At 38.3% G+C, this 57,671-nt stretch carries 43 protein-coding genes and 2 pseudogenes (1 of these 45 cut by a window edge); 33 read left to right on the top strand and 12 right to left on the bottom strand.

The window, feature by feature from the left end; translation table 11 throughout:
• The 13 genes from dnaB to BN1067_RS04800 all read left to right on the top strand — a co-directional run.
• On the top strand, positions 1-1,347 hold a 1,347-nt coding region (dnaB, locus tag BN1067_RS04740; RefSeq protein ID WP_110943315.1), incomplete at its 5' end, for a replicative DNA helicase.
• A gap of 332 nt (positions 1,348-1,679) precedes the next feature.
• The gene (locus tag BN1067_RS04745; protein ID WP_053217746.1) at positions 1,680-2,966 is read left to right on the top strand and encodes an adenylosuccinate synthase; all 1,287 of its coding nucleotides are present in this window, start codon (positions 1,680-1,682) and stop codon (positions 2,964-2,966) included.
• A gap of 483 nt (positions 2,967-3,449) precedes the next feature.
• Positions 3,450-4,880, top strand: a complete 1,431-nt coding sequence (locus BN1067_RS04750; RefSeq protein WP_110943316.1) for a M23 family metallopeptidase — start codon at positions 3,450-3,452, stop codon at positions 4,878-4,880.
• 174 nt (positions 4,881-5,054) lie between these two features.
• Entirely contained in the window at positions 5,055-5,759 is a 705-nt protein-coding gene (yycF, locus tag BN1067_RS04755; protein WP_053217747.1) for a response regulator YycF, read from the top strand.
• Positions 5,760-5,765: 6 nt separating this feature from the next.
• A complete protein-coding gene (gene walK / locus BN1067_RS04760) occupies positions 5,766-7,595 on the top strand; it encodes a cell wall metabolism sensor histidine kinase WalK (RefSeq protein WP_053217748.1) in 1,830 nt (609 codons plus the stop codon).
• Complete coding sequence (locus tag BN1067_RS04765) at positions 7,592-8,914, top strand: YycH family regulatory protein (RefSeq protein WP_053217749.1); 1,323 nt, start codon at positions 7,592-7,594, stop codon at positions 8,912-8,914. Before walK ends, BN1067_RS04765 begins: the two co-directional genes overlap by 4 nt.
• A 3-nt stretch (positions 8,915-8,917) precedes the next feature.
• On the top strand, positions 8,918-9,841 hold the full coding sequence (locus tag BN1067_RS04770; RefSeq protein WP_053217750.1) for a two-component system regulatory protein YycI: 924 nt from the start codon (positions 8,918-8,920) through the stop codon (positions 9,839-9,841).
• On the top strand, positions 9,838-10,635 hold the full coding sequence (locus BN1067_RS04775; protein WP_053217751.1) for an MBL fold metallo-hydrolase: 798 nt from the start codon (positions 9,838-9,840) through the stop codon (positions 10,633-10,635). The genes BN1067_RS04770 and BN1067_RS04775 overlap by 4 nt, the downstream gene beginning before the upstream one ends.
• Positions 10,636-10,707: 72 nt before the next feature.
• On the top strand, positions 10,708-11,931 hold the full coding sequence (locus BN1067_RS04780; RefSeq protein WP_053217752.1) for a S1C family serine protease: 1,224 nt from the start codon (positions 10,708-10,710) through the stop codon (positions 11,929-11,931).
• A gap of 425 nt (positions 11,932-12,356) precedes the next feature.
• Complete coding sequence (locus BN1067_RS04785) at positions 12,357-13,565, top strand: ROK family protein (protein WP_053217753.1); 1,209 nt, start codon at positions 12,357-12,359, stop codon at positions 13,563-13,565.
• A 22-nt stretch (positions 13,566-13,587) separates the two neighbouring features.
• Entirely contained in the window at positions 13,588-14,499 is a 912-nt protein-coding gene (locus tag BN1067_RS04790) for an ROK family protein (RefSeq protein ID WP_053217754.1), read from the top strand.
• 34 nt (positions 14,500-14,533) lie between these two features.
• Entirely contained in the window at positions 14,534-15,490 is a 957-nt protein-coding gene (gene manA, locus BN1067_RS04795; RefSeq protein ID WP_053217755.1) for a mannose-6-phosphate isomerase, class I, read from the top strand.
• Between the two features lie 167 nt (positions 15,491-15,657).
• Positions 15,658-16,257 (top strand): kinase, encoded by a 600-nt coding sequence (locus BN1067_RS04800; protein WP_053217756.1) that lies wholly within the window; start codon positions 15,658-15,660, stop codon positions 16,255-16,257.
• Between the two features lie 277 nt (positions 16,258-16,534).
• Here the strand turns inward: BN1067_RS04800 and BN1067_RS04805 are convergent, their stop codons facing one another.
• From BN1067_RS04805 to BN1067_RS04815, 3 genes are all read right to left on the bottom strand, one after another.
• The gene (locus BN1067_RS04805; RefSeq protein WP_053217757.1) at positions 16,535-17,200 is read right to left on the bottom strand and encodes a hypothetical protein; all 666 of its coding nucleotides are present in this window, start codon (positions 17,198-17,200) and stop codon (positions 16,535-16,537) included.
• Positions 17,201-17,503: 303 nt separating this feature from the next.
• Positions 17,504-18,496: an L-glyceraldehyde 3-phosphate reductase gene (gene mgrA, locus BN1067_RS04810; protein ID WP_053217758.1), complete on the bottom strand. Its 993-nt coding sequence runs from the start codon at positions 18,494-18,496 to the stop codon at positions 17,504-17,506.
• Positions 18,497-18,590: 94 nt separating this feature from the next.
• Complete coding sequence (locus BN1067_RS04815; RefSeq protein ID WP_053217759.1) at positions 18,591-18,950, bottom strand: Lin0512 family protein; 360 nt, start codon at positions 18,948-18,950, stop codon at positions 18,591-18,593.
• A 179-nt stretch (positions 18,951-19,129) separates the two neighbouring features.
• Here BN1067_RS04815 and rlmH point away from each other — a divergent pair, with 179 nt between their 5' ends.
• The 12 genes and pseudogenes from rlmH (at position 19,130) to BN1067_RS04875 (ending at position 38,045) form a co-directional block, all read left to right on the top strand.
• The gene (gene rlmH, locus BN1067_RS04820) at positions 19,130-19,609 is read left to right on the top strand and encodes a 23S rRNA (pseudouridine(1915)-N(3))-methyltransferase RlmH (protein WP_053217760.1); all 480 of its coding nucleotides are present in this window, start codon (positions 19,130-19,132) and stop codon (positions 19,607-19,609) included.
• A gap of 700 nt (positions 19,610-20,309) precedes the next feature.
• A pseudogene (gene tnpA, locus BN1067_RS04825) lies at positions 20,310-20,480 on the top strand (IS200/IS605 family transposase); the annotation flags it as partial.
• Positions 20,481-20,756: 276 nt separating this feature from the next.
• On the top strand, positions 20,757-22,424 hold the full coding sequence (locus tag BN1067_RS04830) for an N-6 DNA methylase (RefSeq protein WP_053217761.1): 1,668 nt from the start codon (positions 20,757-20,759) through the stop codon (positions 22,422-22,424).
• Position 22,425: 1 nt separating this feature from the next.
• Positions 22,426-22,953: a hypothetical protein gene (locus BN1067_RS04835; protein ID WP_053217762.1), complete on the top strand. Its 528-nt coding sequence runs from the start codon at positions 22,426-22,428 to the stop codon at positions 22,951-22,953.
• A 524-nt stretch (positions 22,954-23,477) separates the two neighbouring features.
• Positions 23,478-26,039, top strand: coding sequence for a type I restriction-modification system subunit M (locus tag BN1067_RS04840; RefSeq protein WP_053217763.1), 2,562 nt, complete (start codon positions 23,478-23,480; stop codon positions 26,037-26,039).
• Entirely contained in the window at positions 26,036-27,229 is a 1,194-nt protein-coding gene (locus BN1067_RS04845; protein WP_053217764.1) for a restriction endonuclease subunit S, read from the top strand. Before BN1067_RS04840 ends, BN1067_RS04845 begins: the two co-directional genes overlap by 4 nt.
• A 17-nt stretch (positions 27,230-27,246) precedes the next feature.
• Positions 27,247-30,336: a type I restriction endonuclease subunit R gene (locus BN1067_RS04850; protein WP_053217765.1), complete on the top strand. Its 3,090-nt coding sequence runs from the start codon at positions 27,247-27,249 to the stop codon at positions 30,334-30,336.
• Between the two features lie 12 nt (positions 30,337-30,348).
• Positions 30,349-30,612, top strand: a complete 264-nt coding sequence (locus tag BN1067_RS04855; RefSeq protein WP_053217766.1) for a hypothetical protein — start codon at positions 30,349-30,351, stop codon at positions 30,610-30,612.
• 144 nt (positions 30,613-30,756) lie between these two features.
• Positions 30,757-31,782 carry a restriction endonuclease gene (locus BN1067_RS04860; protein WP_053217767.1) on the top strand — a complete coding sequence of 342 codons (1,026 nt, stop codon included), beginning with the start codon at positions 30,757-30,759 and terminating at the stop codon, positions 31,780-31,782.
• 129 nt (positions 31,783-31,911) lie between these two features.
• Positions 31,912-34,107, top strand: coding sequence for a hypothetical protein (locus tag BN1067_RS04865; RefSeq protein WP_053217768.1), 2,196 nt, complete (start codon positions 31,912-31,914; stop codon positions 34,105-34,107).
• 40 nt (positions 34,108-34,147) lie between these two features.
• Complete coding sequence (locus BN1067_RS04870) at positions 34,148-36,181, top strand: ATP-dependent nuclease (RefSeq protein ID WP_053217769.1); 2,034 nt, start codon at positions 34,148-34,150, stop codon at positions 36,179-36,181.
• Positions 36,162-38,045 carry a UvrD-helicase domain-containing protein gene (locus BN1067_RS04875; RefSeq protein WP_053217770.1) on the top strand — a complete coding sequence of 628 codons (1,884 nt, stop codon included), beginning with the start codon at positions 36,162-36,164 and terminating at the stop codon, positions 38,043-38,045. The genes BN1067_RS04870 and BN1067_RS04875 overlap by 20 nt, the downstream gene beginning before the upstream one ends.
• A 90-nt stretch (positions 38,046-38,135) precedes the next feature.
• Here the strand turns inward: BN1067_RS04875 and BN1067_RS04880 are convergent, their stop codons facing one another.
• Positions 38,136-38,528 carry a hypothetical protein gene (locus BN1067_RS04880; protein ID WP_053217771.1) on the bottom strand — a complete coding sequence of 131 codons (393 nt, stop codon included), beginning with the start codon at positions 38,526-38,528 and terminating at the stop codon, positions 38,136-38,138.
• A gap of 479 nt (positions 38,529-39,007) precedes the next feature.
• Positions 39,008-39,709 (bottom strand): hypothetical protein, encoded by a 702-nt coding sequence (locus BN1067_RS04885; protein WP_053217772.1) that lies wholly within the window; start codon positions 39,707-39,709, stop codon positions 39,008-39,010.
• Between the two features lie 279 nt (positions 39,710-39,988).
• Here BN1067_RS04885 and BN1067_RS04890 point away from each other — a divergent pair, with 279 nt between their 5' ends.
• Genes BN1067_RS04890 through BN1067_RS04900 form a run of 3 tightly spaced genes read left to right on the top strand, consistent with a single transcriptional unit; the run spans position 39,989 to position 43,663 of the window.
• Positions 39,989-41,227: a hypothetical protein gene (locus BN1067_RS04890; RefSeq protein ID WP_053217773.1), complete on the top strand. Its 1,239-nt coding sequence runs from the start codon at positions 39,989-39,991 to the stop codon at positions 41,225-41,227.
• The gene (locus BN1067_RS04895) at positions 41,211-41,744 is read left to right on the top strand and encodes a hypothetical protein (RefSeq protein ID WP_053217774.1); all 534 of its coding nucleotides are present in this window, start codon (positions 41,211-41,213) and stop codon (positions 41,742-41,744) included. Before BN1067_RS04890 ends, BN1067_RS04895 begins: the two co-directional genes overlap by 17 nt.
• The gene (locus BN1067_RS04900) at positions 41,732-43,663 is read left to right on the top strand and encodes a hypothetical protein (protein WP_053217775.1); all 1,932 of its coding nucleotides are present in this window, start codon (positions 41,732-41,734) and stop codon (positions 43,661-43,663) included. The genes BN1067_RS04895 and BN1067_RS04900 overlap by 13 nt, the downstream gene beginning before the upstream one ends.
• Positions 43,664-43,716: 53 nt before the next feature.
• Here BN1067_RS04900 and BN1067_RS04905 read toward each other — a convergent pair whose 3' ends face one another.
• Complete coding sequence (locus BN1067_RS04905; protein WP_053217776.1) at positions 43,717-44,295, bottom strand: hypothetical protein; 579 nt, start codon at positions 44,293-44,295, stop codon at positions 43,717-43,719.
• Positions 44,296-44,365: 70 nt separating this feature from the next.
• Between BN1067_RS04905 and istA the strand changes: the two genes are divergently transcribed.
• Both istA and istB read left to right on the top strand, forming a co-directional pair.
• Entirely contained in the window at positions 44,366-45,598 is a 1,233-nt protein-coding gene (istA, locus tag BN1067_RS04910; protein ID WP_053217944.1) for an IS21 family transposase, read from the top strand.
• Entirely contained in the window at positions 45,595-46,356 is a 762-nt protein-coding gene (gene istB / locus BN1067_RS04915) for an IS21-like element helper ATPase IstB (RefSeq protein ID WP_053217777.1), read from the top strand. The genes istA and istB overlap by 4 nt, the downstream gene beginning before the upstream one ends.
• A 73-nt stretch (positions 46,357-46,429) precedes the next feature.
• On the opposite strand, the gene BN1067_RS04920 is transcribed toward istB, so the two are convergent.
• A complete protein-coding gene (locus tag BN1067_RS04920; RefSeq protein WP_053217945.1) occupies positions 46,430-47,893 on the bottom strand; it encodes a protein adenylyltransferase SelO in 1,464 nt (487 codons plus the stop codon).
• Positions 47,894-49,164: 1,271 nt separating this feature from the next.
• Here BN1067_RS04920 and BN1067_RS04925 point away from each other — a divergent pair.
• Entirely contained in the window at positions 49,165-50,052 is an 888-nt protein-coding gene (locus BN1067_RS04925) for an AbaSI family restriction endonuclease (protein ID WP_053217778.1), read from the top strand.
• A 1,565-nt stretch (positions 50,053-51,617) separates the two neighbouring features.
• On the opposite strand, the gene BN1067_RS04940 is transcribed toward BN1067_RS04925, so the two are convergent.
• From BN1067_RS04940 to BN1067_RS04955, 3 genes are all read right to left on the bottom strand, one after another.
• The gene (locus BN1067_RS04940) at positions 51,618-51,845 is read right to left on the bottom strand and encodes a hypothetical protein (protein ID WP_053217780.1); all 228 of its coding nucleotides are present in this window, start codon (positions 51,843-51,845) and stop codon (positions 51,618-51,620) included.
• 570 nt (positions 51,846-52,415) lie between these two features.
• Positions 52,416-52,808, bottom strand: a complete 393-nt coding sequence (locus tag BN1067_RS04950) for a CDI toxin immunity protein (protein WP_053217782.1) — start codon at positions 52,806-52,808, stop codon at positions 52,416-52,418.
• Positions 52,809-52,819: 11 nt separating this feature from the next.
• Positions 52,820-54,499, bottom strand: a complete 1,680-nt coding sequence (locus BN1067_RS04955; protein WP_053217783.1) for a T7SS effector LXG polymorphic toxin — start codon at positions 54,497-54,499, stop codon at positions 52,820-52,822.
• Positions 54,500-54,884: 385 nt separating this feature from the next.
• On the opposite strand from BN1067_RS04955, the pseudogene rhuM reads away from it, so the two are divergent.
• Together rhuM and BN1067_RS04970 are read left to right on the top strand one after the other, a co-directional pair.
• A pseudogene (gene rhuM / locus BN1067_RS20680) lies at positions 54,885-55,001 on the top strand (RhuM family protein); the annotation flags it as partial.
• Positions 55,002-55,659: 658 nt separating this feature from the next.
• Positions 55,660-56,061: a MerR family transcriptional regulator gene (locus BN1067_RS04970; protein WP_053217785.1), complete on the top strand. Its 402-nt coding sequence runs from the start codon at positions 55,660-55,662 to the stop codon at positions 56,059-56,061.
• A gap of 164 nt (positions 56,062-56,225) precedes the next feature.
• Here the strand turns inward: BN1067_RS04970 and BN1067_RS04975 are convergent, their stop codons facing one another.
• Both BN1067_RS04975 and BN1067_RS04980 read right to left on the bottom strand, forming a co-directional pair.
• Positions 56,226-57,089 carry an RNA polymerase sigma-70 factor gene (locus BN1067_RS04975; protein WP_324777820.1) on the bottom strand — a complete coding sequence of 288 codons (864 nt, stop codon included), beginning with the start codon at positions 57,087-57,089 and terminating at the stop codon, positions 56,226-56,228.
• 2 nt (positions 57,090-57,091) lie between these two features.
• A protein-coding gene (locus BN1067_RS04980) for a phytoene desaturase family protein (RefSeq protein WP_053217786.1) crosses the window boundary here: on the bottom strand, positions 57,092-57,671 show its final stretch. It continues 695 nt past the right edge of the window; the window shows 580 of its 1,275 coding nt (coding positions 696-1,275); the start codon falls outside the window, past its right edge; the stop codon is at positions 57,092-57,094.

Genomic DNA, 57,671 nt, shown 5'->3' on the forward strand with positions numbered 1-57,671 from the left:
CCGCACAATATTGAAGCTGAACAAGCCGTTCTTGGGGCGGTTTTTTTAGAACCGGAGGCATTATCACGGGCCGCGGAAATATTGCTGCCGGATGACTTTTACCGGGCAGGCCATCAGCGGATATTCGGAGTCATGACGAGCCTGGCGGATAAAGGGGAGCCAATCGATCTGGTTACAGTGACGACAGCTTTATCCAATGCCAAAATATTGGACGAGGTAGGCGGGGTCTCGTATTTAAGTGATCTGGCAAACTCTGTTCCTACTGCCGCCAATATCGAGTATTATAGTAAAATCGTAGAAGAAAAAGCACTTTTGCGCAGGTTGATCCGGACAGCGACTGATATTGTCACCAATAGTTTTTCCAAGGAAGACGAGGTAGGCGATGTACTCAATGATGCGGAAAAAAGTATTTTGGAAGTTTCCCAGCGTAATAATTCCGGAGCTTTTCAAAACATCAAGGATGTGCTGATCGAAGTCTATGACAATATTGAACAGCTGCACCACCATGACGCAGCCGTTACCGGAATACCGACCGGCTACCGGGATTTGGACCAGATGACTTCTGGATTTCAGCGGAATGATTTAATCATCATCGCTGCACGTCCATCGGTGGGGAAGACGGCGTTCGCCTTGAACATTGCCCAAAACGTCGCCATCCATGCGACAGAGAACGTCGCGATTTTCAGCTTGGAGATGGGAGCAGAGCAATTGGTTTCCCGTATGCTTTGTGCAGAGGGGAATATTGATGCCCAGCGGCTCCGGACGGGTAATCTGGAGGCCGAGGATTGGGGTAAACTGACCATGGCAATGGGAAGCCTGTCCAATGCCGGCATTTATATCGATGATACACCCGGTATCCGGGTTAGTGAAATCCGCAGTAAATGCAGAAGGCTGAAGCAGGAACACGGTCTCGGCATGATTCTGATCGATTACTTGCAGCTCATCCAGGGAAGCGCCAATTCCAAGGAAAACAGACAGCAGGAAGTATCAGAAATTTCCCGTTCCCTGAAAGCTTTGGCTCGGGAATTGAACGTACCGCTAATTGCCTTGTCCCAGCTTTCCCGTGGAGTGGAATCCCGTCAGGACAAGCGTCCAATGATGTCCGACTTACGTGAATCAGGAAGTATTGAGCAGGATGCCGATATCGTCGGTTTCCTTTATCGTGATGATTACTATGACCGGGAATCGGAAAAACAGAACATTATCGAAATCATCCTGGCGAAGCAGCGTAACGGCCCGGTTGGTACCGTCGAGCTTGCTTTTGTGAAAGAATACAACAAATTCGTCGACCTGGATCACCGTTACCAGGAAAGCGACATACCGCCAGTCGGAGCAGCCGGCGGCTAATAAGGAAAAAAGCAGACAAATTGTCTGCTTTTTTTATTTGCCATTGTACATAAAGCTAGGCAATAGAAGGCTGCCTTAATCATAGCAAGCGTAATTACGGGAATAGTATCAAAAAAGGGGGCAAAAAGGGTCAAAAAGGGGTCAGTCCCCCACCGCTTTAGAGCGACAGCGCGATCGAGTGACAGCAGGATGGGGGTCAGTCCCCAATTTGACGAACGAAAATGAATAATGTGTCAAGAATGTTCGTGTATTCATTGACATTGGGAATGTGGATTGATAAACTTACTTTGTTATGCACATAGTAACTATAATTTAGCGGCGGAGGTGCCTATATGTCCTCAGTAGTTGTAGTCGGAACCCAATGGGGCGATGAGGGTAAAGGTAAAATAACAGATTTTCTATCACAAAATGCAGAGGTTGTGGCCAGATATCAAGGCGGCAACAATGCTGGACATACGATTAAATTTGATGAAATCACTTATAAACTACATTTGATTCCTTCCGGGATTTTCTTTGATGATAAAATTTGCGTACTCGGCAATGGCATGGTCATCGATCCGAAGGCGCTTGTGGAAGAACTGCAATACCTGCACGATAAAGGCGTATCGACCGACAATCTGCGCATCAGCAACCGCGCGCATGTCATCCTGCCGTATCACTTGAAGCTGGATGCCCTGCAGGAAGAAGAAAAAGGTGCCAACAAGATCGGCACGACCAAAAAAGGCATCGGTCCGGCTTACATGGATAAGGCTGCCCGTGTCGGTATCCGGATTGCCGATTTACTGGACAAAGAAGCATTTAAAGAGAAGCTGGAACAAAACCTGAGAGATAAAAACCGTTTGTTCGAGAAAGTCTACGAAACAGACGCTATTGCCGTGGAGGATATCCTTGACGAATATTATGAATACGGCCAACAGGTGAAAAAATATGTTTGCGATACATCGGTCGTCCTGAACGAGGCGCTGGACGATGGACGCCGCGTCCTGTTTGAAGGAGCACAAGGTGTCATGCTCGATATCGACCAGGGAACCTATCCGTTCGTTACCTCTTCCAATCCTATTGCTGGCGGTGTGACGATTGGTTCCGGTGTCGGACCAACGAAAATCAACCATGTAGTCGGTGTTTCAAAAGCATACACGACTCGTGTCGGGGACGGTCCTTTTCCAACCGAACTGCACGACGAAATCGGCGATCAGATTAGAGAAACGGGAAGAGAGTACGGTACAACGACAGGGCGCCCGCGCCGTGTCGGCTGGTTCGACAGTGTGGTCGTGCGGCATGCCCGCCGGGTCAGCGGTATAACCGATTTGTCCCTGAACTCACTGGATGTGCTGACAGGGATTGAAACGTTGAAAATTTGTACAGCATACACGTACAAGGGAGAAACGATTCATGAATTCCCGGCAAGCTTGAAGGATCTGGCGGAATGTGAACCAGTTTACGAAGAACTTCCTGGCTGGACAGAAGATATTACCGGGGTACGCAGCTTACATGAGCTGCCGGAAAATGCACGCCATTATTTAGAGCGGATTTCCCAGCTCACCGGAATTCCGTTGTCGGTCTTCTCGGTAGGACCTGACCGGACGCAAACCAACGTCGTCCGCAGTGTGTACAGCTAATAACAACATAAATACAAGAATGAGCAGGGCCTGTTTGGAAACCTGCTGCTTCAAAAGAAAAAATCATCAGCGTTTTACAGCTGATGATTTTTTTTTGCTACTTTCCAGCGTGGAGAGAACAGCCAGAGGTTAAGTCACAAGGAAAACTATCCTAATAAAACGAAGCTAATTCCGATAAAATAAACAAGTTTATTCCCGAATTACGATAAAATCAAACCAATAATGCCATAAATCGCCAAGGATTGTTCCCTTTTTGTAACAAATTTGAAAAAAATAAACCAAAAATTACCTGCTAAAAGCATGCAAAAGATGTAATTTTACACAAAATAACCGTTTCTATGCCGATTTTAGTATAAATTTACCATTTTTTATACAGTTTATTTACATCTATTGGATATGGTATCTTCCCTTTTGCACGTATGGTAGATTAAGAGAAGTAAAAATAGATTCGGAACAGGATACGTTTTTAGGAGGACCCTGCAAATGAGGAAGATGCAAGCTTTTAAGAAGGAAAGTAAATCACGGAGCAAGCGCCTATTCACCATTACAATTGCTGCCCTGGCTGGATTTGCCCTGCCATTTCAAGCGGTTGAAGCGGCCGATGATGAATTAGAGACGATTTACCATGTTTATGTGGACGGCGAAAGTGTCGGTACCGTAGCGGACGAGCAACCGGTGGAAGAAGTAATCGACGAAGTGTTGGCTGAGCAGCAGGACGATTACAAAGGCTATTCGTTGACGACCGAAGAAGACATTTCGCTCGTGCCGGAGATGGTATTTGAGCCTGTTACCGAAGAAGAACAGGTAACCAATGCGTTGGAGGATGAATTGACAGTGAACATTCAAGCCTACCAATTGGTCATCGGCGATGAAAAGCTTGGATTCTTTGAAAGTGAACAAGAGGCAAAGCAGGTCCTTTCCTCCTACAAAGAGAAGTTTGTTGACGCAGAGGTACTGGAAAAATTAGCAGACGGCGAATCAGCTGTTTGGATAGATGATGGAGAAACAGTTATTACAGGAGTCGAACTGTCCGAAGATGTGACGGTTTCAGAGGCTAAGGCAGACCCGGAAGATATGATGACGGAAGAACAGGGTTTGAAACAGCTGGAAAAAGGAACCCGAACAGATGCGGTTCATCCTGTTAAAGAGGGCGAAGTGCTTGGAGAAATTGCCGGAAAGTATGACATGGATACGGAGAAACTGCTTAAGTTGAATCCGGAGCTAACCGAGGATTCTGTCCTGCAAATTGATCAGGAAATCCATGTCACCAAACGTAAGCCTTACTTGCAGGTAATCGTTTCAGAAGAGACAACCAAAGAGGAAACCATTCCGTACAAAAAAGAAGTGAAGGAATCGAAGTCCCTTTATAAAGGTGAAACGGAGACCAAGCAGGAAGGCCGGGAAGGAAGCAAGCAAGTACACTATGCGGTTGAAAAAGTGAACGGACAGGTGAAGGAAAAAGAAGTGCTGGAGGAAAAAACAATCGAGGAACCAGTCAAAGAAGTCGTCGTGAAAGGTACCAAGGTTGAATCTTCCCGTGGCACTGGATCCTTGCAATGGCCGGCAGTCGGTGGATCGATTACGAGCCATAAAGGACAACGCTGGGGTAAAGAGCACAAAGGAATCGATATTGCCGGTGTCAGCAATCGTTCGATTTTGGCTGCCGACAATGGTGTGGTAGTGTCAGCAGGATACAACAGCGGCGGCTATGGAAACAAAGTTGTCATCAACCATAATAACGGTTATCGGACCGTGTATGCCCACCTGGCGTCTATCAAGGTGAAAACTGGACAAACCGTATCCAAAGGTAGTAAAATAGGGGTAATGGGTTCCACAGGTGATTCTACCGGAGTCCATTTACATTTCGAAGTCTATAAGAACGGGGCATTACAAAACCCGACCAAGTATTTTTAATAGAATAGCGTTTTTCCACTAAACAAACGATGCAGCCCTTGTCAACATGATGACAAGGGCTTTTGTACAGTGTGGAAATGTTTGACAGCACCCAATATGCATCGGGAAAAAGGACAGACAACGGAAAGTACGTTAAAATAAATCTATTAATAGACGAGAAAAGGATGTGGCGTCATGAGTCAAAAGATTTTAGTCGTAGATGATGAAAAACCGATTGCAGATATATTGAAGTTCAACCTGGAAAAAGAAGGCTATCAGGTCGTTTGTGCCTATGATGGGGACGAGGCAATCGAATTGACCAATAAAGAAAATCCTGATTTATTATTGCTTGATATCATGCTTCCGAACAAGGATGGCAATGAAGTGTGCAGGGAAGTCCGCAAAACCCATACGATGCCGATTATCATGATCACAGCTAAAGATGCCGAGATCGATAAGGTGCTAGGTCTTGAACTTGGTGCGGATGATTATGTAACCAAGCCTTTCAGCAACCGTGAAGTAATTGCCCGAGTCAAAGCGAACCTGCGCAGACAACAGGTGGTGCCGGAGGACAACAGCCGGGCGAACAAAGATATCGCCATCGGCAGCCTGGTGATCCATCCAGATGCGTATACAGTCACACGTGACGGCGATCAAGTGGAGTTGACCCACCGGGAATTTGAACTGTTGCATTACTTGGCTAAACATATCGGACAGGTCATGACACGTGAGCATTTGCTGGAAACGGTGTGGGGATATGATTACTACGGAGACGTCCGTACCGTCGATGTCACCGTGCGCCGTTTGCGTGAGAAGATCGAAGACAACCCAAGCACTCCGGTTTGGATTGTGACTAGAAGAGGTGTCGGCTATTACTTGCGTAACCCTGAACAGGAGTAATGTTTTATGAGGAAAGTGGGTTTTTTTCAATCGATTCGATTGAAAATCGTCATTATTTATATTTTATTGCTGTTATTGGCTATTCAAGTGATTGGTTCCTATTTCGCTATCCGATTGGAAGAAAATTTAAAAGCAAACTTCAACGATACGATAGAAGAACGGATTGAAGGCTTAAGCTACTATTTGGAACAGGCCTTTCAGAAGGAACGGAGCGGGGATGAAGAAGGTCCGACCTTGCAGGAAGATGTCCAGAACATACTCGACAGAGTCGATAGCAGTGTGTTTTCTACCCTTCAAGTTTTGGACAGGCAGTACCGTGTCGTAGGCGCAAAAAATGAGCTCGACAACAACATTCTCGGCAGCCGGAAAACCGGAGATCCCCGTATAACCCAGGCGTTCATCTTCGGGGTGGAGGAAGACAGTACCATGCGCGATCCGGTGACGAACAAACGGATGAAGGTGCGGGTTTTGCCGATTGGAAGCGAGGAGGACCCGGATGGCATTCTATATTTGGAAGCGTCGATGGAAGGCGTTTACGACCAGATGGGCAATATCAACGACATTTTTGCCAAAGGGACCGGTATTGCGATCGGTATCTCGATCATCCTCGGGATTTTGGTAGCCCGAACGATTACCAAGCCGATTACCGAAATGCGGAAGCAGGCCAAAATCATGTCGACAGGTGACTTTTCGCAAAAGGTAAACGTGTATGGCATGGATGAAATCGGCCAGTTGGCGATGACATTCAATGATATGAACGACAAATTGAAGCAGGCCCACAATACGACGGAGGGAGAGCGTCGTAAACTGAGCTCCGTGTTGTCCAACATGTCAGACGGGGTTATCGCTACGGATAAAGAAGGAAAAGTTACATTAATGAACGAGCCGGCTCTCCAGCTGATTCGAAAGGACTTTGAAGAAGTGAATGGCCAACCGCTGATCGAGGTGTTGCATTTAGAAGATGAAATCGACGATGACATGCAGGCGGATACTGGATCGGTCACCATTGACTTCAGTAACGATGAAGAATTTTACCTGATTAAAGCGAATTTCTCGGTCCTTCAGGACGAAAACGGCGAATTTGGCGGATTTATTACCGTTATCAGCGATGTAACCGAACAGGAAAAGGTCGAACAGGAAAGAAGAGAATTTGTCTCCAACGTTTCCCACGAACTGCGCACGCCGTTGACGACGATGCGAAGTTACCTGGAAGCATTGACAGACGGTGCCTGGCAGGACAAAGAAATCGCTCCAAAATTTTTGGATGTAACCCAAAACGAAACAGATCGGATGATCCGGCTGGTCAATGATCTTCTGCAACTTTCCAAAATGGATAACAAGGCTACCGATCTTTACATGGAACGCGTGGATTTCCTTACGTTTTTCCACCATATCATCGACCGCTTTGAAATGAACAAAGCCGAAGACATCATTCTCGACCGGCGGCTGCCGAATAAAGAGTTATTTGTATGGATGGATAAAGATAAAATGACGCAGGTAGTAGACAATATTATTTCCAATGCGATCAAATATTCGCCGGACGGAGGCAGGATCACTTTCCGGGTGGACAGTAACCGTAACAGGTTGAGGGTGTCCATTATTGACCAGGGAATGGGAATTGCCCAAGAGAAGGTGGACAAGATTTTTGACCGATTTTACCGGGCGGACAAGGCACGCTCCCGCAATTTAGGAGGGACAGGCCTTGGCTTGGCGATCGCCAAAGAAATCATCGAAGCCCATCACGGTCATATCTGGGCGGAAAGTAAAGAAGGAAAAGGGACAACCGTCCATTTCACCTTGCCGCTTATCAAAAGAAGCGGAGGCGATAAACAATGAAGCTTGAGATGATCAAAACATTGGCATTGACCTTACTGATTGCTGCCAGCTTGCTGCTCACATTGGGGATTTGGAATTACAAACCTAATTATGATGATCTCGAAAATACGGAAAGCAGCTATACCAATGAACCACTACAAGGCGGCCAGGAGGAAAGCAGAAGGAATATCGTAGAACCATCAAAAATTATATTTTCTGCGAATGGCTCGTTTACTTCCTTCGAAGATCGAAACCAGCAGGAGGCATTTTACCGGGAGATGCAGGAATGGTCGTTGACGGGACTTGAGGAAGGGATACAAACTGAGCAAGACTTACCTGACAGAAACACATATACTGCCCAGCTGATTTTTCCTTTAGAGGTTCCGGCTGGAGCGATAAGGGATCTGTTTTCTGTGGAAGAAAACGCGGTCGGGCAAATTCAACGGGGCTCGTTTGACCGGATCTTTGTGGAGGAAAACCGCAGCGGTACCGTGGAATTGTTATTTTATAATACGGAAGCACAAATGAGCATCCGTGCGGATGTGCAGAATGCCAGGGCGGCCGACGTATTAGAAAAATATGCCGATATCGATGACAAAATTGCTTATATTGAGTACACGGGAAATAAAGGCGCCCCGATTTATATCCCGCAGGGGGAGCCGGAAATAAACGATCTCACTTTTTCTGTCGATACGTTTACGACGACAACCGACCTCAATCCGTTGTTGAACAGCTTGTTTACCGACCGGGAAGTGTTGAAATCCAACCGAATCGAGGGTGGAGGGAGGTCGTATTCGGATAGTATCCGGGAGCTCCGTGCCTATGACAATGAAAAATATATGGAGTATATCAACCCAATCCCGGAAAACCGGACGATCGAAGGCTCTGAACTGGTCAGTCAAACGATCAATTTTCTGAATGCACATAAAGGCTGGACGAACTCCACCAATGACGAGTACCAGCTGTATCAGCTAAACGTCCAACGCAACGAAGTGACCTACCGGCTTGTGTATAACGAGTACCCGATTTTCGGGGAAAATGATAAGCAGGCTACTATTCATATCACGTGGCGCAATCAACCTTACAAATATGATCGACCGCTCTTTAAATTTGGAGATGCGTTTGATTATGGAGAGCCGCCGGATCTACCAAGCGGCGGGGAAATCGCAAGCTATCTGGAGAACGCCAAAGGAAGCGGTAGTATTAAAGATATCGCGCTCGGTTACAAATTGATAGACGAAGGCATCTCGGTCCGGCTGATGCCAGCCTGGTTTAAACAGGACAACACTGGCTGGAGCGAGCTGGATTTAAGTGAAATGTCCGGTTTGGGGGAGGGATAAGCCATGCAATGGGGGCAAATCAAATCACTATTCATCGTGTGCTTCCTTATCCTGGATATCTTTCTGTTACAGCAGTTCTTGAAAACGATGGATTCCAGGTCTCCCTCCGGGGACATAAGTGAGCCGAAACAGGAGGAAGTACTCCAGGAGAACATTAAAGGACTTGACATGCTTCCGGAAGAACAGGTCAAGGATTCGTTTATTACCGTAAAAGCGAGAAGTTTTACTGCGGATGATGTGGAAAAAGTAAAGGCAATGAATGACCAGGAAGTCTTTTTACTTAGCGGTGGGAACCTGTTGTATTCTGAGTTGAAGGAACCGGTTGCGATTGACTCGGATAGTACCAATGCCGAAAAAGAATTGACGCTTTCCGAGATTGTCTTATCCGGAAGCGAATATACCTATTGGGGACAGGATGAAGTTTCCGGCGCCCTGATTTTCTTCCAGACGAACAACAGCAAACCGATTTATTACAGCCAGAGCAGCTTTGTTGTGGCGTTCACCAACAGCGAGAACGAAATCACTAGTTACTTGCAGGCGGCACTTGACGAGGTGGACAGACAGGATCCGAAAACGATGATTTCTGCTTATCAAGCTGTTTCCAACCTGTATAAAGCAGGAGAACTGATTGATTCGGAGATAACGGAGACGCCTGCAGTCGGTTATTATTCGTTCGTTGACCTGGATGAAGGACAGCAGGTGTTTGCACCTTCCTGGCATATTCCTATTAACGATAATCAGCATTATGTTGTAATGGGCTATGAAGGCCAGTTTTCGAAGCACGAAAACCCCATGTTTGTACGGAATACGATTCGTAAAGCGCAGGATGGTATAAGAGAATCGCAGCTGGAAGAGGAAGAAATAGAACAATTGCGCAAAGTGTACCAAGGTTTATTGGAATCAACAAGGGTGAGTGATGAGGAATGACATTAAGCTTTAGTGTACTTGCATCAGGAAGTACCGGAAATGCTTTTTATATAGCAACAGAAAAAGAAAAAATCTTAGTTGATGCCGGCGTCAGCGGCAAAGAAATGGAACGGCTTTTAAATGAAGTGGAAATTGACCCCAACAGCCTGACCAAGCTGCTGGTCACACACGAACATAGTGATCATATCAAAGGGCTGGGCATCATGGCCCGCCGCTACCAATTGCCAGTCTACGCCAATGAAAAGACGTGGAAAGCGATGGAGGGTTCCATCGGCAAACTCGAGCTGGATCAGAAGTTTGTGTTCAACATGGAGGAAACCAAGTCGTTTGGCGATTTGGATGTCGAATCGTTCGGTGTCTCGCACGATGCGGCGGAACCCATGTTTTACACCTTCCATCATGAAGGAAAAAAAGTGGCGTTGGTGACGGATCTCGGCTATGTTTCCGAACGAATTAAAAAAACGGTAGAAAATGCGGATGCTTATATTTTCGAAGCCAATCATGACGTTTCCATGCTGCGGATGGGCCGATACCCATGGAATGTAAAACGGCGTATTCTAGGTGACAGCGGCCACGTTTCCAATGACGATTGCGCGCTGGCCTTGAGCGATATCATCGGAGACCAAACAAAGCGTATTTATTTAGCCCATTTAAGCAAAGATAACAACATGAAAGAATTGGCCCGGATGTCCGTGCAAAACTATTTGAATGAACACGGTTTTACGCTCGGCGACAAATTGAACTTGCACGATACAGACCCGAAGACGCCGACCCCTTTATATGAAGTAGTTTAACCGGACTTGAGAAAGGAAACACTAAAACGAGTAAAGATACGCGTTTCCAGCATGTCAGAAAGGATGGGTGCGATGGGCTATTATGATGATCATTATCAAACAAGCAGAACAAACAAGAAAAAAAGAAACTGGTTCCTGCCTTCACTGATCGGAGCCGTTATCGGGGCGCTGATTGTGATTGTGGCACTTCCCGCATTACAGGAAGCAGATCTGTTGCCGTTTCAATCTGCCGAACAAGATTCCAATGAAATCACCCAGGGCAATGGGGAGCCCTCTCAAGGAGGTACTACAGCCAATATGAATGTCGATGTCTCGACCCAGATTACCGAGATCGTCGGCGAAGTGACACCAGCGGTTGTAGGCGTGGTCAATATTCAATCGTCCTCGAATTTCTGGCAACAGGAAGAATCGGGACAGGCTGGCACCGGATCAGGCGTCATTTATAAATCAGAAGATGGCAGGGCTTATGTGGTGACCAATCATCATGTCATTGAAGGAGCAGACGAAGTCGAGGTAGTGCTCTCAGATGAAACGCATGTATCTGCCCAGTTGTTGGGCAGTGACGTGTTCACCGATTTGGCAGTCTTGGAAATGGATGCCGAACAGGTCGATAAAGTGATTGAGATCGGCAATTCAGAGAATGTCAAAGTTGGTGAGCCCGCAATCGCGATCGGGAATCCGCTCGGATTGATGTTTTCAGGTTCGGTAACCCAGGGAATCATCAGTGGCAAGCAGCGTGCCATTCCGCAAGACTTCAACGGAGATGGCCGGCCTGACTGGCAGGCCGAGGTTATCCAGACAGATGCCGCAATCAATCCGGGTAATAGTGGCGGTGCCTTGATTAACATGGGCGGACAGTTAATCGGTATCAATTCCATGAAAATCGCCCAGTCGTCTGTCGAAGGAATCGGCTTTGCCATCCCTATTGACAGTGCGTTACCGATTATCGAACAGCTGGAGACAGAAGGAACGGTTACGAGACCATACTTAGGTGTAGAAGCATATTCCTTGGAGGAAGTAGCCCAGGTGGAATGGCAGCGTCGATTGAACCTTCCAGAGGAAGTAGAAGGCGGCATTTACCTGCGCAGCATTGAGCCGATGTCACCTGCAGACCAAGCCGGCCTGCGAGAGCTTGACGTCATCACGGAGTTAGACGGGAATCCGATCGAGGACGTGATTGGATTGCGTAAGCACCTTTATCAGGAAAAACAGGTTGGTGACGAAATGAATGTTACCTTTTACCGGGACGGAGAACGGCAAGAAACGACTGTCACACTTGCCTCACAGGAATATTAATGAAAAAGCCGGATCTAGTCAGATCCGGCTTTTTGTGTGCTCTTAACAGAAGAGGGGCAGCCTCAGTCAAACAGTGCATCGATAATCTAAGTTCGATTCGAGAGTTGCTCTCCAAGTTATACACAGCCTGTGGATGGAGTTGAGGATAACTATCCACATATGGTGGCGAACATTTATTCTTCCACCAAATAAAGCAGGAGCGTCTAAATGATGTGGATAAACTCGGTGGATAACTTGTTTATATGCAAGGAAAACATGTGTATAAGGCAGAGGAAGGATGATTGTGGACAAACCTGTGTATAACTGATTGGTTCGGTGAATAACTGATAAATCTGGCTTCAAAATTAAATTGATTTTTTAGAAAATATGGTATAACCTAAACTTATTAAAACAATTTTAAAAACTGGGCGGAAGGGAGACCGATGATGGCTTCACTATCCACAGCAGCCAATGCGGAGGAAATCAAACGGCAAAACCGGTCGTTCGTCCTCCATGCTTTACGGAACTCCGGATCTGTCTCCAATGCGGATTTGGCAGGGCAGACAGGTTTATCGGTTATGTCCATTTCCACAATCATAAAGGAATTCCTGGCCCATGATGTAGTGGAAAGCAGCGGCAGCGGGACATCACAAGGTGGCAGGAAACCGATACTTTATCAGCTGCAGCCCGATAACTATGTCGTCAGTGTAGCTATCCATGTGGATAACATTCAGACGGCGAAAATCAATATGCAGGGCGAAATACTTCAATCCGAAAAGAAAAGAATCTGTGGACAACTTAAACAGAACGAATTGGCAGCCCTCGTTTGTGATTTGATTGATCAACTAATGGAGGATTCCCGTGAGAAAGACAAGTTACGGGGAATCGGTGTTTCGGCTCCAGGTCCTGTTGATACGGAAACAGGAACGATTATCAAACCGCCAAACATCCAGGCGATCGAACAGTGGGAAATTACCGCCTTGATAAAGGAACATTACCAGCTGCCCGTTTTCCTGGAGCGGGATGCCAATGCAGCAGCGCTTGGGGAGCATTGGTTTGGCTCATCCGAGAAGAAAGAGAGCATGTTATACGTATTAGCGGATCAAGGAATAGGCGGAGGAATCATTTTTAAAGGCAAAGTGTACCGCGGATTCTTAAACGGTGCAGGGGAAATTGGCCATCATACCATCGAAATGGGCGGGCCGAAGTGCAGCTGTGGCAGCTACGGTTGTTTGGAGGCGCTGGCATCCGGAATTGCGATAACGATGAAAGCAGAGGCACTTCTTGATCAGAACAAGTGGCTGCCATCCGGAGAACAGAAAACAGATCTGCTGACTATTTTTCAAGCGGCAGAAGCAGAAGAACCGCTGGCCAAGCAGCTCTTGGAAGAAACGGCCAATTACTTGGGGGTCGGGATAGCCAATGCGGCCAATATATTGAACCCGGAAGAAATCATCATTGGCGGATCCATCGTTCACGGCTATCCGGCTGCAATGGAAACCATTACGTACATAGTGAACGATCGTATTTTGTATAACGGGAAAGAGCCTTTGTCGATCAAGCGGTCGCAGTTCAAGGAAGAGGCACAGCTGGTCGGAGCAGCAGCAGCGATTTGGGATCATTTGTTTTCCGATCCGCAGCTATTCATGACTTAACAAACAGGGAAAAGGTGATAATATGGGAGTTGCAGTAGGAGTAGACATCGGGGGAACCAAAGTAGCTCTGGCGCTTGTGAATGGACAAGGCGAAATCAGCAAGCAGAGCAAGCTGAAAACAGACAAAACCGTTGAGCCTGCGGTGATGATACAGCGAATCATCGAAGCAATCGAACAGCTGTTGAAGGAGGAAGGGCTTCAATCCGATCAGATCTCAGGTATTGGGATCGGTTCTCCGGGACCGTTGAACAGCAAGGCGGGAATCATCTCCTGTCCACCGAATTTGCAAAACTGGAAGGACGTTCCGATAGTGGAACAGGTTCGCGGACATTTTCCGGTTCCGGTCGTGCTGGAAAACGATGCTAACGCGGCGGCCATGGCAGAAAAATGGTTAGGCGCCGCTCAGGAAAATCAGGATTTTGCCTACATGACGATCAGCACCGGCGTTGGAGCCGGGTTGTTTGCAGACGGAAAACTACTGGGTGGAGCGCGCGGCAATGCCGGAGATATCGGGCATACGGTCGTCGACCCGTCTTACGGGCAATGCCCGTGCGGCCAGAAAGGCTGCCTGGAGTACATCGTGTCTGGAACAGCCATCGCCAATCGTGGTTCCGAGCTAGCAGGAGAAACGCTCACGACCGAGGAAGTGTTCCAACGATACGAGCAAGGTGATGCCAACATCGTTCCGTACATCGATGACGTATTCCGGTTGATCGGCGTGGCGTGTGTGACATTGATCAACACCTTCGATCCGGAAAAAATCGTGATCGGCGGCGGAGTCTCCAAAGTGGGAGAACCATTGTTTGCGAAAGTGCGGGATTATGTCAGCCATTATGCATTGAACCCTGCCGGCCGGGAAACAGAAGTCGTACCGGCTCAATTGGATCAAAATGCCGGTGTCGTCGGAGCAGCCGGGCTGATTTTAGCTAATTAACAACAAGGATAATACGTACATAAGGAGGAAAACGATGTACAAAGAACCGATTTTTTTAGAGCCCGTTTTTCAGGAGCGGATTTGGGGCGGCCAAAAATTGAAAACGGAATTTGGCTACGATATTCCCTATGACCATACCGGAGAGGCCTGGGTGATTTCCGCCCATCCGAACGGACCAAGCCGGATCGTCAACGGCCCTTTGCAAGGCAGTACGTTGAAGGATGCCTGGGAACAGCACGGCGAATTGTTCGGCGAGGCAGCCAAAGGCGGGGAAGACTATCCTTTGCTGGTGAAAATCCTCGATGCGGCCAACGATTTATCTGTCCAGGTACACCCGGATGACACGTATGCACGAGAAGTCGAGGGTGAACCGTACGGCAAAACCGAATGTTGGTATGTCATCGATGCAGAAGAGAATGCAGAAATTATTTTCGGCCACCATGCCGGCAGCCGCGAAGAATTCAAAGAAATGGTCGACAGCGGCCAGTGGGATGACTTGCTGCGAAAGGTAAAAGTGAAGGCAGGCGATTTCGTCTATGTACCGAGCGGCACCATCCATGCCATCGGAAAAGGCATCGTGATTTTGGAAACACAGCAAAGCTCCGATATCACCTACCGGGTATATGATTACGACCGGACCGACGATCAAGGCAACACAAGAGAGCTGCACCTAGATTCTGCGATCGCCGTTTCGACCGTTCCACATGAAACAGTCGATATCGAGCAAAAACAAACAAGCAAAGACGGTCTGACCTCCCATCGTCTCGTCCAGCAAGAGTATTTCACCGTGTACCATTGGGAGTTGGACGGAGAAGTCGACCAAGCTGTAGAAGAGGACTTCCTGCAGGTGAGCGTACTGGACGGCGAAGGGGAAATAACCGTGGAAGGAACAACTTTCTCCCTGAAAAAAGGCGACCACTTTATTCTGCCATCTACGGTCGATCGTTATCATTTATCCGGAAAAGCGTCGTTTATTGTTTCCCATCCATAAGGAACAGGCACCAGGAGAAAAAACAGGCTGAATCGCAATGGTTTGGCCTGTTTTTACTTTTATGTATCCTTTTGATATCCCATAAGAATGGGGCAAGTTCATGGTAAAATGAAGGAAGAATGGTCCGGAAACAAACGGGAAGGATCGTCAATAAGCATTAGGGCGGGATGGGCTTGGAAGAGAACATATCAAATGTAGTAGAAATGTTCCCGGAAGTGGAACAAAATCAAAAGGTCGTCATCGGAATAGATGGTTTAAGCCGTGCCGGGAAAACCACCTTTGTGCAATCCATTGAACGGCACATGCAAGAGAAAAAAATTCCGGTTTGTGTTTTCCACATAGACGATTATATTGTCGAGCGGAAAAGTCGTTACCATACTGGACATGAAGCGTGGTATGAGTATTATTATTTGCAATGGGACATAAAGTACCTTAGAAAGCATCTATTCGAAAGACTCAAAGACACAACCGAGCTACCGTTACGGACGTATGACGATCGTTCCGATACGCAATCAATACAGACAGTCAACATTCCTGATACCTGCCTAATTATCATCGAAGGGGTATTTTTACAAAGAAAAGAGTGGAGGAATTACTACGATTTCATGATTTATCTGGATAGCCCCAGAGAAAAGAGATTCCATCGTGAAAGCAATGCAGCAAGAAGTGACAGAGAAAAGTTTGAAAAGCGGTATTGGAAAGCGGAAGACTATTATTTGGAAACCGTTTCGCCACTCGAGCAAGCAGATATCGTCATCCGGAATTGAAAGAGATCGTTGTCCGTCAGTTAGTCCGAGCAGATTCGTGAGGGATCATCCAGTTCTCCGGGTCATCACCATACGTCGGGAGTGGTACAACATAATTGGTTTTCAAAGAGGTGCATGAATGTGCCAGCGTAGAGCGGATAGAACGTGTTGGATGATGCAAACTGCCTATATGTTTCTATTACGAGTTGCACACGCCCCTGATCGTTTGGTTCCAGAGAAAAGACAGTTGTGTCTGCCAATAAAAAAACTCCTGCATATGGGGTTATAGATGCTTATTCTATTCATTACTAATCTCAAGAGCCGACTGAATTTCTTCCCCTTCTATCGTGCGGACGGTTAAAGGTTCTTTGATTTCATCAAGCCCTATATAAATATACGGGGACTTGTTCGGATTGCTTTCGTCTTCAACTACACTCAAGACAACGTCTGTACTTTCGTTATGATCAATTTCCTCCACTTCCATTTTTGTACCGATATACTCTTCGCCCAGAATTACATAAATCTGTTTGTTTCCTTCAGAAATCGTGGAGACGCGATAATGACTGTACGTTTCATCATTTGCAACGGCATGGCCTTCATCGATAATCCAATAATCATCATCCTGTATATTCACAACGAATATGGTTGTCAAAAGGATCACCGGTAACACGAATAGACCGATTTTATCCCAAATAGAAACCTTTGTAAGTTTCGACGATTTAGTCAACGAGGGCAATGCCATCGTTCCCACTACACCAATTAGAAGGATGCCCCCTGCGAGAAATACATAACCCATCCCGTCAAATCCTCTAACAAAGAAAAAACTATAACAAACTATCGACAAAGCTGTGATAAATGTCAGCAGCGGGGCCAAGTAATACTTCCCTATAAATTTTGAAAGAATAAAAAAGAAGCCAAAAACCAACAAGCCTAAAAACAATCCGACCGCAAGGATTGCAAACATCCCATCCCCTCCTTAAATGCATTACAAAAATAGACATTCACGGGTGCCCTAAAGAGAAATGCCCCCTTTGAAACGACCTTCTGTTCTGTATTGTATGCAGCAGCTTTCCATTTATCTTTTACGGATCCCAGCTTTTTGCGGCGTCATGGTCATAAAGAATCTGAAGATTGTCGCAACCTATTTTGTCGGCTTTAACTATTAAAGGAACAATCAAACGCAACGCCCAGAGAAGTAATTAGCTCTGAGCGTTTTCTAGGTGGCAACGGTAATTAATCCTGCCTTGGGAAAATCCGGGTATATATTTTATCTCAAAATTTCTTCTATCCGATCAATCTCCGCCTCGGTGAAATCAGGCTTCTCCAAGGCTTTCACATTCTCTTCGATTTGCGATACCTTGCTGGCACCGATCAAAGCAGAAAAGACAGCCTTTTCCCGTAACACCCAGACAAGCGCCATCTGGGCGAGGGACTGACCCCTGTCACGTGCTACTTCATTGAGCTGCTGCACTTTTTCGATGACATCTGGAGAAACATCCTTTTCATTGAGTGAGCGGATGTACTGTTTGGCCGCCCGTGAGTCGGCTGGAATGCCGTTCAAGTACTTATCCGTCAGCAAGCCTTGGGCAAGCGGTACAAAGGCAATGCATCCGGCACCACGCTTAGACAGCAGATCGGTCAATCCATCTTCGACCCAACGGTTCAGCATCGAATAGGAAGCCTGGTGAATGATAAACGGCGTTCCTTGTCGTTCCAAAATGTCGATCGCCTTTTCGGTATCTTCGGCATTGTAGTTGGAGATTCCAACATACAACGCCTTTCCCTGCCGGACGATCAAGTCGAGTGCAGCCATCGTTTCTTCTAAAGGTGTTTCCGAATCTGGGCGGTGATGGTAAAAAATATCAACATAATCGAGTCCCATGCGCTTTAAGCTTTGGTCGAGGCTTGCGACCAAATACTTTTTCGAGCCCCAATCGCCATAAGGTCCGGGCCACATGGTGAACCCTGCTTTCGTGGAAATGACCATTTCGTCCCGGTAACCGGCAAAGTCTTTTTCCAATATGCGCCGGAAGTTCTCTTCTGCAGAGCCTGGAGGCGGTCCGTAATTGTTGGCCAAATCAAAATGCGTAATACCAAGGTCAAAAGCCTTACGGATCATCTTTCGTTGGTTTTCAAAAACATCCTCTCCACCAAAGTTGTTCCAGAGGCCGAGCGAGATGGCCGGAAGCTTCAAACCAGAGTTGCCGCAGCGGTTATAAGCAATCGATTCATAACGGTTTTCATTTGGTGTGTATGCCATATAAACATTCCTCCTATCTAAATCGATTCGCTGTTTGTCTGGAAAATCCTTTTTGAAACGAAAAAAAGCTCCCTTATCAAGGGAGCTTCTAGTATCAATAACCGACTTCGACAGCGGCATTGACGATATACATCAAATCGTTGTCATCGTTCTCTTCTTCGAGGATGATGCCGCTTGAGGTTGCCATTCCGCCATCCGTCGATTCAACCGTTGCGGATCCAAACGGAATCACCTTTTTCACTTCTTCCTTATCGAGCTGCTGCCTGTCTAACGGTACGGCGAGACGCACATTGACTTTCATGTTTTCCAGCGATTGCTCCGGCAGGCTCTGTTCAATGCCGGGCATCGAATTCGAAAGTATCGCATCTTCCACTGCCCGGACAGCCGCCTTGGTGATATTCTGGCCATGCACATCGATACCTGTTCCGGTCTGTACGAAAAGAATTTTATCCATGGGAAAATCTCTCCTTCCAAGTGAATAGAGATCTTGCCAAAAGCGAGATACAGTTCACATATCATTCTATTTCCCGTCAAAATTCGGAGAAAAACATGTCAGGGTGATTAGGGAAGAAAAAGGATTTTTGGTAAAATAGCCATAAGCGAACCCGAACGGAAACAGAGAGGACGGAAATCATGAAAATTACGATTGTAGCAGTAGGGAAATTAAAAGAAAAATACTTGAAGCAGGGGATCCAGGAGTATACCAAGCGGCTGGGAGCCTATGCGACAGTGGAAGTGGTCGAGGTCCCGGACGAGAAAGCCCCGGAAAACCTGAGTGAAGCAGACATGGAAATCGTCAAACAAAAAGAAGGCGAACGCATCCTCTCCAAAATTTCGACAGATTCCTATATTATTTCCCTGGAAATAATGGGCGACATGTTAACCTCTGAACAATTTGCCAAAAAATTGGACAATTTAGCTACCCACGGCAAAAGCAAAATAGCCCTCGTCATCGGCGGATCGCTGGGGCTAAGCGGTAAAGTCAGGAAGCGAAGCGATTATGCTCTATCTTTTTCGAAAATGACGTTTCCTCATCAGTTAATGCGATTGGTGTTGTTAGAGCAGGTTTATCGGGCGTTTCGGATTAATCGGGGGGAACCGTACCATAAATAGAGGCAAAAAAAGTTCAAGGCATAGTGGTATTTTATCATTTGATTCACGGTAAAGAGTGTGGATTAGTTTAAATGTAAAAGTCTTGGATACATTTACTTCAGAAAAATCAAATTCCAGTTCGAGTTTATCAACAAAGCGAGTACGAGAATAAGGTTATCATAACACTCTCCGATGAAGAAAAGAAAAAGTTTTTCATTCTGTAATTAAAGAGGTTCATGTAACTAAAGGAGAAAGTACAAGAAATCGACGTATTAAAGATGTTGTGCATCACATTGATTTAGAAGACCTTCATCGTTTAGGTGAAAAGGAATAATTGAGAATGCCATTTTATTAGCCAGCTGTTGAATAGTGCCTTTCTGGAACATAACAGTCAGTTAAATAACTTTAGGCAACATTATTTACCGGAGAATTTGGTATATATCTTAACTTATTGTATATTAATGATAACTACAGCGACTCAAATACGATTAGTACTAAGATGCTTAACATGATGTGTAGTAATTCGTAATCTGACATAAGAGGCTATTCCTATCTAACGGGAATAGCCTCTTTTCTTAATGAATTAGAAAACCCCTGGCTATGCCGGGGGTTCCGGAGAGCTTACAGCGTGGTAATAAAAAAACCTCACTTCATGGTAGGATAAAGTTGGTTTCCCGACCACTTCATCTCACCAAAGAAGGAGGTATGCCCTGTGAAGGACATGAACAGTTTAGCACATACCACATGGAATTGTAAGTATCACGTAGTCTTTGCTCCCAAATACAGAAGACAAGTCATTTATGGAAAGTATAAAAAGAGTATTGGTCAAATTATAAGAGATTTATGTGAACGGAAAGGCGTAATTATCCATGAAGCAAATGCCTGCCCGGATTCAGAGGCTTTCAGCCGCAGAGCAAACCACCAGTTCACACGGGTGGTTTTGATTTAGAACATGTAAATGCCTCATGTTAAACTTATATAATTTTCTGTTATTTCAAAAATTGGTGATCACTCTTTTCATTTATGTAACAAGTTTTAGAACAATAAATATCTTAAAAATATCGGCATCACAATCTTGGTATATATAAACCATTGACAAAAACAAACGTCGATGGTATATTTAAACCAAGATTAAATTTGGTTTATAAAAACCACGGAGGTGTTTTTATTGGAGAACAAAATTAATGATTTATTGAGAGTAGTTAGTGAAACAAGAGGAGATGGTAAACAGGAACCTTACTCACAGTTTATTGCTTTATATTTAAGTCAAAAGTTGCGAAAATTAGGGTTCGAGGAGATACTCACGAATATTGAAGATGAAAAAGTAAAATGGGCTTTAAAAGATGTTTATGAGGAGAATAGTGATTTAATAGAAGAATTTAAACAGATATCAATATTATCAGATAAGGAATGGTTAGAGATTATAGAACAAACATCAATATTTGATAATAGAGAGAACACTATACAAAAAACGCCTATCAGTATTATAAAATTAACAGATCGACTACTTGATATTCGTAATAAAGATTCAATACTTGATATTTGCTCAGGATTAGGTATTACATTGGCGCAATTGTCGATAGAAAAAGATATAGCACTAATGGGTGTAGAAATTAATTCTCAGGCATATATTCAGTCGAAACTATTACTAGACATTATGAATAAAGATACATCAAATATTATTTTAGGTAATGCTCTTAAAACAGATATCAGTGTATTCGAAGCAAACAAGGTATTTATAAATGGACCACTGGGACTTAGGGTGTCAAAAGATATATACGATGAGGTACTTAATAAAAAATTTAGTGCGACAGCATACGAAGAATTAATTCCTAATTATGATAGTACTTGGTTATTCGTATTAGATACGGTTTTACATTCAAACTTTGAAAAAGTAGTAGTTGTAATGAATGAGGCTCCATTGGTTAATAATCGTGATGCGCTAATTCGAAAACAATTAATGAAAGATGGTTTAATTGAAGCAATCATAGATCTCCCAGGAGGTTTATTGGATTATTCAGGTATACCAGTAAGTTTGCTTGTTTTAAGTAAAAATAATTCGAATGTTTCATTTGTTGATGCGACAAAACTGGGCACTAAAAAACAACATAAAACTTTTTTAAAAGATGACGATATTGAAAAAATCATCAAAGCAATAGAGGTTGATGGACAGTTAAGTAAAACTTGTAATTTTGAAGTTATAGAAAATGAAGATTTCATATTTTCTTCCAAACGCTATTTAATTCCAGATTTACCTTATGAAAATACAGTACAATTAAAAGATGTTGTCAAAACAATTAATCGTGGTGCAATGATTTCTAATAAAAATTTAAAGGAAATAGAGTCGGAAACATCTACACCGTACCAATATTTAGCTTTGAACAATTTTACAAATGGTATAGTGGATAAGAAGTTGCCATTCATAAAGAAAATTGATCCATCATTAGAAAAACATGTAATAAAAAATGATTCATTAATTATATCTAAGATGTCTCCATTTAAAGTGGCATCTATTGAACAAAAAGAAAAACAAATATTAGTTAACGGTAACTTATACTTTTTAGAGATTGACGAAAATAAAATCAATCCAAAGTACCTTGAAGCTTATTTACAAAGTGAATTTGGTATGAGAGAACTACAGAAATACGAAAAAGGAACCATGATGAAAACTATAAGTATACGAGATTTAGAAAAAATTATGATTCCAGTGCTGACAGAAGAGGAACAAAATAAAATTGGAAAAGCATATGATTTATTGAAGAGAGAACAAGAAGTTACTTTAGAGAGAATTAAGCGAATTGAAGAAGAAAAGAATAATATTATGGAGGTGAGGTAGAATGCAAGTAGACCAAGAGTTGTTATTTGACATCGCTACTGAAGCCTCGTCTATTTTAACTCGAAAAATTATACAAGCTACTGACGAAAGAACGTTAAGAATAACGTTAAATGAGTATAATTTAATTGATTTGCTACCAGAACAAGAAAACAGCTTTACTTATCCAAACGGAAATATACTTATTTTTGGAGAGAGTAATGTTAAGGAACATGTTATCTATCAGATATTTAAAAAACAAGGAATTGACAAAGATAGAGTGAAACTGCATTTAGGATTTAATGAATATAAAAAATTTAATTTTAAACGTTTAAGTCATAGACCAGAAAATAGACTTATTCTATTTGGTCCAATTCCACACTCAACTCGTGATAAAGGGAATTACTCGAGTGTTATTAATATGATGGAAAATGAAGACGGCTTTCCTAAAGTAGTTAGGTTAACAGCAAATCAAAGCTTGAAAATAACACGAAACAGTTTAACAGAAGTGATTGAGGAAGAAGTTAAAACAGGATTTTTAAAAGTAGATTAAACTCCTATCTTATAGGGACGCAGGGACACGAATAATGGGCCGACAAGTATGTATTTGGCTATGTGGGACAAGGTTCCTGTTCCTAAGTCTCTCAAGAGTTAAAGGATCTAGTAAATCTTCTAAATAAGAAAAAAATTTAACAGGTGATTGATGTTGAACTGCTAACAAGAATGTCGTAGCCTAGATTATAAAAGAAATGATTGTTACAAACGAATGAAGCTATTTCAATAATAGCTAAGAAATGAACAACATTTAAATGAAATCATCACGTTAACATGATATCCTAAGATATTATTGTCAATTATAAATCGGGTTAAAAGTCTTAGTTTATAAATCAAGAAAAACCATAACCACCGATTATTTACAAAAGCGAGTAACTTTTTGGAAGCATGACGATACGGATGTGTTGAGATGGTATATCACTTTAAAAAGTATTGCATAAAAATTGTCGAAGCCTTCCTTATCGAGTGGACAATATTTTTATATTCTGATTGAAAAATAAATATAATTGAGGGAGAAAGAACATGATTACATCAGATGATATTAAAAGAAGATTATGGGATGGTGCTAATGATCTTAGGGGATCAATGGATGCCAGCCGTTATAAAGATTATATGTTAGGTTTAATGTTCTATAAATTCCTTAGTGATAAAACACTTGAAACATTTGTCAAAACAAGTGGTGCTAAAGGGAATGAGGAAGAAATTGTTCAAGCTTATGAAGAGGCTTATGAAAATTATGGGGACAATCTCATCAATATGATTCAAAATGTCCTTGGATATTATGTTTTACCTAAACACTTATACCAGACATGGTTAAAAGATATTCGTGAAGGCACGTTTGAATTAGACAAGGTAACAGAGAGCTTACAAAGTTTCGAACGTACTGTTGCTACAACTGGAGATATCGATGATTTTAAAGGACTTTTCTCTAGCTCTACGATTGATCTAACAGACACTGCTTTAGGAAGTAATTTGAACGCGCGAAGTAAAAATATTCGTAAATTAATTGAATTATTTGCTGATTTAAATATGGTTGCACTTCAAAAAGGTGATGTGTTAGGAGATGCTTACGAATATTTAATCGGTCAATTTGCGATGGAATCAGGAAAGAAAGCCGGAGAGTTCTATACACCACGTCAAGTCAGTGAAGTCATGGCACAAATTGTTGCTAAAACAACGGAGGTAAAATCGATTTATGACCCAACTGTTGGTTCAGGTTCATTACTCTTAACGGTTAGTCGACATTTAACAGAAGATAACCAAAAAGATCTCCATTATTATGGGCAAGAAAAAAATACGGCTACATATAACTTAACACGAATGAATTTATTATTACACGGTGTTCGACCGGAAAAAATGACTGTGAAAAATGGCGATACATTAGGGCAAGATTGGCCTGAAGATCCAGAACTTCCAAATGAAGGTGTTCAGTTTGATGCGGTGGTTATGAATCCACCATACTCAGTTAAAAATTGGAATCAAGAAGACCTAAAAGTAACAGACCCACGATTTGAAGTTGCAGGAGTTTTACCACCAGATTCTAAAGGTGATTATGCATTTTTATTACACGGTTTATTCCATTTAGGTCAAGAAGGTACGATGGCAATTGTACTTCCACATGGCGTGTTATTCCGCGGTGGTGCGGAAGGGGAGATCCGTAAACGACTATTAGATAATAACTATATTGATACAGTCATTGGGTTGCCAGATAAATTATTTACAAATACAGGCATCCCTGTAACGGTAATAATACTGAAAAAGAACCGAGAGCTAGATGATCCTGTTCTTATAATTGATGCTTCTAAATCGTTTGTAAAAGAAGGAAAGCAAAATGCATTACAAGAGAAAGATATCGCTAAAATTGTAGATACATATATCGAACGTACGAGTGAACCGGGATATAGTTATAAAGCAACTAGAAAAGACATCAAAGAAAATGAATATAATTTAAATATCCCACGTTATATTGAATCGGTAGAAGAAGATATTACCCATGATGTAGATGCACATTTGTATGGAGGCATCCCATTAAGTCAAATTAATACACTAACAGTGCTACACGAGATGACGAAAGATGTTTTATATAATGCGCTTACTGAAGTACGTCCAGGTTATGTGGAATTAACACAATCAGTAATAGATTTAAGAGAAGAAGTGCTAACACATGTAAACGTACAAAATAAAATCAAAGCATTAAAAGAAGTAACAGAGTCCTATATGAATACATATTGGGAAAAGTTAAAAACAGTAGCTGATGTGAATGATATTGAACCGTTAAAAGAAGAAATGTTATCGGAAATTAAAAAGCTATTAAAACAATTTAATCACGTTAATACGTATGATGGTTATCAAATTATTGCGGAGTTATGGGAAAATATACTATCCCAAGATACAGAGAAAATTGCGATTAGTGACTTTTACACAGTCGGAAAGACACGCGAAGCGAATATGGTTACAAAAGGTTCTGGTAAAACGAAGCGAACAGAACAAAATGGTTGGGTTGGAGCAATTGTACCGAATGAACTTATATTAAAGGAGCTCTATACAGAAGAACTACGTGATGTGGAAACACAAAAAGAAGCTTTAGCAGCTATTAATGATGAAATAAATGAACTCGTTGAAGCGGCAAAAGTAGAAGAAAGTGAAGAAGCGCAAATCTTAGGAGATGCTTTAAATGCTAGAGAAGACGACTTTACTTTATCAGCAGTAAAAGCAGAATTAAAGAAGGTTGCAAAAGATACAGAAGAATATGTTTTATTAGATAAGGTTAGAAAACTATTGGATGAAAGATCATCTTTAAACAAAGCGATTAGAGAAAAAGAAAAATCATTAACTGAACAAGTTGAAGAAAGAATTGAAAATTTAACGAATGAAGAAATCGATCAACTTATGTATAAAAAATGGTTTGGTCAATTAACAGGACCCATCACAAAACTTGTAGAAGTACCTCTTAAAAATGAACTGGATACATTGAAAGAGTTAAAGGAAAGATATGCTGATACGTTAGAAACTATTGAAGCAGAAAGTAAATCACTAGAAGCCCAATTTGAAGCAATGCTACAAGAACTGGTGGTGACGAAATGATAAAAGAAAAGAAATTAGTGCCTAAAAGAAGATTTAAGGGGCTTAAAGGAGGATGGAGAAAGGAAAAGCTTGATGATATTGCAAATTATCGTAGAGGATCTTTTCCTCAGCCTTATGGGGAAGATAAATGGTACGATGAAATAAATGGGATGCCATTTGTTCAAGTGGTAGATGTAGCCAAAAATTTAAAACTAGTTAATAATACAAAGCAGAGGATTAGTAAATTAGCACAACCGAGTAGTGTTTATGTTGAAAAAGGAAAAGTATTAGTTACCTTGCAGGGAAGTATTGGTAGGGTTGCTATTACACAATATCCGTCTTATGTAGACAGGACTTTGCTTATTTTTGAAAGCTATAAATTTCAGGTTGATACTTATTATTTTGCGTATATCATTCAATTATTATTTGATATTGAGAAACAAAAAGCACCTGGAGGGACGATTAAAACAATAACTAAAGAGGCATTAAGTGAATTCATAGTTAAGATTCCATGTTATGCCGAACAACAAAAAATCGGTGAGTTTTTTAAGGTTTTAGATGAAAGAATTGCAATTCAAGAACGGAAGATTGCTAAAGTAAAAGCATTAAAGTCTGCTTATTTAACAGAAATGTTCCCACAAGAAGGCGAAACGGTACCGAGAAGAAGATTTGAGGGATTTGAAGAGAAATGGGTAAGACGAAGAGTAGGGGATATTTTTCAAGTGACAAGAGGTAATGTACTTTCAACAACAAAAATCGAAAAAAAACAGAGTAAGATTTCACATTATCCGGTATATTCCTCACAAACCCAAAATAATGGTCTATTAGGTTATTATTCTGATTATTTATTTGACACAGCTATTACCTGGACTACTGATGGAGCTAATGCAGGTACAGTTAATTACAGAGAAGGTAAATTCTATAGTACAAATGTTAATGGTGTCCTTATTTCTAAAGAAGGATACGCTTGTAAAGCTGTCGCTGAAATACTTGATTTAGAGGCATGGAAACATGTTTCTAAGGTTGGAAATCCAAAGCTTATGAATAATGTAATGTCAAACATAGAAATACCTATTTCAAATAATATAAAAGAGCTAGAAATGTTATCGTTGTTCTTTACAAACTTAGATGATCAAATTACAACCGAAGAAAAAAAGCTAGAAAAGCTAAAGAAAATGAAAGAGGCTTATTTAGAAGAGATGTTTGTGTAAGAAAGGAGGGGTAGCGAATGAGTAATGGACGTAAGAATGCGGCTGAGAAAACTTTTCAAGACAAGTTCGTTGCTAAATTACAACAATACAAATGGAAAGCACCAGATTTTCTTGATGGAAATAAACAAAAAGTAACTGTACAAGATTTAGTCAATCATTGGCGCAAGGAACTAAACCGAATAAATGCAGATGTCTTGGAGAGTGTTCCTTTAACAGACAATGAATTTGCACAAGTGATGGCAAAAGTATCACAAATTGATAATAGTTATGAAGCGGCAAAGTTATTAGCAATGGAACAATCGAATGGAAAAATTGATGGCATTTATAGAGATTCCCATCCAGACGTTACACGTGAACAAATTACATTGACAATATTTAAAAAAGCACAAGTACGTGGTGGAGATTCGAGCTATAATATCGCAAGAGAAGTAGAAACACCGAACGGAAATCGTTTTGATATTGTTTTACTCATTAATGGACTGCCACTCATAAATATTGAGCAAAAGCGTACAGATAAGTCCTTAGAAGAAGCATTTAACCAATTAAAACGTTATTATACTGATGGTGAATATGTGAACAATTTCATGGCATTTTCTCAAATGATGGTGATGACATCTGAAGTAGCCACACGTTATTTTGCGACACCAAAGTCAATTCAAGCGTTTAATCCAAGTTTTGTTTTTCATTGGGCAGACAAATATAATCGACCGATTAATCATTGGGAAGATGTCATTGATCACTTTTTAATGATTCCGATGGCACATCAAATAGTTGGCGATTATTTAGTCATTGATGAAGCAAAAGAAGTGGAAAATCGTAAACATATGTTATTACGCTCTTATCAAGTACATGCCCTGCAAGCTATCGAAGGTGCTGCACTAGGGTGGGATAATGATGATAAAATACCTCATGGTGGATTTGTTTGGCATACAACAGGTTCAGGTAAAACAATCACGAGTTTTAAAACGGCTTTATTTTTATCGACTAGAGCAGGATTTGATAACGTTGTTTTCTTAGTAGATCGGAAGGAACTCGACAGTCGTACGAGTGATAATTTCAAAGCATATGCACAATACGAATCAGTAACCGTTGATGATACAGCACACACATTTCAATTACGTAAACTTTTATCATCTGCTAGTACAGGTATCGTTGTAACGACAACGTTTAAATTAAATAATCTTGTGAAAGATTTATTTGAAGCGAAGGATGAAAGTTTAGCAAATAAGAAAATCGTCTTTATTATTGATGAAGCTCACCGAACGACAATGGGTGACATGATGGTAACCATTAAAAACTACTTCCGGAAAAATGGTCTGTTTTATGGTTTTACTGGGACACCCTTATTTGACGAGAATAAGATTAAAGGAATGATCAATGAGAAGAGTGAACTCATCGATACAACAGAAAAGCTTTTCGGACCACTATTGCATCAATATACGATAGATGAAGCAATTGTAGATAAAAACGTATTAGGATTTCATGTTGACTACATAAATACCGGAGAGTTTGAAAGTTACGATACATTACGTGAACAAATTGTTGAATATAAACTAGCTGAACAACCAGACGTGCCAAAAAGAAAACTGGAACGACAAGTATATGAACTTTCTGAGTTAGAAGTTGAAAAAGAAGCAAAAAAACGTAAAATATTGTTTTATCATGATGAGACACATATTCCGAGAGTAGTTGAGGAAATATTAAACAACTGGGAAGACCAATCACAACATAAGGTTTTCAATGCCATTTTAACGGTCGCATTTAAACATCGAGTAATAGCTTACTATGAAGAGTTTAAAAAGCAATTAGCTGAACGAGATGATATTGCCATTAACGTAGCAATGACATTTAGTTTTGGAACAGATGCAGATAAAGAACCTACCGACCCAGAATTAATTAAAACGATGTTCAAAGATTATGCAGCCTTCACTGGAATTGAATATGCATACGGTGATAAACGACGAGGAGAAGATGCATATTATGAAGATGTCGTTGAACGGGCAACACGCGGTGGAAGTGGTCGGAATCCGAAAAACATTGACCTTGTTATTGTTGCAGATCAGTTACTAACAGGTTATGATTCTAAATTTATTAACACGTTATATGTGGATCGTTCACTTGCACTACAAGGATTAATTCAAGCGTATTCACGCACAAATCGAATTTACGGGAAAGAAAAGGAATTTGGTACGATTGTCAACTTCCAGTACCCAAGAATAACGGAAGAAACAGTTAATGATGCATTAATTTTATATGGAAGTGGCGGAAAGAGTAGTGAAGCAATTGTAGAACCCTATCCTGTAGCAGTAGATGAATTTGTAAAATACTCACAAGAAGTGATACAGATATTACAAGATCCAACAGCATGGCAATTGTTAGAAAAAGATGAAGAGGCAAAGGAAATCTTTGTAAAAGCTTTTAAAAAAGCAAACGGTCAATTAAATACAATTCAACAATATTATGAATTTGCCTGGGTAGACGAAGTGTTCGATATAACAGAGCATGAATGGCTGCGTTATGTTGGTGCATATCGAAACCTAACAAGAGATGATAATCAGGGCGATGATCCAGTAGCGTTACCAGTATTACCATTAGGTGAAGCAAAACTAGCTGGTACACAAAAAATTGATGCGAATTATATTATTCAATTAATCGGGGAAAAAGCGAAATCAACAGATGGGAAACAAACAGTTGATGCAGAAACATTACGAATTATTTATCAACATATTGAAGAATTAAGTAATATGGGTGATTTTGAACAAGCTGAGCTATTGAAGCAATTTGTTCAAGAGGAATTAGAACCTGGAAATGTTTCGAGTGATGTGAACTTTGATGAAGCATATGAAGCATGGAAGCGAAGCAGATTAAAAGATGAAATTTATAAAGTATCCCGAGAGTGGGGACTTAATGAAATAATTCTTGAGAAGTCGGTAGAAACCTATTCACCAGTGAATCCAAAGGATATTCCTTATATCGATGAATTAACAAGTAATGTTGATTATGATTTGATTGATAATCCAAAAACAAGTAATCTATTGGAACATAATATGGAACTCTTGAAAGTACTACCGGAGATTGTACCAAAAATTAAAAAGAAGTATAAATAGAAAGAGCTATTCTTGTTCACAATTCATAAAGGGGACGCAGCGACAGGTGAATTTTTCGATAAGTTTGTATTTAACAATGTGGGACAAGTTTCCTGTCCCCATGTTCCTCATGTTGTAAAAAACGGAACGCTTGATAAGAAGGTACTACAACAAGAACCATTTCGAACGGTTGGAAGTATTGTGAGTTTATTTAAAGAAGATATGGATGATGCTAGAAAGATCCTGGGAATTGCTGATGAGATTTATCGAAATGCAGAAGAAATTAGTGGAGCTTAGTTTAATTTAAACAACCATGAAACGATATAGACAAGGTTTATAACAACGAATGTCAGTCACTTTTAGAAAGTTTAGGTTAAAACTTTATGAGGTGACTGGCATTTTTAAATTTATCTAAATGATATAGAAAGAGTGGACATTTTTATGACAGTTTGGTTATTTCGTGCCGGAAAACAAGGGGAGTTTGAAAACAAATTTCTAGATGATGAAAGAGTCTATCTTACGTGGGATGACCTTAATATAGATTTAAAGGAAATTGAATCAAAGGAAATTCTATATAAACGATTAATTGATCATTATGATTTAGATAAAGAAAAAACAGCGATAAATTGGGCCTCCCAAATTTGGCCGATTGCACATGCGATGGAACAAGGTGATTTAGTAGTCTTGCCTTCCAAATTTAATCGCACAATTCATATTGGTGAGGTTAATGGTGATTATGTATATGATGAATCACTTGGAAGTCCTTACTATCATTATCGCAATGTAAAGTGGATTGCCAAAGATATACCAAGGGATCGTTTTGATCAGGATATATTATATTCATTAGGTGCTTTTATGACGGTTTGTAAAATACATAGAAATAATGCAGAAGAACGAATTAAAGAAATGCGTAACAATAATTGGCATGTTCCAAAAAATAAGAATGTGAAAGAACTTGTTGAGGAAAATGAAGAAACAGTCTCTATTGATTTGGAAGAATATATCTATGATCAAATATCTGAAAGAATTATCCAAAGGTTCAAAGGTCACAATATGGAAAACTTGGTTGAAGAAATCTTAAAGGCAAAGGGATTTACAACGTACAGAAGTCCGGAAGGTGCTGATCATGGTGTAGATATACTAGCAGCATCAGATACATTAGGTTTTGGAGATCCTAAGATTTGTGTGCAAGTAAAAACTTCTGATACTCCTCTTGATAGACCAATATTGGACCAATTAATCGGAACAATGAGCAATTACAGTGCAGACTTTGGTTTGCTCGTTTCATGGAGTGGTTTTAAATCATCCGTTACGAAGGAAATTCCTAAGCAGTTTTTTAAGGTTCGTTTGTGGGATTCCAAAACGGTTATTCAACAGATTTTCGAGAACTATGGAAAGCTTAGTGATGAAATTAAGAAGGAGATTCCTATTAAGAGGGTTTGGATGTTGGATAGTGAAATGAAATAATGTTGATAGCCCTATTATATAGTAACTTGGAATATTTTTACTACTTCTTATAAGGATAATAAAGTTTTTTAAATATATGACTGTAGTATTAAAGGAAATGAATTAAGTAAAGAATCGGGAGATGGATAGATGTCTGATAATGTATTCTCTTTTACTAGTACAACTGAATTGGAGAAAAATATTGAGAATAGCCTTACAAAAATTAGAAACAAAATATCTACCGCAAATCCTCTAATAACTATGGTTCAATTGCATGTTCTAAAGTTTTTAAACCATTTTGGGGATATTGAGGCTTCGGTTCACGGTGATATAAGGCCTTTTGAGAACAAAATGATTGATATTACACAAAGTCTTATAGTAAGTAGTGACATAAATGCAGGAACTGGATACTTAGATAAAAATGAAATAAATGAATATATGGAAGAACTGAATAGTTTATATACTACTGCCACTATTTATGTAAACATTGCACCGAAGGATGATTTAATTAAGTATTCACAAGGGATGCAAATGAATGTTTCTGGAACAATGTATTCCTATTTTGAAAAAGCTCATTTTACAGATATGCTGTCTCCATATACAGATCTTTTTAATGAGATTTTTGGAATTACAAGCGTTGATCTAGTAGACGGTCTTTTAACAATTAGCAGACGATTACGTACTATGGGATTTATGGAAGCTTTGTTAGATAGTGGTGCTTCACCTGAAGATGAGATGTCAGAAGAAGTATTTTTAAATTTAGCTGAATATTTTAATGTTGAATGCATTACAGGTTGGCCTGTAGAGTTTATTAAGGAACTCTCGCTTCAACAAGGCGAATGCAATGACTTTTATGAAGATGATATACAAGTAATGATTAAGGAGGCCCCTATAAAATATAAACCCTTCATTGGTATAGGAGACAAGTACTATTGTTTTTCTGTTGATAATTTAATAGATAACTTTTACAGAACAGTTTTAAGAGCTATGCGGAGGAAAAAAGAGAGTGTTTCTAATAAGATAAATGACATTCAAAAAGACTTATCAGAGGAACTACCCTTTAAACTATTTAAAACTATTTTGCCTACAGCAAATATGTATCAAAACATTTTTTATAAAGCACCAGTCGGTGCCAATGGAAAGTATGAATGGTGTGAATGTGATGGTATTATTCTTTTTGATGATGTAATGATAATTATAGAAGTGAAGGGTGGAGCATTATCACCGGTTTCACCTTTTTCAGATGAAGAAGCCTACAAAAAGTCACTGAATGACTTAGCAAAAAACCCCTATGAACAATCTGTACGGCTTTATGAAGAATATATGAGGGCAGGAAAGATAGAAATTTATCAGAAAGAGAGTAAAAAACGCTACAAACTTATTACTGCTATTGAAAAAAGTGAATTTATCCAAGCATGTTGTGTCACTTTGGATGATTTCAACGAAATAGCATCCCAAATAGAAGAAACAGAATTTATTCAAAATAGTGATCTGCCTGTATGGTGCATTTCCATTAACGATTTAAGAGTGTACCCTGAACTATTTAATTCTTCAAGTTTGTTCTTAAATTATTTATATCAAAGAAGTCATGCTATTAGGAATCCTTATATAAAGCTTAATGATGAATTGGACCATCTGGGGATGTATTTTGCTTATAATGATTATTCTACGCGTATTAGAGAGATAGTTAATGAAGAGGACTACATAGGCGAAATATATATTGCTAGTCATAGAGACGAAATTGATGACTACATGGCAAGAAAAATCAATTCTGATCTTGAGGACGAAGAAGGGGAAAGTTTCCTTGATCTATTAATAGGTCCTGCACCAAAACCTAAACAAGAGATGGAGTTCATGTTGGAACAACTCATCAATTTATTAGATGGCACAAGAGATTATTTGTGCACCAGAGCTGCTAGATACCTTCTTCTATTAGACTCAAATACTAGAGGTAATCTTAGCGATTTTCTTTCTTCTAGGAGTAGGAAACTTTTAGAGTTTAGAAGACGTAAAGCAATATTAACTCCATATATGGCGCTTAACTATAAAAGAGAAGATAGGATCCGTGAGTTACCTATTATATCAATATTCCTACTTCATGCATCCAATAAAGTATTTAAAGATGTGGTTAAACGCAAGAGGTTTCTAATGGAGAGAGTTGTATATGAAGATGAACCAACCTACTGCGTATTAGTTGGAATCAATAATAATAAAGAGTTTAAAAAAGTGATCACGAATATTATAGGTCCGGAGCAGTTTCAAGCTTTACCGGAGTCAGCATATAAACAACTTAGAACTACTAGAGAGAAGGTAAGTAAATCACGAAATATCAAAGAATTTGAATAGAATTATTGCACTTAATAACACTGAAGAGGAGTTGAACTAATTGAGAATAAAGAAATTAGTTATTAATAACTTTAGATCCTTTGGACCAACTGATACTAATCTAGATTTAGAAGACTTGTCAGTTTTAGTTGGAGCGAATAGTAGTGGTAAAACTTCTGCAATACAAGCTTTATTAAAACTTTTTAGTCCTTATCAGAAAGAGCGCTTGTTGGAAAGATCTGATTTCCATATACCTGCTAATGAAAATCCAATAGATCATGGTGAATCTTCACTTTATATAGAAGCTATAATTGATTTTAATGAACTTGAAAATGATACTGAAGAGGCAAGAACTACTATCCCGCCACATTTTAATCATATGGTTGCGGGTAAAGTTGGTGGAAGTCCTTATGTGCGTATAAGGCTAAAAGCCGAGTTATCAGAAGGAAATACATTTGAAGGAAATATTGAGCAAGGGTTATATTATGTCTTATCTCCAATTGGAACCAAAACAGAAGATGAAGATCTACAGCCGGTTAAAGCCAGTGAGCGCTCTCAAATTCAAATGATTTATATACCTGCAACAAGAGACCCGGCCGTACAATTAAAAAATGCATCAGGAACTATCTTAGGGAGGATTTTAAAAGGAATTAACTGGCCAAAAGAAATTAATAGTGACATACAAGAAAAAATGAAGCAAGTTGATGGGATTTTTGACGAAGTAAATGGTGTTAAACGGTTAAGAGAAATACTTAATAGTCAATGGAGAAAATACCATAATGATTTTCGCTATGGCTCAACTATGGTTGCTTTCAGCCATGCAGACTTAGACTCAATTCTAAAAAAAGTAGAGGTTTATTTTGAACCAACTGAAACAGGAAGCAAATATAAAGTGGATCAATTAGGCGATGGATTACGCTCAATTTTTTACTTGACTCTAGTAAATTCGTTTTTAGAAATTGGGAATGAGGCCTTACAAGATGAAGCTGAGGAAGATAAAAAAATATATAATCTTCAACCACCAGTGTTGACCTTGTTAGCAGTTGAGGAACCAGAAAATCATATTTCCCCTCATTTACTTGGTCGAATAATGAAAGCTTTAACTGACGTCTCTGAAAATGATAATGCACAAGTTTTAGTTGCTACCCACTCCCCTTCGATGATTAAAAGAGTCGATCCACAATCAATTCTTCATTTTAGAATTGATCAAAAAGAAATAAGAACTATCGTAAATTCAATAATTCTTCCTGACAAAGATAAAGAAGAAGAATATAAATATATAAAAGCTGCTATTATGGCATATCCAGAACTGTATTTTTCACAATTGGTTGTTTTAGGAGAAGGTGATAGTGAAGAGATTATACTTCCAAAGATAATTAGTCTTCTAGATACCGATTTAGATCAAAGCAATATTTCTATCGTTCCGTTAGGTGGGAGACACGTAAATCACTTTTGGAAATTACTACATCAGTTGAATATCCCTTATCTAACTCTATTGGATTTAGATTTAGATCGAAATGGTGGTGGATGGGGTCGAATTAAATATGCATTACAGCAGTTGATCCAATTAGGCTATGATAAGCGTGAGTTACTTTCTGTCCAAAATGGAGTGCTAAGTGATGACGAGTTCTCTCGTATGCATACATGGTCTATAGAAAAGGAAGATGAAAGAGAAAATCTCTATTCATGGGTTGAGTTTTTAGAAGCCTATGGAGTTTACTATTCGGCTCCACTAGATATTGATTTCATGATGATTGAAAGTTTCCTAGATGCATATAAAAAGACAGTTCCCAAACATGGAGGTCCTAAAGGTGTAGATAAAGAGAAGGATTCTATTGAATATCTGGACCGTTTAGAAAAAGGGGTTAGGGCAACTTTAAAAACTGAGGGCGGCTCAGGAATTACCTATTCGGATGAACAGAAAGAATTAATGATTTGGTATGATTACTTTTTCTTAGGCAGAGGTAAACCCGGCACTCATATTATGGCATTAGAAAATATAGATACGAAGTTATTAATTGAAAAATTACCAATTCCTCTTAAAAAATTAATGAAGGGAATAAAATCATTTATTGATGGTGATTTATCTGAGTAACTATGTGAAAAAAGAATCTTGGATTCCAAAAGACGGTGTTATTTTAGAAAAAGCTGCACAGGAAGTAGTGAGGTATGAAGGAAGCGCCTATGTGTTAGCTGGTCCCGGAGCAGGAAAAACGGAATTATTAGCTCAAAAAGCTTGTTATTTGTTGGAAACAAATACGAGCGTATATCCTGCTAGAATACTAGCTATAAGTTTCAAGAGAGATGCAGCTAAGAATTTAAAAGAACGCGTTGAAAAACGATCCGGAAAAGAGTTTGCGAATAGGTTTGTATCTTTAACATATGATTCATTTGCTAAGCAAATTATGGATAGATTTCGTTTAACTATACCTGAATTTTATAGACCATCATTGGAGTATGAAATAGTAAATTTTTATAAAAGAGATGTACCTATTCTCAGAGAAGAAGCAGAAGAACCTAGTGAAGAGAATGGGTGGAATTACTACTTTGATTATGATCTTTTTGCTAAGACATATGCAAATGAAAGACTACCATTACGAGTGGACAAAATAAACTCAATAGAATCATGGTATAAGTATCAACTTTGGAAAAACTATATTAATGGGAAAGAAAATTCGAGGCTAACCTTCCCCATGATTTCAAGAATTGCTGAATATTTACTTAGGTCAAATCCCAAGATTTTAAGAGCAATCAGAGCTACATATAGTCATGTTTTTTTAGATGAGTTTCAAGATACAACATTAATCCAGTATGACTTAGTTAGAACAACTTTCATGGGTTCAAATGCTTCGGTGACCGCTGTAGGTGACGTTAAACAAAAGATAATGGGTTGGGCTGGTGCGTTAGATGGAGTATTTAATCAATTTAAATTAGACTTCAAAGCTAAAGAGTTCGAAATGGTATTAAATCATAGGTCTGCTCCTAATTTAGTCCGAATTCAAACATCTATAATAAATGATATGATGGGTGGTTCAACAGTAATAACTCCATCTAATAAGTGGAAGGATGAGGATGAGGGCATATGCGAAATATGGAACTTCACCAATGCCTCTGAAGAAGCAAAAACATTAGCAACAGAAATTAAAACGTGGATTGATCAAGAAAAACTTGAACGAAGAGATGTAGGTATTTTAGTTAGGCAACGGGCAGATATGTATTGTGACATGCTTATAAATGAATTAAGTAATTTAGGAATACACTCTAGGATAGAGGATCAATGGCAAGATTTACTAGCAGAAAATTTTATGAAATATATAATCGATGTATTTTCTTTAGCCACAACAGACCGTGACCCTAAAGCTTGGTCTAGGTTAATATCGAATGTTTTAAGTTTACGTGGCAATGATGAAACAGAATCCTATCAAGTAGAAAAAGAAATTAATAGTTTTATAGTTGAATTTAAAAAGACTATTAAGTATGAGTCAATAAAAGTGACCAAAAAGGTAGTAGAGCAATGGTTAGACAAAATTTTAACTTTGATAGGTCTAGATTTGATTAAAAGTAGCTATCCTGAGTATAGAAAAGGAAAGTATTTAGAAAGAAAAGTAAAGCAGACAGCGGAGTTTCTTTTTTATTCATATGAGAAGCATAAAGTCTGGTATAAAGCAATAGATGATTTTCTGGGGACTTATTCAATTCCAATTATGTCAATTCATAAAAGTAAAGGTCTTGAATTTGAATCTGTGGTTTTATTGGGACTAGAAGATGGAGCCTTTTGGAACTTTGAGAAATCCCCAGAAGATGAAACATTTACATTTTTTGTTGCAATGTCAAGAGCAAAAACAAGAATGATTTTTACCTTTTGTAAAAACCGCTTCAATGGACAAGAAAGATCTAAGGTAAATGACATTTATCAAATGTTGGAGAATGCAGACGTTAAACAATTCAAATGGACGTAAACAATGTCATTATATTTTAAATAACTAGAAGTAAAACAATAATAAAAAGGGCATTGGTAAAATCAGTCTACCAATGCCTGTTTTTGCCTTTTAAATCACCACGGTGAGCTTTAGCTGGGTAGGGGACTGCCCCCAAGATTTGAATTTGTATATTTTTGACTTATTATATGAGCCATCAAGAAACTCATTTTCAATTAACAATTCAATGATTTTACTACCCACGGTAACATATTTAAAACGTTCTCCCTCAAACTTATTGCTATAAAAATGACTTCGAATAAAATTGTATTCTTCAAATTTTCTGATGCGATTTTTAAAAATGTAGTCTTTTAATTGATTATTGAACAATTCTGAAGACGCTTGATGAAATTGTTGAACGGAAAGCAATCGTTGCTGTTCCAAAAAGGCAAGGTATTCAAGATCCGAGGCTTTTACCTCTAGCCTTTGCCTTGCACTTTTTCTAAGAATAATTTCCTCTTTCATTTATCTTCCTCCTAGTATTGTAGTGAATTTTGTAATCTTGTTTGTCTACTCGAAGTTCCTCCATTTCTCTCTCTTTTTGTCAGAGTATAAAAAGTATCACTTAGGGATAGCAAATGTCCTAAGTAATTAACTTTTCCAAGTAATCAACTTAAACATACCCAATTGAAAGAGCCTAAGTGTATTACTTACGAGGTTTAAAAACAGTATATCGCCAAAGAATGTATATTCGAAGTCGAATTCTTAACTATTAAGAGATTACGATATACTTAACTTAATAAACGTCAACAAGGGAAACCCCAATAAATATACTTGTGGATATCTGAACAAGTATATTTATTGGGGTATCATTTCAAGTTGTGTCTCTTAGACAAAGTTTCATGGTGGGCATCTTGGTTTGTGACTAGCCACCAGTGAGAAATAAAGAAATCCCACTGTGGGAATCCCTTGAAAATAAAAAGTCTGATAAGCAACCTTGGTTCTTAAAAACGGAAATTCATTTTTTTTAGGTCCTTTAAATCAGAAATTTCTCCTATCATGTAATTAATGATATTAAAACAGTTGTGGTGGATTTTATAGGAGATTAAGCTTATATCATTGATCATCGCTTTGAGGTGTACGTTTGGAGGAACAAAATAGACGTCTATAGTTTTATCACCACGCAAGTATTTTCTCACAGTTCTATAATTACCATCGACAATGATTATTTTAGGTGATTCTGAAATCATTGGATAATGAACAGCGATAATAGGCTCTGTTCTAATGGGTATCGATTCATCTATATTTGATACAGAGCCATGACTAAGCCTTTCTATTATAGTTTCTATAAGAACCGTTTTAGGCTTTAAATGGTACTTTTCTATCAGATTTCCAAGTGTTTTTATGTTCCAATGTACGGTGTAAAAGCTTTGAGGATTATTGTTTAATCCAATTTCTTGTGAGAAAGCTTCTTCTTCAAGAAGGACCAACATTGATTTCTGATCAAAATTTTGCCTCTTTATATTTCTAAGATATTTGCTGTATTTCTCAATTGAGGATTTTAAAGATGGGTATTCGTTAACTATGGACAATCCTCTAGTTTTAAAAAACTCTTTAGATAGTAATAATTCGAAATAAGGATTAAACTCGCACATGTTATTTATTATGGAACTAAATTGCCTTTGTACTACTGGATCTATTTTCACATATATTCCCCCTTTTTGACTTATATAGAATATGTATGTTATTAAAGTAGTTTTATTCTTGGATTTGTCCATGAATAACATTGTTGTTAACGCGTTTCAACCTTCACGGTATTTTTATATAGGTGTATTTGTGGGCTTGACTATCGAGGTATTTCCGCTGAATTGGTTAAAAATGTATGATATAATATTTTACGAGTTTTAAATTTAAAACTATGTACAGTTATATATAATAAAGGTTATTTTCTATTTGATGAGAGAATTAATTAAGGGAGTATTGTTATGGTTGTTGAAACAATAAATAGAGATGCTGGAGACAAATCAAAGGGCTTTAGACTCCAAAGACTTAGAGCAATTGAATTACTTCTTGATAAGATGGAAGTAACGGATGGAACAGCTGCTGTTTTTGCCTCAACTGAATATCTAGATGATGTTTATATAAAAACAGTAACTCCCGAGGAGAGTAGTACATACACTGAGGGCGACAAAAATTATGATAAGACTAAAAAATTCTCTTTCATGTCTCATGAAGTTACTAATAGTCTTATAATCTTCTTAGATAATTGGCTAAACTGTGATTTAAGTGAGAATCTTTATTATTGCTTTTACACTAATGTTGATTATACATATGAAAGAAAAACAAAACTTCTTAAAGACCTAGAGATAGATCTTCCAAAGTCCCCTATATTGGATTGTTTAGTTAGAAATCAATTAGATCAGAATATTATTGATTGTATAAAGAAGAGGTTGATTTATGAGTATAAACAGCAATATAAAAATCAAAAAGGAAATGGATATTTAGACATAATTGAAAAATTCAACGAGAAAGATTGGTTTAATTTTTTATCAAGAATTAGATGGAAGTTTGGTCAATATGATGATAAAGAGCTTGAAAAATATCTAGTAAGAAAAATAAAAACCAGAACCTTTTATAATAATATTGATGTATCGGGTAAAGAGGAAATTATAATTGATTTACTAGCTGCAAAGTTTGAGGCACACGAGCAGTACACTGACCCTATAGCTAATAATGTAAGCGCTATCCATGTGGAAAATGTTTTATTAAAACTATCAAAAGATATTGTAAAGAAATCTGATCCTGTTTTTGACATTTGGAATTCTTTAGAGCCACCAGCAGATAATAGAGGACTTAAACAGAAAATTATAGATGTTGATTCAGCATACAAAAAATACAAAGTTGGAGTAAAGGCCAGACAGGTCGCGGTTATTAGAGAAGAGTATGAGCAGTTAACAGATCAGGAAAAAGGGTCATATAGATATAGAGTTTTTGAAGCGTGTCAACAAAAACTAGTGTCATTACTCGAAAGTAAGAAAGAGGTTGATATTGACCTGTGGTTAGATGAATTATTTATTTGGTCCAAGCAACATATTAAAGATAAGTCGAAGGATTATTCTTATGCCATGAAAAGTGATGATGCCATAAAAGGTGCGATATTGGAGTTAATTGACAGTTGTTTTTTATCTTTTGATGAGAAGGGTTTCTATGATGGAAATATATAATAATAAAATTAAGAAAAAAATAATGTTCAATAAAGATAGCGATTATTATTTTATCGCTTATAATTCTATTCTCATACTAGATAGTCTGGGGTGTTATGAAGGTGAGAAGAATTTCTATGACTATAGAAAATTAATTTATATTCTGCCTTTCATCTCCAGTCAATTTATGCTGATGAATTCTATTAAAACTTCTAAAATCAGACAAGAACAAATAAAGATATTAGAAGATACATATATAAATTCAAAATTGCGAGAACCGATTTTAAAGTCAATTTTGTTTACACTCGAAAAGAGAGGTTATTTAATTCTAGAAAAAAATGAGTCCCGTAAATGTATAGATGTTAGATTGTTACCTAATTCAATACCACAGGACTATTTAAAGTCAGATTTATTCAAAATTGAATCCGATAATATAAAACTATTAAAAAAGCACTATCAAAGATTAAACTTTATTAGTTTTGACACCCTAATTGAAAAGCTTTTTAAAGAAAAAGGGGTGATTATATGGGACGTTTAAAAATAATTAAGTTACTATATGAGGGAGATAACTATTATTTTGAATCTCCTAAATTTGATGACGGCATAAACATTATTGAGGGGGAAAATGGATCTGGAAAAAGTACTTTCTCAAATCTTATTAACTTCTCTCTGGGAAATTATGTAAAGGAATTTGATTCTAGAGAAAGTAAAGTTCATAAAGAAATAGTGAATGATACAAATAATTATGTTATGGCTGTAATTGGTATAAATAAAGATATATATAAGTTAAAAAGGTTCTTTAATGATAATAAGATTTTTGTGGAGGAAAATGGCGAAATTCAGGATTATTTAATTCATAGGCAACAAAGTGCTGTTAGGATTTTTTCGGATTGGTTACTAGATAAATTAGGAATACCTATAGTTGAATTTTATCAGGGGACAGCCAAGTCTAAATTGAATTTTGAAGATTTATTCAGGTTAATCTATTATGATCAAAAAACAACTCCAGAAAAAATCTATAAAGACTCTAGAAATGATAGAAACTTTATTTCAGACTCGGAATTCATGAGAAAAGTTATTTTTCAGATGCTCATGGGGTACGAATTTTCAGAGTACTATATGTTAATTGGAGAAATAAACAAATTAGTTAAAGAAAAAAATTCAATTCAAAACAAAGAGGACGGTTTTTTAGAAGTAGCTCAAGAATTCGGTATTAAAAATTTGAAGGAAGATAATTTAGAAGATTTGACTCAAGAAATTCACTCCTGCACATTACAATTAAAAAGATTAGAAAAGTATGAGGAAGAATTACTATCTATACAGAAAAACCCAAAACAGAGTGTAAATAAAATTAGACAATTAAGAAAAAAGTTAGTAGATATAGAACTTGAAATCGATAGTACATATAATAAAATTAATAGTCTATATAAAGAAATTAAAAATATCAAATCTATTAAAGAAAATACTATATTAGAAGTAACACAAATTAAGAAAATTATCCTAACTCATGAAGAATTGAACCTGTTTACCCCTGACACCTGTCCTTACTGTTTAAATAAGGTTGAAAGAATTGAAGGTCATTGTATATGTGGGAAAGAAGTTGAAGAAAATGAATACGAGAAATTCTTTTATTCCTCAGATGAGTATTTATCTATATTAAAATCTAGACAAAAATCTATTGAAACGCTTGATTTAGCAATACAATCATGTAATGACGAGTTATTGAATCATGAGGAAAACTTGAATAAATTAAAAGAGCATAAAAAAAGTACACAACGGTTAATAAATGAAGGGAAAGAGGATATTGAAAGAAATACTAATGTTGCAGAAATTAAGGATACTCAACAAAAAAAGTATTATTTGAAAGAAAGAATTAATTCATTAGAGCAAAATTTTAAAGTTAAAAAGAATTATGAAAAAATAGCTAAGGAGTTAGAATCTAAAGCTAATTTAATAAAAGAGAAAAGAGAAAGTCTTAAATTAAAAGAAGGATTAGCGAATAAACAAATTAACAATCAGGTAAGTGAATTCAGTGCAATATATGAGAAGTTATTGATAGATATTAAAGCTGATATAACTAAGGCAAAAATTGATAAAGATAATTATATGCCTGTTATTAATGATGGTGAGTATAAAGAAGCTAGTGTTGGTGTCCCTATAAGGTTGATGTACTTTTTGACTTTACTAAAAATGTCTGTTAAAGATAAAAACTTACCATTTCCAAGATTTTTATTAATTGATACACCCGAAAATCTAGGTATTGATAAGGACAATCTAGAAAAATCAATATCAAAATTGTTATCAGGTAAAGAATTAAATGAAAAGAGTAAGTACCAAGTGATTCTAACTACTGGAATTAAGAAATATCCGGAAAAGTTTTCTAAGTTTCGCAAAGGTAGGTCTTTGGATGTAAATAACAAACTTTTATTGAAAAAGGAAAATAAAAATGAAATCTAACTAATTAAGCTAATTAAAAAGCATTGGAAGTCAACACCCAATGCTTTTTGCATTTAATTAAAAAATATATTAGATTTATGCTTTTTGAATTCAGTTTCATTACCTAATTTGCTTAGCTTTTTCTCTGATGAGCCAACAATCATTTCCAGTGTAGACTGTAATGCAAGATTAGTTACTCTAGGGAGAAATTCATTTGCTAATCTTTTATAGTTTTTAGCACAAGATGAAAATTGTAATCTTGACTTTACATCGCTATCATTTAATAATTTAACAAATTCTATTATTTGTTGTTCCTTAAACCGTGCTAGCAATTCTTTATAATAAATATATGCTCCATCAGATACTCCATATCCATTACCTATAGAACACATAATAAGGACTTTTACATATCTACTTAGAATTTGATCTGGAATATTTCCAGTTGTCGGTACGTAAGAATATAACAACCTTGCATGTGGTGGTTCATTATGAAAGTTATTAAACCCATTATGCACCATAAACAAATTGTTTAACGTCTGATCCATCTCAACAATAATTTGTTCTTTTGGCAAATAAGATAATCCCTCTACAAACCTTAAAAATTCATGAGCTAGAGCTTTTGTGAACAACGGTGCTAAAATCCCTAATGACAACGGTTTCAAATTCCCCAATAATAACAGATAATCATTTCTATACTAGATAAAGATTTGGAGTGTAGAAATGATGATCAAGATTGGGGAATTCATAATGATTAGAGAACTATTTCAAAAAGGGTGGTCAATCACAGCTATCTCCAAAGAGACTGGCTTTGACCCTAAAACTATTAGGAAGTACATAAAATCTGAAGAATTACCAAGGATGAAGAAAGTACCTAGTAAAGGTAGTAAGCTAGATCCCTTTAAAGATTACTTAGTGAAACGTATGAAAGAAGGTACCACAAACTGCACCGTTTTATTAGATGAAATTATATCTATGGGGTACGAGGGCAAAATGACAATCCTTCGGGATTTCATTCGACCATATCGGGTGCGACCTAAAAAGCAAGCTACCATAAGATACGAGACTCCTCCTGGCAAACAAGCTCAAATGGATTGGGGACACATTGGTAAATTCGCCGTTGATGGTGAAATGAAGGATATTTATGCTTTTGTGATTTTACTAAGTTATTCGAGGCTTAAATATGTAGAGTTTACAGACAGTATGGATTTAGAAACTTTAATGAAGTGCCATATGAACGCTTTTGCTTATTTCAATGGAGTGCCTGAGCAAATTTTATATGACAATATGAAAACTGCTGTTATCAGGCATAGTCCAGTTGAAATAAGATTCAATCGGAAGTTCGAAGAATTTCTAGCTTACTATGGAATTGTCCCAAAGGCATGTAAACCACACCGACCACAAACGAAGGGGAAAGTAGAAAATGTTGTTGGATATTTAAAGAAGAACTTTTTGCAGCGCAAGCATGAACCTACTTTAAAAGCATTAAATGAAGATGTGAGAGTGTGGTTAGATCAGGTAGCGAACCGTAAGGTGCATCAGACAACGCTTGAATCACCTCATACTCGTTTCCAGCATGAACAAAAACATTTAATGACATCAAATACGAAACCATTGTTCCCTATCCATCATTGGGAAATTAGGAAGGTGAGTAAGGATTGCTTTGTCTCCTATCTCGGTAAGAGATATTCAGTACCTTTTCGGTACGTTGGACAAGAACTGAAAATAAAAGAAACATTAGATCATCATTTAGAAATTTATGACCATTATGAATGTGTGGCTAAGCACCCTATTATGACTGGTAAGGTAAGAGATTATATAAACCTTGAACATTATAAAGGACTGCAAACGACTACTGATGGTTTGCCGACCCACAGCCGTTTACAGTCCCCTGATAGTGAAGTAGAACAACGTTCCCTTCAAATTTATGAGCAACTAGAAGGAGGTGATCAATCATGACCACAAACCTTTTAGTTGAACGCTTAGAAGAAATCGGTTGGCATTACACCGCCGATCAAATAGATGGTCTGCTTGAAGACGCATCTAAAAATAATGTACCATATTCGGACTTCTTAATCACGCTATTATCACAAGAAATCGAACAGAAGGAAAAGGCAGCTTTAGATAAACGTCTAAAGAAAGCGAAGCTTCCCTATCTTAAGAGCATTCATGACTTCGACTTTAGTTTTCAACCAAGTATAGATGAACGAAGAGTTAAAGAAGTGTTATCGGGTAGATACATCCATAATGGGGATAACATCCTACTTCTTGGACCACCAGGAGTAGGAAAGACACATTTAGCCATTTCCATGGCTTTTGAAGCTATCACGAATGGACACCAAGCACTTTTTATCACAGCCAATGATTTTATAGCTGAATGCCAAAAGGCAGAGAAACAAGGGTTAATCCAACGGATTATTAAAAGATATAGCCGACCAGAATTACTAATTATTGATGAATTAGGTTACTTTAGTTTCGATGAACTAAGCGCACACACACTTTTCCAAATCATATCCAGAAGATACGAACATGGAGCGATGATTATCACTTCAAATAAATCTTACGTTGAATGGGGCAAGATCTTTGGAGATGAAGTTTTAGCAACGGCGATACTGGATCGTTTAATCCACCATTCCACAACCTTTAATATTAAAGGAGACTCTTATCGTCTGAGGGAAAAGAAAAAGGCTGGCATTCAGCCAGCCAAAGTCCGCTGATAATAGGGAATTTGATTCCGTTGAAAACAAGGAATTTTAAACCGTTGTTGACAACCTCTACAAGATTATCTATTCACGTCCCACAATACGTCTGATATGGTCGATTGGTTGGCTCCGGCAATTTGATATAAGGCTCCTGATCTTTCGTATAAGCATATGGAGCGGAAAGCACTTCGATCAGCCGCTCGGTCACGCTGAAATCTCCGTTTTGGACTGCAGCTTCCAGCGCTTCCTCTACACGATGGTTGCGTGGAATCACGTTAGGATTTGACCGCTTCATCAATTGAAAAACTTCGTCCCTTGATTTTTCCTGCCTGGACAGCCTTTCCTGCCAGCGTTGAAACCAGTCCGTAAATGCTTCCTCACCATGCATTGGGGTCTTCTCCGGTTCACTTAATGTCAGAGCGCGGAAAGTATTGGTAAAATCAGCATCGCTTTCTTCCATGATGTCGAGCAAATCTTGAATCAGCACACTATCCTGCTCCTCCCTATTATGGAGCCCAAGTTTTTTCCTCATTCCCGCAAGCCAATAGTCATCATAGAAATCCTTGTACTCACCCAGAATTTCTTTTGCCTGGTCAATCGCGTGCTCTTGCCTTTCATGAAGTAGCGGTAACAGAGCCTCCGCAAAGCGAGCCAGGTTCCATTGGCCGATTCCCGGCTGGTTTTGATACGCATAACGTCCTTGTACATCAATCGAACTAAAGACAGTCGCCGGATCATACACATCCATAAACGCACATGGACCATAATCGATTGTTTCACCACTGACCGTCATGTTATCCGTATTCATCACGCCATGTATAAAGCCGACAAGCTGCCATTCAGCAATCAATTCTGCCTGCCGCTTGACTACTTCCCGGAAAAAGGTCAGGTATCGGTCAGGATTGTCTTCGATATCCGGATAATGACGGTTGATCGCATAATCCGCCAATTCGCGGAGCTCTTCTTCGCTTCCCCAGCGGGCCGCATATTCAAATGTCCCAATTCGCAAGTGACTGTCTGCCACACGTGTAAGAACAGCGCCAGGAAGCTCTACTTCACGTCTCACAGAATCTCCAGTTGTCACTACCGCCAAGCTGCGATTGGTCGGAATCCTGAGTGCATGCATCGCTTCACTGATGATGTACTCACGAAGCATCGGACCAAGCGTTGCCCGCCCATCACCGCCACGGGAAAAAGGAGTACGCCCAGATCCTTTGAGTTGGATATCCTTCCTTTCCCCATCTGGTGTAATTTGCTCACCAAGCATGACTGCCCGGCCATCACCAAGCATGGTGAAATTACCGAACTGGTGACCTGCATATGCCTGAGCAATTGGCTGTGCCCCTTCCGGGAGTGTGTTCCCAGCAAGTATCGCGGTGCCTTCTGCCGTTTGCAGTTCGTTTGCATGTAATCCTAAATCCTCTGCCAGTTGCTTATTGAATAGGACTGTTTTGGGGGAGGACACTTTCGTCGGCTCCGCATTTTCAAAAAAACGTTCCGGCAAACGTACATAGCTGTTGTCAAAGTTCCATCCCATGTTGTTATGTGTCATGATATCTCCTTGATTGGTTTGTCTTAATACTATCCTATATCTTTCTCCAAAGATGGGAAAATCATATGCATGGATTTTTGTGAGATGAGATGAAATGNCTTTTCTATCAACATCTGCATTTGCCGAAAATACAGCGTATTTGAGACCTAAGTTGTTTTTGGAATCATTAGAACAATTATCCCAGAGTGAAGGGGCTACTAGCTTTAAATTATTTCTAATTTTTTCATCAAGGTTAGGATCGGCATACATACCAAACACAGCTCTTATAGTAGAATCTACTAAGTCTGTAGGTAATATTTCAATGTTTGATTTGATAGGTGGGATATCGTCATTTGATAGTTCATTTGATCTAAGGTTATTAAGAAGTCTTTTTACCTCTAAAACAGGGCCTTCTGGTTCTTTTCCTAATACTTCCTTAATGCAGGTTTGTAGCCAACTAGTTAACTGAAACCCATCTAAATCGTTATGGTTAGGATGTGCAGCACTTGCATGATTTCTCATATCTCTTATGTAATCAAGATGCTTATATCCTATTTCCGTAATGATTCCAGTATCCTTACAGCCTTTAATAAGTTCCCATTCGTCCAATTTTTTTAGATCATCTTCAGTTTTAAAACTTTGTCTTCGCTTAGTATCTGTTATGATACTATTAAGAAAATAGTCCATATCAAACCTAATAACCTTATTCCTTAGATTTATAACAGTTTCATTCCAAAGAAAGTTTAGCGCTGCATCAAATAGTCCAGCCCCGCAAGCTGCTACAAATTTTGAGATATACATGGAATCTCTTTTTCTTTCCGGTGTTAGCCTCGAAACAACTCTAGGTAAGTTTTCTATTACATCCATTCTTTCATCGGGATTTACTAACACATTTTCCGATGGTAAATTAAGCTGCTCTAAATATTTAGTTAATCCATTGGAAAATGAGTCTACTGAACTTGCTACTTCTGATGTCGGAGTTACATCAATAATCTCAGTGTTTTTTTTCATAAAATACCTCCTTATTTTTAATAACACCTAGTAATATATGGTTATTGTACCATGAATAAAAAAATGTTTAATACTCTGATACTAGGTTTGATACGTTTTATAGCTACAAAGAGGTGGAAAAAGTTTTTATAATTACTTAACACCAAGAGTTTTTAGGTAATTAACCCCCGACCATCATTATAAAATAGGCATTGGAAAGTGGATCCAATGCCTATTTTTGCCTCTTAAATCACCACGCTGAACCGCATCATAAATAGCAATTTTTAAAAAGGTGTGAAGAGATGAATAAACGAGACTACTTAGTAAAGACCTTTTCACGAACCAAGAGGAAAGATTACGAGAATTATATTTTAACTGCTATCTGGCATAAGTTGGACAACATGAATCTTAAACCTGTTAGTCAGCAATATGTAAAACGACAAAATGGCACATATGCTTTGATGGATCTATATTTCCCTCAATTACACATAGGGGTGGAAGTGGATGAAGCATACCATCAAGAAAATCAAAAAGAAGATAAACTTCGTATGGATGATATTATTTCTGCTGTTAATGAAGATTCTATTCATGATTTTCAATGGTTTAGAATTGATGCCACTAAGTCACTAGAAGAGATAAATGATAGCATCAATGAGATTGTATCAGTTATCCAAGATAAGGCTTCAAAAACTATTTTGAAGTGGAAAACATATGAAGAAGAATTAAAGCAGTTGAAACAACAAGAATTTCTAACCATTTACGATGATATATCATTTATGGATATAAAGGATATTATAGCCAATACTGTATTCGGGAAAAATGCCAAAAGGTACCAAAGGAGTTATTTCAGGGTGAAAGATAAACTGTGGTTGTGGTGTCCAAAACTCTCAATTATAGAAAATGGGAATACTAAATCAGTAGCTGGAGGTTGGCTAAATATATTAGCAGAAGATTGGTCATACATTGATGAATCCCACCAAGATGGGGGAATTGCCAAAGAAAGAAGCGGAAGCTATATGGAAGAAGTTGAATCTGGCCGTGAAAGGGCAGTATTTGCAAAATACAAAGACAATCTTGGATTTAATAGGTATAGGTTTGTTGGAATCTTCAAAGTCTCAGGCATATCTCCCGATAATGAGATGTTTATCAGATACTTACGAGTCAATGATAAAGTGAAAATTGTTAGTTAACCAATGAACATAGGCTTATAAATTCCAAAGCTGAAATAGTTCACTCAAAAGGGGCTCTTATAGGGAGGGCGCATGCCCCAAAAAATTAGTGAGAGATTCTGGCTTTCCTTCACTTTTTATCATATTCTTTAGAATTGTGTTTACAGATTTAACTTTCCTAAGAAAGGGGTGCTTATTTTTGTACTTCCTTACATCCACTAAATTACCCCAATAAATAACAAGTAAGTTAATAATATTGAAAACATGAGTGCTTCTGGATGCCACGGTATGCTTGTTAATTGGTTGAGAAGAACCATGAGAATTACTAACCGAAGATATAGAAGCTACAGGGTCAAAAATCTTTATAGTTTCTTTTCCTAACGACATCATAATGTAATCTTCGGCTTGTTTGCCACATAAAAAGAACCATTATCGGACTTCTCTTTTATGTCCATAATTAAAAGAATAGTAACTACCTGTTTACTTCTTCTTTGGACAGCTAGTTAAAGATTGTCCTTTCCCTTTTAATAATGAGGATTAGCAACTGGTACAATGTTATAGCTTTTTACAATATTTAACCTCCACGCCCCCGTCTAAGCAATGTTAATTTTTGCTTGAAAGAAAATATGTTTATTAAATCTTATAATTTTACAATCACTTGAATTGACCAAAAAATAAAGGGCGAAACTATAACGACCCCGAGAAATATCTTCACCCAGAGAGAAACTGAGCTAATATGAAAATCAAACTTATTTTTGAATAGGTCAAATATTTTTTTATGAGCCCCAGCAATAAAAAGCGGAAGAATAAAAAAGAACCCTTCATCTCGCGGACTATTTATCGACTCAAAAAACAACGGTACAAAAGAAAGAACAAATGTCACTAAGGAAAAGGAATAAACTAAAACAGAGTACATTCCTTTTAAAACAAGGTCAATTTTAATATGAGAAAATGAACTTACTTTTTTACAAACCCACATAATTGCATTTACATACAGCATAATTAGTGGCGCAGTAAAAATAATAGCTAAAGTTATAACGAAAAAAATATATATAAACCAATAACTTATACTGTAAGCGAACAAAGAAACATCAAATATGAAGAGAGATGAAAGTATATAAACCAACCCTAAAAAATATGCGAATATTGGCACAAAGCAAAAGTAAATAATATTTAGAGCTACTTTATGGGTGAAGTAAGGGAAAAAATAACTTAAAACAAATAAGACCAAAGCTAAAATAAACGTTATATGAATTGTAACTTTTGTCATTGGAGAACCTGAATATAAAATTGCGGCATTATAAGAAATATAGTATAACAAAATAGATAATGATATACACCAACTTAAGATTTATGATACTTCTTTTTTATTTCTCAATTTTGAACACCAACCACTACTTTAATATATCAACATTATAACAAACATTTGTTCCATTTATTTATTAATCGTTAAATTAGAACTTTCACTACTTCTGCTCTTTCCTTAACAGATTTATCCACGGTAAATCAGTCTAATTAGTCAAAATTTTTGATCCCTTCGCAGTTATCTAATAAAGTATGAGCATGAGAAATCATTATCATAGCAGTTATGGCCCCAGCTTCTTATATAACTCATATAGATCTAATAATTGAATTCCAAGTTGGCTATTAAAATCCCATGTGTCGGTAATAACTCTTGGATATGATGGAATATGACTTTTAGATTCAATCATTAGTTCTATATCTTTATAGAAATTTTCAAGTTGACTTATTGTCCCATCTTTACCTTGACCTAATTTGTGAGCTTTAATTTCACAATCTAACTTTACTTTCACTTTTTCAGCTTCCTTAATAAAGTTTAAGGTTTTATTAAGTCGTCCAGGTTCGTTATATACCGTTGTTCCACTCCTCCAATATATTGATTACCCATTTGAGACTGCGGACCGGCCTTTCCTTTAATTATAATTGTGTCAGGTTTAACTTGCCATTGTTGAATCCTTGTCATTCTGTTCCAATCTGGTGGAAGTGCTAAATTACTTCTATTCACTTGTGGCGAAAATGTTTCAAATAAATATCTCCCTTTCGCACTAGCATTAATGTCATCATAGAATATCGAGTGTTATTCCATAATCGTCAGGGAAAAGAAATGCTTTTTATCTGGTAAAGTATAGGTTATATACTCACTGGGGACATAAACGTTTAAATAGTGGTTCTCATCGTCTTCCGGTATATAGTACATCGAACATTAAATAGGTTATACGTTTTATAATTCGTAAAAACATAATATAGGGCTTACAAGAGTTACTCATATTCTCTGAATAAAAAATGAACTATTCGTCACTGGATTGCCCCCCAATAAAAAAGAAACCTTGAAAGGCATTAAGCCAATCAAGGTTAAATCAATTTTACATAAATCCTACTCTTACTTCGCCATCATGAAATATTTCAATAACATATCCTGTAGATGGCGAAAATATCCATGTATCAAAACTTACAGCAGTAACATCATCTATATTTTTAAGTACTTTATCTAAAGTAGTTTGAATAATAGGTAAAGTCCCTTCGTCCCAAATTACATAGACAACATTACTGTATTCATTCACGTTTTGGTCTAAAAAGGAGATTATCTCATCAACTGTATTCACTTCAGCATGATTAGACACTTTCTCCCATTCAATCCGCCCCCACTTAAACGGAAATGAATTTTCAAAATCACTTAATATTTGCTCTCTATTATTGTCAGAAAAGACATGTACATCCTCACCTAGTGCTTCAATACATTCATCAAATAAACTCATCTAAAGTCTCCTTATCTATTCAAATGTTTTAATAAAGATTTAAAGGTGCTTTCGTTACCCTCAAACGGTACAGCGATTTTTCGGGCACTAGCCCCTTTACCATTACGAAAATCCTCAATATTTATATGCGGCCCCTTATTTGGGTCATAATCTAATCTCCATCTTACTTTTCCGTCAGCAGACTGCCTACCAACAACTTGACCATATCCAGAACTTGACTTAAGCGTACCTTTATATGGCTGTGAGTTTGGTCCTAAATCTCCAATTAGGTCTAGTGCCTTGTTTCTAGCTTGTTCATATGTTTTGACCTTATCTAATACTTGTTCTCCTTTTCCTATACCCTTATTCCCGAACTTCTTCACCCCTGGCCCTGCTACATCCCCCACTTTATCAAATAACTTAGCGGGTTTTACAAAGGTGAATAGAGAAGCCATTGCCTTCTCGCCAGCTCCGGCATTAGGATCAATAATAGTCGCAATATCTTTTGTGAAAAAGTCGAACGTGGCAGAGACAGGGCCGCCTAAACCACCAGGGGATCCCGACCCCATACCTCCCATTACTTCTCTTTTATCTTCAAAAGTTATCTCGTGGTCTTGAGGCTGAGTGACCTTCCAATCGGTATTGGATTTAATCTCCCCACTCTCTAATTTTGCGAGATAATCCTGAATAGCAGTTACTTCGTGATCTGACATATTTACTGTCGCAAAATCTTCTGGTGTAAGTTTAGCAATTTTATTGTTTACTTGACCAGTCTTATATTTACTCAGAGCAAAATAATCTAGTTGCCATTTTGCCAAGGATGTTTGATACAATAGTGTCTGGCTCCACCAAGCATTTGCCTGCTGTAGAGTTCGGTTTAATCGCAATTGCATATAAGGATGACTATTCTGACTTCCTTGCTTATCTTTAAGGGATTTACTCATATACTGTTGTAATCCTGATGCTTGTCCTACTCTCCTATAATAACCAGAGAGTAGTGTGTTTTGTCCCATCCTGCCGTTGAGGGGTGAGCGTATTCCCTGAAAAACGGATGTTTCCATGGAAGCAATTACATAAGACCGAATAGTTGGCAAATGTGTTTCAAAGCTTGCTTTCGATTGGTTTCCAGTTTTATTTGATACTTTCCTCATCAAGCTGCTAATTTCCTGTAACACACTTTCGATTTGTTTTTGGTCGCTTTTATGACTTTTATCATAACCCTCCAAGCACTGGGATAACCTTGTAATTACTCGCAAACTTGCTTCCTTATCTTCTAACGTATATAAAGCTGTTGGTACACGAGCTGATGACAAATCAGATACACTATTCAATATCTGCTTTACATCTATCTGTAATTGTTCGAATCGTTTAGATGATTGTCGGAGATCCGTTTCTTTCTCATCGAGGTATGATTGATGAATAATCGCGTGATGACTGGAATCGACTTCTAAGTGGAAATCTTGAAGATGACGGCTTATGTTAGTTTCTATCTGTTCGAAGAGTCCCCTAAATGCCTGCAACAGTGTCATGTGGAGAATTTGAAAATACTCCTTTGCTGCGTCCGCTGCTTCCCCTTGGAATTGATTCATATGTATTATCTGATCAATATTTTTTTCCATTTGATCAATCGACTCTTTTAATACAGCAGTTTGACTTTGAACTTCTCTGCAAAAGTCTGTTACCTCATTTACATTTATCCTCAAATTTGCCATAGGCATCCCCTCTTTTATAAAAGGAAATTTAATCCAATGGTTATCTTACCATGGATTGACAAAAAGAATAAATGAGCATAAATGTCCATTTATACGATTAATAAGTCACGTTTTAGCGTAACAGGATGATAGGGAAAGAGTCGCTTTTGAAATGGACAATATAGCCGGATAAAATATACAAAATCGTCGCCTTAAACTTCGACAAGCTTTATAATTAATACTACATAAATGTCTGAGAAACCGGTTCTGCTCGAGTTAAATGTTCAAACCTCTTATCTGTTTTTTTGCCTCTTGAATAACAATGCTGATAGCAATTGGAAAACGAGTTCGATTCTCACCGAGGTCCACAATTTCGCCAGTGGGCAACTAAACGTTTAAAGGTTTTGCAATGCATGATCGTTTGAAAGAGATGCGCAACTTTGGACAGAACTATTCCGACGAATTACTGGAACGAATCCGTGACATTCGTGCCTCAGAGAAAAGGTATTCAACGTTATTCTGAACCGTAGCACAAATGGTGGAGATAGTGATAAGTAACCATTCAACGATCTTGACACTCTTGAAAATGCTGGAAAGGTCTCAAAAATTGTTGTGGACAGATAGCCATGCAGGAGTATCAAAAGTATAATAAAGTCGGATTCAACAAAATACAGTGACTTTGATTAATTTATGGAAAGATCTCAAGAAGTAAATCAGAAGCAATCACTTCACACTATATAGAAAAAGGCCCGCACTCTTGAGACTTTAAATCTTCTTATTACAAAAAAATATTGACATGGAGTTAACTCCATCTTTTAAAGTGTTAGTAATAAAGGATGGGGGTCTCGGGATGATAATTATTATCTATGTATTGATTGGTTTATACGCTATATTAATAGGAATGGCAGGAGTTTCTCAACTGAAAGAAAATGATTTCAGGGTTCGTTCAATATTCTTTGTGGTTCTACCTATTAGCATGTTACTAATTTTATTTGTCCCAAATAAGAGTAGTATGTTTATTATGCTAATCGTAGCATTTATTATAATGCATCTATTATCAATTGCCGAAGGGATATTGACTAACGGGAAACTTATATATAGTCATCATATTATTCGATTTATATTCCATGTCATATTGGTATTGTTGGTCTATAACTTTATTGTATAGAAGGTGAATGGTAATGAAGATCAGCGAAGTTGCATCATGTACAGGTCTAAGTAAAGACACCATACGGTATTATGAAAAGGTTGGTCTTTTACATCCAAAGGCAGAAAAACATCACCGGGATTATAATGAACAAGACATCGAAATAATTGAAGTAATTGTCAAACTAAAAGATACTGGTTTTTCCCTCAAAGAAATCAAAATGCTGTTGGATTGGTCTAAAGATACTGATGAAAATCAAAAAATGACAAAAGATGAGATTCAAAACCTTAAACAAATAAGAGAGGTTTTCCGAAATAAGCAACAGCAAATGATTCAAAAGGAAGAACAAATAAAAGAAATAAAACAAGTACTGTTAAGAGCAGATAATAAAATTGAATACTTGCTGAAGGAGAATAAGAGGATAAATATTCAATAACTAATTTTCCAGCTTGTTTTTTTAATATTTAGCACATGTTTTTAGTGAACCATATCAAGAGCAAATTGGTTTTCACAATTTGATAAAGATAAAGAGACCGCCCCAAAGGTAACAATCACCTAACATTTAGCGACAGTCTCGTTTTGGAAAACTTACCTATCCCATTAAGTCGGAAGCTTATCAGGATTCATGGTTATATACATTTCCTTAATAGTATCATGACGTATATAAAAACTAATGACACTTTGAATCTTACCATTTACATAAGTCACAATGGCTGGCTGACCATTGACCTGTTTGACCTCGAATGAAAAGTCTTCAGGAGCCTTTTGAAAAATCCCGTATAAAAAGGCCATAACATTGGATCGGGATTCGATTGGACGAAGAGCGGCGTTGACTTTTCCTCCGCCGTCGGAATAGAGCGTGACTACTTCAGATATAAGTTCTAACAAGGAATCGATGTTTTGCATTTGAAACGCTTGGATAAAGCGATCGATAAGGGATTTATTCTTCTCATAGTTTAAACTTTCACCCTCTATGCTCGAAATTTTTTGCTTGGCCCGGCTAAAAATTTTTCTGCAGTTTTCTTCTTTCTTTTCAATGAAGTTACTAATCTCCGAATAGGAGAAATGAAACACTTCTCTTAAAAGGAGGACTGCCCGTTCATCCGGTGCTAAATGTTCCATCATTCGTAAATAGGCAATACTCAATCCTTCCTTTTGAAGAACAACTTCGGAGGGATCAATGTCATGTCTACTCTCTAGCAATAGGGGCTCGGGATTCCATGGCCCCACGTACTGTTCTCGTTTGTACCGGGCTGATTTTAATACATCAAGACAGCGGTTTGTCATGATTTTGCAGAGATATGCTTTCTTATTATCCAGCTTTTGGTCATCGATTTGGTACGCTTTTAAAAACGTTTCTTGTACCATATCTTCTGCTTCTGTTACAGAACCCAACATTCGATAACCGATTGAAAACAACAACGGTTTAAATTGTTGATAATCCTCATTACTAATCTGCACCATATTCACCTCTTTTCTTTCTGAATAATTTCTTCAGCTGCCTGTTTCCCGCTGCTAATAGCTCCTTCTGATAAAATGGAATGAGGAGAAGCCCAGTCTCCTGCTATATATAATCCTGGAATATCTGTTTGAGAACGGACCAGGTTGTGTTCATCTCCAATGCGGGGTAAGCGCTGGTTAACAATAATTTGCGGGATATAGCGACTTGTAATCACGTGCTTTTGCCATCCTGGCTGCATCTGATCTAAGAATTGTTCAAGCTCATGTTGAACCTTTTTCCCATCGATGTGATCATCTGGATGGTGGTATTTAAACACATGCAGAACGGCACTTTTTCCATCTTCAGAGAGTCGGGCATAATTGGAATGTACGGAAAAATAAAAGGGGCCGGACAGGCTCATGGCAAATAACCGCTTTGGGTCAGGAAGCTGCGATAAAGCAGCATCAAACGTAGCTCCTTTTACAGGTGTTGTTTGGGTGAAAAAGCTGCTTTGGGGGAGATAATCTCCTAACAATTTAGTAAGCTCGTTAGGACCAGTTGTACAAATCACATGCTTAGCTAGAATTTCCTCGCCTTTAGATAGA

This window comes from Virgibacillus senegalensis (assembly GCF_000821245.2).
GTDB lineage: Bacteria > Bacillota > Bacilli > Bacillales > Amphibacillaceae > Sediminibacillus > Sediminibacillus senegalensis.

What these genes read in the sequence shown, in the direction of transcription:
- BN1067_RS04745 (WP_053217746.1), top strand. Translation starts at nt 1,680, where the DNA reads ATGTCCTCAGTAGTTGTAGTCGGAACCCAATGGGGCGATGAGGGTAAA.
- BN1067_RS04750 (WP_110943316.1), top strand. Translation starts at nt 3,450, where the DNA reads ATGAGGAAGATGCAAGCTTTTAAGAAGGAAAGTAAATCACGGAGCAAG.
- yycF (WP_053217747.1), top strand. Translation starts at nt 5,055, where the DNA reads ATGAGTCAAAAGATTTTAGTCGTAGATGATGAAAAACCGATTGCAGAT.
- walK (WP_053217748.1), top strand. Translation starts at nt 5,766, where the DNA reads ATGAGGAAAGTGGGTTTTTTTCAATCGATTCGATTGAAAATCGTCATT.
- BN1067_RS04765 (WP_053217749.1), top strand. Translation starts at nt 7,592, where the DNA reads ATGAAGCTTGAGATGATCAAAACATTGGCATTGACCTTACTGATTGCT.
- BN1067_RS04770 (WP_053217750.1), top strand. Translation starts at nt 8,918, where the DNA reads ATGCAATGGGGGCAAATCAAATCACTATTCATCGTGTGCTTCCTTATC.
- BN1067_RS04775 (WP_053217751.1), top strand. Translation starts at nt 9,838, where the DNA reads ATGACATTAAGCTTTAGTGTACTTGCATCAGGAAGTACCGGAAATGCT.
- BN1067_RS04780 (WP_053217752.1), top strand. Translation starts at nt 10,708, where the DNA reads ATGGGCTATTATGATGATCATTATCAAACAAGCAGAACAAACAAGAAA.
- BN1067_RS04785 (WP_053217753.1), top strand. Translation starts at nt 12,357, where the DNA reads ATGGCTTCACTATCCACAGCAGCCAATGCGGAGGAAATCAAACGGCAA.
- BN1067_RS04790 (WP_053217754.1), top strand. Translation starts at nt 13,588, where the DNA reads ATGGGAGTTGCAGTAGGAGTAGACATCGGGGGAACCAAAGTAGCTCTG.
- manA (WP_053217755.1), top strand. Translation starts at nt 14,534, where the DNA reads ATGTACAAAGAACCGATTTTTTTAGAGCCCGTTTTTCAGGAGCGGATT.
- BN1067_RS04800 (WP_053217756.1), top strand. Translation starts at nt 15,658, where the DNA reads ATGGGCTTGGAAGAGAACATATCAAATGTAGTAGAAATGTTCCCGGAA.
- BN1067_RS04805 (WP_053217757.1), bottom strand. Translation starts at nt 17,200, where the DNA reads ATGTTTGCAATCCTTGCGGTCGGATTGTTTTTAGGCTTGTTGGTTTTT.
- mgrA (WP_053217758.1), bottom strand. Translation starts at nt 18,496, where the DNA reads ATGGCATACACACCAAATGAAAACCGTTATGAATCGATTGCTTATAAC.
- BN1067_RS04815 (WP_053217759.1), bottom strand. Translation starts at nt 18,950, where the DNA reads ATGGATAAAATTCTTTTCGTACAGACCGGAACAGGTATCGATGTGCAT.
- rlmH (WP_053217760.1), top strand. Translation starts at nt 19,130, where the DNA reads ATGAAAATTACGATTGTAGCAGTAGGGAAATTAAAAGAAAAATACTTG.
- BN1067_RS04835 (WP_053217762.1), top strand. Translation starts at nt 22,426, where the DNA reads ATGCAAGTAGACCAAGAGTTGTTATTTGACATCGCTACTGAAGCCTCG.
- BN1067_RS04840 (WP_053217763.1), top strand. Translation starts at nt 23,478, where the DNA reads ATGATTACATCAGATGATATTAAAAGAAGATTATGGGATGGTGCTAAT.
- BN1067_RS04845 (WP_053217764.1), top strand. Translation starts at nt 26,036, where the DNA reads ATGATAAAAGAAAAGAAATTAGTGCCTAAAAGAAGATTTAAGGGGCTT.
- BN1067_RS04850 (WP_053217765.1), top strand. Translation starts at nt 27,247, where the DNA reads ATGAGTAATGGACGTAAGAATGCGGCTGAGAAAACTTTTCAAGACAAG.
- BN1067_RS04860 (WP_053217767.1), top strand. Translation starts at nt 30,757, where the DNA reads ATGACAGTTTGGTTATTTCGTGCCGGAAAACAAGGGGAGTTTGAAAAC.
- BN1067_RS04865 (WP_053217768.1), top strand. Translation starts at nt 31,912, where the DNA reads ATGTCTGATAATGTATTCTCTTTTACTAGTACAACTGAATTGGAGAAA.
- BN1067_RS04875 (WP_053217770.1), top strand. Translation starts at nt 36,162, where the DNA reads ATGGTGATTTATCTGAGTAACTATGTGAAAAAAGAATCTTGGATTCCA.
- BN1067_RS04880 (WP_053217771.1), bottom strand. Translation starts at nt 38,528, where the DNA reads ATGAAAGAGGAAATTATTCTTAGAAAAAGTGCAAGGCAAAGGCTAGAG.
- BN1067_RS04890 (WP_053217773.1), top strand. Translation starts at nt 39,989, where the DNA reads ATGGTTGTTGAAACAATAAATAGAGATGCTGGAGACAAATCAAAGGGC.
- BN1067_RS04895 (WP_053217774.1), top strand. Translation starts at nt 41,211, where the DNA reads ATGATGGAAATATATAATAATAAAATTAAGAAAAAAATAATGTTCAAT.
- BN1067_RS04900 (WP_053217775.1), top strand. Translation starts at nt 41,732, where the DNA reads ATGGGACGTTTAAAAATAATTAAGTTACTATATGAGGGAGATAACTAT.
- istA (WP_053217944.1), top strand. Translation starts at nt 44,366, where the DNA reads ATGATCAAGATTGGGGAATTCATAATGATTAGAGAACTATTTCAAAAA.
- istB (WP_053217777.1), top strand. Translation starts at nt 45,595, where the DNA reads ATGACCACAAACCTTTTAGTTGAACGCTTAGAAGAAATCGGTTGGCAT.
- BN1067_RS04920 (WP_053217945.1), bottom strand. Translation starts at nt 47,893, where the DNA reads ATGACACATAACAACATGGGATGGAACTTTGACAACAGCTATGTACGT.
- BN1067_RS04925 (WP_053217778.1), top strand. Translation starts at nt 49,165, where the DNA reads ATGAATAAACGAGACTACTTAGTAAAGACCTTTTCACGAACCAAGAGG.
- BN1067_RS04950 (WP_053217782.1), bottom strand. Translation starts at nt 52,808, where the DNA reads ATGAGTTTATTTGATGAATGTATTGAAGCACTAGGTGAGGATGTACAT.
- BN1067_RS04955 (WP_053217783.1), bottom strand. Translation starts at nt 54,499, where the DNA reads ATGGCAAATTTGAGGATAAATGTAAATGAGGTAACAGACTTTTGCAGA.
- BN1067_RS04970 (WP_053217785.1), top strand. Translation starts at nt 55,660, where the DNA reads ATGAAGATCAGCGAAGTTGCATCATGTACAGGTCTAAGTAAAGACACC.
- BN1067_RS04975 (WP_324777820.1), bottom strand. Translation starts at nt 57,089, where the DNA reads ATGGTGCAGATTAGTAATGAGGATTATCAACAATTTAAACCGTTGTTG.